The sequence below is a fragment of the Pseudoalteromonas sp. ESRF-bin5 genome (assembly GCF_002632075.1).
In the GTDB taxonomy this organism is placed as follows: domain Bacteria; phylum Pseudomonadota; class Gammaproteobacteria; order Enterobacterales; family Alteromonadaceae; genus Pseudoalteromonas; species Pseudoalteromonas marina.
This window is the reverse complement of sequence record NZ_NTLW01000230.1, coordinates 1-47,663: the sequence shown is the minus strand read 5'-3', so window position 1 is coordinate 47,663 and position 47,663 is coordinate 1. Positions and strand designations below refer to the sequence as shown.

The 47,663-nt window shown below is 40.2% G+C and carries 34 protein-coding genes, 2 tRNA genes and 2 pseudogenes; 13 read left to right on the top strand and 25 right to left on the bottom strand.

What is annotated here, in order from left to right; translation table 11 throughout:
- Both BCG07_RS14180 and BCG07_RS14175 read right to left on the bottom strand, forming a co-directional pair.
- A pseudogene (locus tag BCG07_RS14180) lies at window positions 1–233 on the bottom strand (hypothetical protein); the annotation flags it as partial.
- Between the two features lie 81 nt (window positions 234–314).
- Window positions 315–563, bottom strand: coding sequence for a TIGR03643 family protein (locus tag BCG07_RS14175; RefSeq protein ID WP_006793686.1), 249 nt, complete (start codon window positions 561–563; stop codon window positions 315–317).
- Between the two features lie 119 nt (window positions 564–682).
- Here BCG07_RS14175 and BCG07_RS14170 point away from each other — a divergent pair, with 119 nt between their 5' ends.
- Together BCG07_RS14170 and BCG07_RS14165 are read left to right on the top strand one after the other, a co-directional pair.
- A complete protein-coding gene (locus BCG07_RS14170; RefSeq protein ID WP_243531555.1) occupies window positions 683–1,366 on the top strand; it encodes a substrate-binding periplasmic protein in 684 nt (227 codons plus the stop codon).
- A 98-nt stretch (window positions 1,367–1,464) separates the two neighbouring features.
- Complete coding sequence (locus BCG07_RS14165) at window positions 1,465–3,525, top strand: TonB-dependent receptor (protein WP_243531557.1); 2,061 nt, start codon at window positions 1,465–1,467, stop codon at window positions 3,523–3,525.
- Window positions 3,526–3,609: 84 nt separating this feature from the next.
- On the opposite strand, the gene BCG07_RS14160 is transcribed toward BCG07_RS14165, so the two are convergent.
- The 3 genes from BCG07_RS14160 to BCG07_RS14150 all read right to left on the bottom strand — a co-directional run bounded on the left by BCG07_RS14160 (window position 3,610) and on the right by BCG07_RS14150 (window position 6,653).
- Window positions 3,610–4,023 carry a GFA family protein gene (locus BCG07_RS14160; RefSeq protein ID WP_010557825.1) on the bottom strand — a complete coding sequence of 138 codons (414 nt, stop codon included), beginning with the start codon at window positions 4,021–4,023 and terminating at the stop codon, window positions 3,610–3,612.
- A gap of 108 nt (window positions 4,024–4,131) precedes the next feature.
- Window positions 4,132–5,421 carry a M20 family metallopeptidase gene (locus BCG07_RS14155; RefSeq protein ID WP_286890664.1) on the bottom strand — a complete coding sequence of 430 codons (1,290 nt, stop codon included), beginning with the start codon at window positions 5,419–5,421 and terminating at the stop codon, window positions 4,132–4,134.
- Between the two features lie 230 nt (window positions 5,422–5,651).
- Window positions 5,652–6,653: a fatty acid desaturase gene (locus BCG07_RS14150; protein ID WP_286890662.1), complete on the bottom strand. Its 1,002-nt coding sequence runs from the start codon at window positions 6,651–6,653 to the stop codon at window positions 5,652–5,654.
- Between the two features lie 268 nt (window positions 6,654–6,921).
- Between BCG07_RS14150 and BCG07_RS14145 the strand changes: the two genes are divergently transcribed.
- Together BCG07_RS14145 and BCG07_RS14140 are read left to right on the top strand one after the other, a co-directional pair.
- On the top strand, window positions 6,922–8,052 hold the full coding sequence (locus tag BCG07_RS14145) for an FIST signal transduction protein (protein ID WP_286890660.1): 1,131 nt from the start codon (window positions 6,922–6,924) through the stop codon (window positions 8,050–8,052).
- A 12-nt stretch (window positions 8,053–8,064) separates the two neighbouring features.
- A complete protein-coding gene (locus BCG07_RS14140) occupies window positions 8,065–9,957 on the top strand; it encodes an EAL domain-containing protein (RefSeq protein ID WP_286890658.1) in 1,893 nt (630 codons plus the stop codon).
- A gap of 265 nt (window positions 9,958–10,222) precedes the next feature.
- Here the strand turns inward: BCG07_RS14140 and BCG07_RS14135 are convergent.
- Window positions 10,223–10,307: transfer RNA gene (locus tag BCG07_RS14135), tRNA-Leu, on the bottom strand.
- Window positions 10,308–10,634: 327 nt separating this feature from the next.
- Between BCG07_RS14135 and BCG07_RS14130 the strand changes: the two genes are divergently transcribed.
- Window positions 10,635–11,135 carry an RDD family protein gene (locus tag BCG07_RS14130; RefSeq protein ID WP_006793701.1) on the top strand — a complete coding sequence of 167 codons (501 nt, stop codon included), beginning with the start codon at window positions 10,635–10,637 and terminating at the stop codon, window positions 11,133–11,135.
- An 80-nt stretch (window positions 11,136–11,215) separates the two neighbouring features.
- Here BCG07_RS14130 and lptG read toward each other — a convergent pair whose 3' ends face one another.
- Window positions 11,216–12,283, bottom strand: a complete 1,068-nt coding sequence (gene lptG / locus BCG07_RS14125; protein ID WP_008131921.1) for an LPS export ABC transporter permease LptG — start codon at window positions 12,281–12,283, stop codon at window positions 11,216–11,218.
- Window positions 12,280–13,392 carry an LPS export ABC transporter permease LptF gene (gene lptF / locus BCG07_RS14120; RefSeq protein WP_006793703.1) on the bottom strand — a complete coding sequence of 371 codons (1,113 nt, stop codon included), beginning with the start codon at window positions 13,390–13,392 and terminating at the stop codon, window positions 12,280–12,282. The genes lptG and lptF overlap by 4 nt, the downstream gene beginning before the upstream one ends.
- A 309-nt stretch (window positions 13,393–13,701) precedes the next feature.
- Between lptF and pepA the strand changes: the two genes are divergently transcribed.
- The 3 genes from pepA to BCG07_RS14105 all read left to right on the top strand — a co-directional run bounded on the left by pepA (window position 13,702) and on the right by BCG07_RS14105 (window position 18,718).
- A complete protein-coding gene (gene pepA / locus BCG07_RS14115; protein ID WP_243531563.1) occupies window positions 13,702–15,213 on the top strand; it encodes a leucyl aminopeptidase in 1,512 nt (503 codons plus the stop codon).
- Between the two features lie 149 nt (window positions 15,214–15,362).
- Window positions 15,363–15,809 (top strand): DNA polymerase III subunit chi, encoded by a 447-nt coding sequence (locus BCG07_RS14110; protein WP_006793705.1) that lies wholly within the window; start codon window positions 15,363–15,365, stop codon window positions 15,807–15,809.
- Between the two features lie 53 nt (window positions 15,810–15,862).
- Window positions 15,863–18,718, top strand: coding sequence for a valine--tRNA ligase (locus BCG07_RS14105; protein ID WP_243531566.1), 2,856 nt, complete (start codon window positions 15,863–15,865; stop codon window positions 18,716–18,718).
- 111 nt (window positions 18,719–18,829) lie between these two features.
- On the opposite strand, the gene BCG07_RS14100 is transcribed toward BCG07_RS14105, so the two are convergent.
- Window positions 18,830–20,107, bottom strand: a complete 1,278-nt coding sequence (locus tag BCG07_RS14100) for an outer membrane protein transport protein (RefSeq protein WP_039038442.1) — start codon at window positions 20,105–20,107, stop codon at window positions 18,830–18,832.
- 284 nt (window positions 20,108–20,391) lie between these two features.
- Here BCG07_RS14100 and BCG07_RS14095 point away from each other — a divergent pair, with 284 nt between their 5' ends.
- The gene (locus BCG07_RS14095) at window positions 20,392–20,715 is read left to right on the top strand and encodes a hypothetical protein (RefSeq protein ID WP_074210155.1); all 324 of its coding nucleotides are present in this window, start codon (window positions 20,392–20,394) and stop codon (window positions 20,713–20,715) included.
- Here the strand turns inward: BCG07_RS14095 and BCG07_RS14090 are convergent.
- The 9 genes and pseudogenes from BCG07_RS14090 to BCG07_RS14050 all read right to left on the bottom strand — a co-directional run bounded on the left by BCG07_RS14090 (window position 20,675) and on the right by BCG07_RS14050 (window position 32,471).
- Window positions 20,675–21,401 (bottom strand): annotated as a pseudogene (locus BCG07_RS14090) (cyclic di-GMP phosphodiesterase). The gene BCG07_RS14095 and the pseudogene BCG07_RS14090 overlap by 41 nt on opposite strands.
- A 1,002-nt stretch (window positions 21,402–22,403) precedes the next feature.
- Window positions 22,404–23,351: a bifunctional Delta(1)-pyrroline-2-carboxylate/Delta(1)-piperideine-2-carboxylate reductase gene (lhpI, locus tag BCG07_RS14085; protein WP_286890655.1), complete on the bottom strand. Its 948-nt coding sequence runs from the start codon at window positions 23,349–23,351 to the stop codon at window positions 22,404–22,406.
- Between the two features lies 1 nt (window position 23,352).
- Entirely contained in the window at window positions 23,353–24,438 is a 1,086-nt protein-coding gene (locus tag BCG07_RS14080) for a M24 family metallopeptidase (RefSeq protein WP_286890653.1), read from the bottom strand.
- Entirely contained in the window at window positions 24,435–25,481 is a 1,047-nt protein-coding gene (locus BCG07_RS14075; protein ID WP_286890651.1) for a proline racemase family protein, read from the bottom strand. Before BCG07_RS14075 ends, BCG07_RS14080 begins: the two co-directional genes overlap by 4 nt.
- Window positions 25,482–25,645: 164 nt before the next feature.
- On the bottom strand, window positions 25,646–28,639 hold the full coding sequence (locus BCG07_RS14070; RefSeq protein ID WP_286890648.1) for a TonB-dependent receptor: 2,994 nt from the start codon (window positions 28,637–28,639) through the stop codon (window positions 25,646–25,648).
- A 309-nt stretch (window positions 28,640–28,948) separates the two neighbouring features.
- Entirely contained in the window at window positions 28,949–29,620 is a 672-nt protein-coding gene (locus tag BCG07_RS14065) for a GntR family transcriptional regulator (RefSeq protein ID WP_069439272.1), read from the bottom strand.
- 120 nt (window positions 29,621–29,740) lie between these two features.
- Window positions 29,741–31,237: an aldehyde dehydrogenase (NADP(+)) gene (locus BCG07_RS14060; RefSeq protein ID WP_010557843.1), complete on the bottom strand. Its 1,497-nt coding sequence runs from the start codon at window positions 31,235–31,237 to the stop codon at window positions 29,741–29,743.
- Between the two features lie 13 nt (window positions 31,238–31,250).
- Complete coding sequence (locus BCG07_RS14055; protein WP_010557844.1) at window positions 31,251–32,252, bottom strand: 4-hydroxyproline epimerase; 1,002 nt, start codon at window positions 32,250–32,252, stop codon at window positions 31,251–31,253.
- A gap of 3 nt (window positions 32,253–32,255) precedes the next feature.
- On the bottom strand, window positions 32,256–32,471 hold the full coding sequence (locus BCG07_RS14050; RefSeq protein ID WP_010557845.1) for a hypothetical protein: 216 nt from the start codon (window positions 32,469–32,471) through the stop codon (window positions 32,256–32,258).
- A gap of 267 nt (window positions 32,472–32,738) precedes the next feature.
- Here BCG07_RS14050 and BCG07_RS14045 point away from each other — a divergent pair, with 267 nt between their 5' ends.
- A complete protein-coding gene (locus BCG07_RS14045) occupies window positions 32,739–33,986 on the top strand; it encodes an NAD(P)/FAD-dependent oxidoreductase (RefSeq protein ID WP_286890643.1) in 1,248 nt (415 codons plus the stop codon).
- A gap of 42 nt (window positions 33,987–34,028) precedes the next feature.
- Window positions 34,029–35,243: a M24 family metallopeptidase gene (locus BCG07_RS14040; RefSeq protein WP_033035131.1), complete on the top strand. Its 1,215-nt coding sequence runs from the start codon at window positions 34,029–34,031 to the stop codon at window positions 35,241–35,243.
- A gap of 75 nt (window positions 35,244–35,318) precedes the next feature.
- Here BCG07_RS14040 and BCG07_RS14035 read toward each other — a convergent pair whose 3' ends face one another.
- The 3 genes from BCG07_RS14035 to BCG07_RS14025 form a co-directional block, all read right to left on the bottom strand.
- A complete protein-coding gene (locus BCG07_RS14035) occupies window positions 35,319–36,287 on the bottom strand; it encodes a dihydrodipicolinate synthase family protein (RefSeq protein ID WP_286890668.1) in 969 nt (322 codons plus the stop codon).
- Window positions 36,288–36,487: 200 nt separating this feature from the next.
- A complete protein-coding gene (ygjK, locus tag BCG07_RS14030; RefSeq protein ID WP_286890639.1) occupies window positions 36,488–38,806 on the bottom strand; it encodes an alpha-glucosidase in 2,319 nt (772 codons plus the stop codon).
- Between the two features lie 4 nt (window positions 38,807–38,810).
- Complete coding sequence (locus tag BCG07_RS14025) at window positions 38,811–40,559, bottom strand: MFS transporter (protein ID WP_286890636.1); 1,749 nt, start codon at window positions 40,557–40,559, stop codon at window positions 38,811–38,813.
- A gap of 65 nt (window positions 40,560–40,624) precedes the next feature.
- Between BCG07_RS14025 and BCG07_RS14020 the strand changes: the two genes are divergently transcribed.
- On the top strand, window positions 40,625–43,102 hold the full coding sequence (locus tag BCG07_RS14020) for a hypothetical protein (protein WP_286890633.1): 2,478 nt from the start codon (window positions 40,625–40,627) through the stop codon (window positions 43,100–43,102).
- A gap of 409 nt (window positions 43,103–43,511) precedes the next feature.
- Here BCG07_RS14020 and BCG07_RS14015 read toward each other — a convergent pair whose 3' ends face one another.
- The 3 genes from BCG07_RS14015 to BCG07_RS14005 all read right to left on the bottom strand — a co-directional run bounded on the left by BCG07_RS14015 (window position 43,512) and on the right by BCG07_RS14005 (window position 46,747).
- Window positions 43,512–46,118, bottom strand: a complete 2,607-nt coding sequence (locus BCG07_RS14015) for a collagenase (protein WP_286890631.1) — start codon at window positions 46,116–46,118, stop codon at window positions 43,512–43,514.
- Window positions 46,119–46,153: 35 nt separating this feature from the next.
- Entirely contained in the window at window positions 46,154–46,285 is a 132-nt protein-coding gene (locus BCG07_RS14010; RefSeq protein ID WP_286890629.1) for a hypothetical protein, read from the bottom strand.
- Window positions 46,286–46,672: 387 nt separating this feature from the next.
- A tRNA-Arg gene (locus BCG07_RS14005) sits at window positions 46,673–46,747 on the bottom strand.
- 247 nt (window positions 46,748–46,994) lie between these two features.
- On the opposite strand from BCG07_RS14005, the gene BCG07_RS14000 reads away from it, so the two are divergent.
- A complete protein-coding gene (locus tag BCG07_RS14000; protein ID WP_006793710.1) occupies window positions 46,995–47,177 on the top strand; it encodes a hypothetical protein in 183 nt (60 codons plus the stop codon).
- Here the strand turns inward: BCG07_RS14000 and BCG07_RS13995 are convergent.
- Window positions 47,174–47,663, bottom strand: a 490-nt coding sequence (locus BCG07_RS13995) for a phosphotransferase family protein (protein WP_286890627.1), incomplete at its 5' end; no start/stop codon positions are given. The two genes, BCG07_RS14000 and BCG07_RS13995, sit on opposite strands and share 4 nt — an antisense overlap.

The following is a 47,663-nucleotide window of genomic DNA, read 5'->3' as shown; positions in this document are numbered from 1 at the left end:
TCTAAAATATCACCAGTATGGTAACGCTTATTTTTACCTGGCGGAGTCCACCCTGCACGAAGTAGCTGCTTTTTCTCTTTTTTAGAAAGAGAGTTGTGATCATGATGCTTGTGCTTTTTATGGCCAACCTTTTTACCTTGGTGCTGGCCATGATTGTCTTTGTTTGGGTTAGCTTGTGCCCCAACAGATGACAGCGCAAGTGTGATGAGTGTGATATAAATAGCTGCTTTCATAAGTATCTCCAGTGCTAAAAGTCATCTAAGACTACCAAGCTAGGATGAACATCAAATGAAATAGCGCTTAAATTTACGGTATTAACGGTGTTTGTACTGAGTTTTACAATGACTGCGCATAATAGCGGGATCGCGTAACTTTAAGTGCTTAGTTTTACGCCCTGCGTGGCGCTTACGCCACACTTTAAAGCTCCCTTTAGAGATGTGCTCTCGCATAAAAACGACGAGCTGAGGGTATTTTAATCCGTATAGTTGTTCAATGGCTTCGAATGGCGTTCTATCTTCCCACGCCATTTCAATAATGCGTGATTGCTGCTCTGCGTTAAACATGGTGTGTTCCAAAAATTAATCTTATACGCGACTTAAAAGCGCGTAGATCATCAATTTCATCACTCACTTTAAAATTAAAAAATAGCTTATATACTTAAAAGAAAATGGATTTGATAGTCATGCGTTTTATTTTATTAATCTTAGCTTTAATGGCGCCATCGTTAGCAGTTGCCGAGTCAAGTAAAACATTACGCTGCGTTACAACTCACTACCCGCCTTATACTATTTTTGATGAGCAAAAAAACATTTTTACCGGTTCAGACATTGAACTGATAAATTACTTAAATCAAAGCTTAGGCTTAAACATTAAAGTAATACACTTACCATGGGCACGCGTAAAAAAAGAAATGACCCTTAACTATTACGACTGTTATTTCTCTTTAGCAACAAATACCCTACGTAAAAAGCATTTAGAGTTTACTCAGCACCCTACACATGTCACCAAATTTGGATTATTTGCTTTAGATAAAAGTACCCTAAATAACAAAGACTTTTCTAGCACTAGAATAGCTATGCTCCGAGGCGTTGCCTTACCTAATGAAATAGCTGATAAATACAAAATATTGCCTAAAAATATAATGCATGCACTTTCAACGTCAGATTCTTTCAAGTTATTAGAAAAAAAGCGTGTTGATTTTATAATCACTAATTATCAAGCTGGGCTTTGGTTTGCAAAAAACAGTGTCGGCATTCACGCTCGTCAGTTCCATGAATCCAGCTTACCTGTTTATATTGCATTTAAGCCGGGTGTAGTCGATATAAATTTAATTGATAAGCAAATAAAGCAATATTACGAACAATAATTTACGGTTATACATGCACTTTAACGCAACAAGTTTAAAAGCCTATAAAAACCACATATCATTTAACCAAGCTATTTCCCCAAACGTTTTAGGTATGTATGAAATATTATTGTTTGCCGCTCATTTTGCCGTTTAGCCAAGCTGTTGTTGCTGATCAGAAAAGTACAGACTCAATTGAAGTTATTACCACCACAGCATCGAGGGTCGAAGCGCTTTCTACACCCCTTCCATTGTCTATTTCTACCCTAACCGAGGCGCAACTTAAGAGCATTGCACCCACTCACATTGAAGAAGCCCTGCAACGCGTTGCTGGTGCTAATGTACAGCGCGGCAATGGCCAAGAATATTTACCTGCGCTTCGCTCGCCAGTTTTGTCTGGGGCTGGCGCATGTGGTGGTGTGCTAACTTTAGAAGATGGAATAGCGCTTCGCGCTGCGGGTTTTTGTAATATTAACGAGCTATTTGAATCGCATAGTGAGATGGCCCAACGCATTGAGGTGTTAAAAGGGCCGGGCTCTGCTTTATACGGCTCAAATGCTGTGCATGGTGTTATTAATGTAATAACACCCGACACAACTCAAGGCGGCGGTTTATTGGGCGTAGATTATGGCTCATATGGCTATGCACGCGTTAAATTACGTGCAGGGCAAGACTATGGGAACAGCGGAATTGGCATAAACGCCAGTATTACTGACGATACAGGGTACCGTGATGATGAAAGTGTTAAACAACAAAAAGTAAATATACGCCATCGTCTAGAGCGCGATAATCTATTGCTCACATCAGGTATAACTTATACACATTTAGATCAGCAAACAGCTGGTTTTATTACTGGGTTTGAAAGCTATAAAAATAAAGATATAGCACAGCAAAACTTCGATCCTGATGCATTTAGAAAGGCAACATCTTTGCGAGCGTGGAGCAATGCAACATGGCAATTAGCCAATAACGATTTACTTTCTACCACTGTGTATATGCGCGATCAAAGTATGGACTTTTTTAAGCACTTTTTACCAGGTACACCCCTTGAAAAAAACAGTCAAACAGGTATTGGTGTTCAATCGCTTTATAAGCACAGTATAAATAACAATGTAACTCTGAACTTAGGCTTAGATGGCGAGTACACCCAAGCCGACTTTTTACAAAGTCAAAACGAGGCAACGCAAGGTTCGGCATTTTTAGTGGCTACCGTGCCAAAGGGTAAACATTACGATTACAACGTCAATGCCACACTTTATGCACCATTTGCATCCGTGAATTGGCAATTAAATAAATGGCTATTAACAGCCGGGGTTCGTTACGAGCACATGCAGTACGACTACACAAATAATATGCTTGCGGGTAGAACAAAAGAAGATGGTAGCGAGTGCGGGTTTGGTGGGTGCCGATACAGTCGTCCTGCTAGCACTAAAAATAGCTTTAGTAATGCCTCACCTAAACTTGGAATAAGTTACCAATACAACAGTAATAACACGTTTTACGCTAACTTTTCTCGCGGTTACCGAGCGCCACAAGCTGCTGAGTTATATCAATTACAACGCGAGCAAACCACCGCTAACTTAAACCCAGAAATAGCTAACAACGCTGAGTTTGGTATAAAAGGATTATACAGTGCATTTAATTACGGCTTATCTGTATATGCTATGAGTAAACACAATACTATTTACCGTGATAGCGACTTTTTCACTGTAAATGATGGCAGCTCTCGCCATCGAGGTGTGGAACTTGAACTTAATTATCAATTACCCAATAACGTGTCGGTTAACTTTGCAGGTACACATGCTAAACATAGTTACACTAACAACCAAGTTATTAACGGCCTAAACATAAATGGCAACGACATAGATACCGCACCACGCAACATTGCTAATATTGATATTACGTGGCAAGCACGTAACAACACCCAATTTGCACTTCAATGGCATCATGTTGGCCATTACTACACAGACCCTGAGAACTTAAATGAATACGAAGGCCATTCGGTTCTTAGCTTACGCGCCCAGTGGCAAGCAACTAAAAACCTTGAAGTTATGGCTCGTATTATAAATGTGACCAATAAAGCGTATGCAGAGCGAGCTGATTACACTAGTTTTACAGGCGATAGATATTTTCCGGGTAAACCACGCAATGCCATGTTATCGGCATCGTATACTTGGTAAATAAAGCTATTAAAATAAAGCGGCTTATATACGTATAAGTCGCTTTATTTTACTGCAGGAATGAGGTTTAAAGCATTTATAAGACTAATTCTTTGGGGTGCTATCAAATGCATCAACATGATGTAAATCATCAAGCCAAGGCAATGCTGACTTTGTCCAAATTTGTATTGAAGGTTTAAACAAATCGCGCTGATCAATCGAACCTAAACGCAACCCATATATACGATCGATAGGAGACTCATTTGTTGCATAAAGTGACGTACCGCAATTTGCACAAAAACCTTGCGCTCGCTTATTGCCACTTTGCGCTGTTTTTACATACTCTTTCGGTTGTCCTTTTGTAAAATCAACCGAATTAGGATCTGCAATTACAACGGCTCTAAATGGTCCACTCGACATCCGTTGGCAATCACTGCAATGACATACTACTACGTTATTATTTTGTGTGGTGGCCTCATAAGTTATATCGCCACAAAAACAGCTTCCAGTGATTTTCATATAGTAATCCTCTAACATAGGCCTATAGAGCCTTCACACATCTTTACGTACTACGCTTAAAATACATTGAGTTAGCTTATGACTTTTACTAACTCAATTGTTAGCAGCCTACTTTTTACTATCTAAGTAATCTACAGCGAGCAGGCTTAATGCCTTAGTCCCTACTTTAAACGATGATTCGTCAGCATAAAAATAAGGTGAATGATTACTTGGTACCGTTTTTAAATCTTGGCTACTTGGCGTACCACCTAAAAATACAAAGACACTTGGGATTTCTAATGCATAAAACGAAAAGTCTTCTGCACCTGTAATCTTATTCATTTCCACTACGTTATTTTTACCAGCCGCTTTTACGAGGGTTGGCAGCATTTGCGCAGTAAGCTCAGGGTTATTCACCGTTACTGGGTAACCTTCATGAATATGCACATCGGCAGTTGCTCCCGACGACTTAGCAATATGTGTAGCCGTTGTTTTTATTTTTTCAAAAATCTGTGCTCTATTATTCATATCAAAATTGCGAATTGTACCTACCATTTCAACTTTTTCAGGAATTATATTATTACGCACTCCACCTGCTATTTTGCCAAACGACACAATTGCGGGCTCTTTGGTTATATTTACTTGGCGGCTCACAATATGGTTAACGCCCGTTACAATTTGTGCAGCCGCTGCAATAGGGTCAACCCCAGTCCACGGTGCTGAACCATGTGCTTGACGACCATTAACAGTAATTTCAAACCTATCAGAACTGGCCATAGCAGGGCCGCTTCTGTAACCAATTTTGCCGCTGTGTAAGCTCGATGTTATGTGAAGACCAAATGCTACGTCGGGTTTATATTTGGTAAATATCCCCTCTTTGAGCATCAATTCTGCACCGCCTTCCTCGCCAATAGGTGCGCCCTCTTCAGCTGGCTGAAACACAAACATAATATTACCGTGCAGCTCGTTTTTCATATCGGCCAATACTTGTGCTGCGCCCATTAACATGGCTACATGCGTGTCGTGCCCACAAGCATGCATTACCCCCACATCTACACCGCGATAGTTTGTTGTTTTTGTTGATTTAAAGGGAACATTTGTTTTTTCGGTTACAGGAAGTGCATCCATATCAGCGCGTAGCATTACCGTAGGACCAGGCTTTGCGCCTTTTAAAATACCCACAACACCGGTGTAAGCAATATCGGTTTGTACTTGCATACCTAACGACTTTAAGTGTTTAGCCACAATGCCTGCGGTACGTGTTTCGCGATTACCAAGCTCAGGGTTTTGGTGAAAGTCACGTCGCCATTCAATTACCTGCTGCTCTACATTTTTAACGTGTTGATCAAGGTTTGCCTGCGCGTTAAACGTACCAAGTGCAGCAAAACCTAATGCCACTGAAAGTAGTGATTTTTTCATCCTGTTTTCCTTTATTATTTTAATGAAGCCCAACAACCGATTTAGTATTATAAAAAAGTGCTGTTGAGTTATAGCCTACACCACTTTTTAAATGCACTATCCTTAAATCGCACAGACGACATAGATTTACTCTGCGATACTAAAACTTAATTTAATTGGTAAATGCAATTAAAAAAAAACCAATCGCAAATACGATTGGTTTTAAAAATAAAGCTCAAATTGCTTTTGCATTAATTAGCTTGGGCTTTATAAGCGTTTGCATTTTTAATGCTGTTAAAATCATTAAACCGTACATTATGCTGGCGCATTACGTCGAGTATTTTTTTGCTTAACATTTGGCGTAAATAAAATGGCTGATTTGGTACAAAGTGATGGATGGTATGCGTTTTACCAAAATTGAAGCAAAAAAGGTGAAACGGCATAAATAACCGGCTTGTAATTACGTGTGTTTGCTCAAGCATATTATTTACGCCACCGTAATAGTGCATGCTTGATGTGACAAAATTAAGCGAGCTTGAACGCACTATATTAGGCACAATTAACACAATCATCATAAATTCAAACACATTTAAAACCTCTAACGCTAGTGCCGGAGTGCTTGCTTCAATGGGTACAAAAAAGTTAACTGTATGGAATATAATTACACTATACAAAATAATAAAATATGTAGTTGTTACTGGAAAGCCCGCATTAAACACGCTTAAAAAACTAAATCCTTTAATTTCTTTACTAAAACGTTTGGTATTAATAACTAAACCGAGTAAACCGTCCACAATAACAAGCGCACGCATAAATGGATTTTTAATGCCATTGCCCACTAAGCGCTCTTCGAGATCTTGCTCTGTACCTGATGTTTTATGATGATGTAAATGCAACTTGCGTCTATACCATGGGCTAATGGTGTTTGGCCTCATCAACCACACCGTCAACATCATAAAATTATGGATTAAAGGCTGGTTACTAAAATACTGTTTATGAATGAGATCATGCTCAAGTTCGTGAGAAATCGAAGCCGCCATAGCTGCCAAAATAATACAAGCCCATGCAGGTATAATGGCAAGGTAATACAAAACACCAACACCAATTAAAGCACTCAACGAGAGCAATAATATAACAAGCCCAATGGTATTTTGATGAGCAAGCAAAGGGTATTTTTGGCGAAGTACTGCCTCTTCGGCTTTTATAGCTTTAACAATTGCTTGAATATTTTGTTTGGCACTTAGCTGAGTCATATGAACGTTCTTAAAACCGTGTTGTAAACATGATACTTAATTATATTGTACGCTAAAACATTTAAGTTGGATTTCATTGTATTTAAGCAAAAAATCAATTTTTAAATGTGAAGCCACATTACTTATCTAAAAGAGTTAAATACTTAATTTATAAAATAGTAAACACTATAAAAGAGCGTTAATTAAACGTAACAAATGTGGATTTACCTGCATTTACCCTATAATCTATATTATAAATAACATAGTTGTACGGGAAAGCCTTTAAATTATGAACACTTTTCAATCTATTTATAAAGAAGGCGAATGGCAAACGCCGTTACCAAAAAAATCTGATGCAGCATTAGTATTCGCTTTTGGTGACAGACATGCCATGGCAACATCACACATGTTGTCTCAATTAAAATCATCTTTCCCTGAGGCTGAAATCTTAGGGTGCTCTACCAGCGGAGAAATTCAAGGTAGTGAAATACACGACGAAAGCATAGCGCTGACCGCCGTCCACTTTGAGAAAAGTCATGTTGTTGCCAAGTCAGATAACATTAGTAACTATGCCGACTCAAGCTCTTTGGGCACCGCACTTGTAAATCAATTAGATCATAATGGCTTACGTTATGTGTTTGTTGTTTCTGATGGACAGCTTATAAATGGCAGCGAGCTCATTGAGAGTATTACTGGCGCATTACCTAAAAACGTACTTGTGACCGGTGGCTTAGCGGGTGATCAGGCCCGCTTTAAAGAAACCATAGTATGGCACAACGATAACGTTACTAAAGGCTTAGTCGTTGTTGTTGGGTTTTATGGCGAAAAGTTAAATATTAGCCATGGCACCATGGGCGGGTGGAAACCATTTGGCCCTATACGCGAAATTACCAAATCAACTAAAAATACCCTTTACGAAGTAGACCATAGCCCGTCACTGGAGTTGTACAAAACGATGTTAGGTGAATACGCTGACGGGCTGCCAAGTTCTGCTTTATTATTCCCGTTATCTATGCAAGAAGTTGGTGAAGAACAATCCGTAGTCAGAACCATTTTAAGTATTGATGAAGATAAAAAAAGCATGACCTTTGCGGGTAATCTCCCAGAGGGTGCTAAATGCCAACTAATGCGCGCAAACTACGAAAATCTGATTGATGGAGCACAACAGGCAGGTGAAGCAGCCATACAAATGATGGGCAGCAACCAGCCTAGTCTTGCGCTTTTAGTGAGTTGTGTTGGCCGACGAATGATACTCGACCAATTAATTGAAGAAGAGCTTGAAACAATTGCAGACTTACTTCCCAAAAACTGCACTAGAACCGGCTTTTACTCTTACGGCGAGTTATCGCCTCACGTACCTCTGGGGCCATGTCATTTACATAATCAAACCATGACCCTGACTTTATTAAGTGAAGACTAGGAGGTTTACAAGTTGCATAAACTGTTAGCACGCCAGTTAAAACGTAGTAAGGTGGATGAAAGCTTTGTTCAAGAGTATGCCGATATTATATCGCGGGTATCTGATGCTTATGAACTGAATGAGCGCGAAATCAATATTTTAGAGCGCTCATTATTTATTACGTCTAACGAATTAAACGAACGTAATGACTTACTTAAAAACCAACTTAATGAGCTTTCTGATACACAGCAACAATTAGAACACTCAATTAGCGTGCTTAATGCAACATTTGACGCTATAGGCGAACAAGTTACTGTGCTAGACCTAAAAGGTAACGTTGTGAGCGCCAATATAATGGCCAGAGAGTTCTTCGAGCGCTTTAATTTAAACGCATATAATTACTTTAGCCAAATAGATAAAGTAATAAAAAAAGGCAACAAAAGCGCCGACATTATCGCGCAATTAAAAGCAGACTCAAAACAGGCCTTGAGTGGCGAGTTTGAATCTATCGACGACAAATATTATAGCTACCGCTCACTTCCTCAGCTTAAAAATGGCCAACTTATTGGTCGTGTATTTTGTATTCGTGATATCAGCGTTGAAAAAGAACATGAAGAAATCATTCATTTTCAAGCCTACCATGACGCCCTAACTGGATTAGCAAACCGTCAATTATTTATGGACCGTCTTGAGCATTCACTAACACTCGCAAGACGCGATGATTCGATGACCGCAGTGCTCTTTTTAGACCTAGACAACTTTAAGCGAGTTAACGACACTGAAGGCCACAAAGGCGGCGACGAACTACTAATCAAAATGGTAGAGCGTATTAACCATCGTTTAAGAGAGCAAGACACACTTGCCCGAATAGGTGGTGATGAGTTTGTAATTCTTGTTGAGCTTGTTAAGTCAAAAAATAATATTGAAAACTTGTGCGAGGCGTTGTTAGAGACAATAAGTAAAGAATTTATTATAAATGGTCGACCTCAATATGTATCATCAAGCATTGGAATTGCGTTATATCCACAAGATGGTATTACGCCCGACTCCTTGCTTAGTAATGCCGACATGGCGATGTATGACGCCAAAAATAATGGCAAAAATGCCTACCGTTTTTATCATAGGAAATTAGAAGATCATGCCCGTGAGCAAATGGATATTGAGCGCGAACTTCGCAAAGCAATAAACAACCAAGAATTAGAAATATACCTACAACCTAAAATAGGTTTAGACTGCAATCAGATTTTGGGAGCTGAAGTGTTGATGCGCTGGTTTACGGCTAGCGGAGAGTCTATACCGCCCGATTTATTTATTCCTATTGCTGAATCAACTGGGCTAATAAAAAAAATAGGTGAGTTTGCTATTAGCTCGGCTATATCGCTATTAGAGCAATGGCAACAAGAGGGCATCGCGCCTTTAAAGCTTGCGGTCAACCTATCAATTATTGAATTTCAGGACGAACATTTTATTGATTACATTATTGAAAGTATTTCAAACTCATCAATTAGTGGCGATCAATTAATTATTGAGTTAACTGAATCTATTTTTATGGAAAATAAAGAGAAGATGAGTAAAACCATGCATAAGCTCAAGCACTATGGTGTTGCGTTTGCATTGGATGACTTTGGTAAAGGTTACTCGTCGTTTAGTTATTTACAGTTATTGCCTATCGATTACTTAAAAATAGACAAATCGTTCTTACAAAATGTCATTACTGATGAACAAAGCGCTGCCATTGCCAAGTGTATTATCGATATTGGTCATAACTTAGATTTAGCTATTATTGCAGAGGGAATAGAGGATCAAGAAACGCTTGATTACGTATCAAAGACTCACTGCGAAATGGCGCAAGGATTTTTTATGTACCGCCCTATGCCCTCTGATTCATTTACAAAGCTAATACGAAAAAACAGCCACGCAAAGTGATATGACTATTTAGAATATCACCTTGAGTGACCCTCGAGTCTATTAGTAAAAGCCCCATTATAGAGTAATTAATTCGTCCATGAAGCTACATCTATCGTTCATCCATGAACTCACTTCGAATAACTGCGAAACTTCGTTTCGGTTTACTCTCACCCAGCGGCCGGACCTTAACTTATAGCAGCGCACTTGAGTGCCGCTCGAGTCCGTCATCACAAATTTTAGACATAAAAAAACCTCTGCTAAATCTAGCAGAGGTTATAAAAAGTGGTACCAGCGGCCGGACTCGAACCGGCACTCCTTTCGGAAGGGGATTTTGAATCCCCCATGTCTACCAATTTCATCACGCTGGCATCATTTTTCTTTAACCTTCTAAACACGAGAAGATAAAGAAAAACCACTTTAGAGCTTAGGATTATTTATGTGCCTTCGTCTCTATGCCAAGCATTATACAAACAATAGGGTTAGCAGCAAGCCTTTTATTACATAAGCATGATCAACCGCTTAACATTTAGGCAACTCTTAACATTTAAAAAAATTAAAGCGTCATGTAAATAAAGCACTTTAAAAATACAGATATTATTTAAACCAATAGTTAAATGATACCAACATACTATAGCGCTTAGTATTTTTGCGCTTTTTTGCTAAACTAGCCACACATTAACAGTGAGAGTATTTTTATGTCGGGTGAGTTTCCACGTGCTGGTTTTTGGCGCCGTTTTGCGTCGCTAATATACGACTCTTTAGTCGTCATTTCATTATCTATGCTAACCGCTATTTTGTACTTTGCTGCAATTCAAGTTTTAATTTCTACGGGCCTTATTGAGCAAACCGAAGGTCAAGACCCTGCTGCATTTATAGAGAATTCACCTTTACTAGATGGCATTCGCAGTGCTTTGTTTGTGGGCGTTAATGTTATATTTTTTAGTTACTTTTGGACCAAAAGCGGTCAAACAATTGGTATGCGAGCATGGCGATTAAGAGTACAAACTAACGATGGCAATTTAATTAGTTGGTCGCAATCAGTTATTCGCTGCATGGGCGCGTTACTTGGTTTAGGTAACTTAGTTGTGTTAGTTGATTTTAAAAACAAAAAAGCGTTACAAGATTACTTATCTAAAACAGAGGTTGTTGCTCTTTCAAAAGAAGAGAACAAACGTATATACCGCGAGCTCGATTAATGTATACACACTAATAAAACCTCTAAAAACAAAAAAGGGTGACTTACTAGTCACCCTTTTTTGTTTTTAGATATAATCGCTTATACCCGTTTATTCATTAAGTAGGTCGCAAAGCCTATAAAAATAACACTAGGCAGCACGGCGCCAATTATGGCAGGTATTTGGTAAACCATTACCACGGGACCAAATATCTCGTTTGTTAAATGAAATACAATGCCTGTTACAACACCCATAATTATTCGTGCGCCCATAGTTACAGTGCGTAATGGACCAAATATAAAAGAAAGCGCAACCAATAACATAACCGCAACCGACACGGGTTGCATGAACTTTCGCCAAAGAGCAAGATCATAAGTACTGGTATCTTGTTCATTTTGCTCTAAGTAGCTTAAGTACGACCATAACCCTGTAAACGAAAGCGACTCAGGCTTTACAGATACAACGCCTAACTTTTCAGCGGTTAGTTGCGATGGGTAAAACTCTTCTGGGTGTAGTTCAGTCGTAATTAACTCATCCGTAATAATTACTTTGTTTACATCACGTAAAAGCCATCCATCTTTTCGGCTAATTGCCTCTTTAGCTTTAGTAATTTGAGTAAGCTCAAGTGAGCTATCAAAATAGTACATGTGCAAACCGTTAAGCTTACCGCTTTCATCCACATCTTCTATATTTATGAAGTTATTTCCATCTTTCGCCCAAACCCCTTTTTGTGCGCTAAACACATCTCCGCCATGTATAGCTTGGTTTCGCATTTCTTTTGCACGTAACTGTGCCTCTGGTGCTCCCCATTCGCCAAGCGCCATCATACAAATGGCCATAAACATGGCGGTTTTCATCACCGAACCAATAATTTGCAACCGCGACATACCCGCAGCTTGCATAACCACTAATTCACTATTTGAAGCAAGCGCACCAAGCCCTGTTAAGCCCCCAATGAGCGCAGCCATAGGGAAAAACACCACTAAATCACCAGGAATACTGTACAGCGTATACAGCATGGCGGTAATCAAATCGTAACTACCACGCCCTACCGATTTTAACTGTTCAATAAATTTAATTAAGGTACTGATCCCAACTAAAACCAACAAAGCAAAGCCTGTTGTTTGTAAAATGCTGCGGCCTAAATACCAGTCGAGTGTTTTCATCATGAGCTTAACTCCCGCTTAGTGACAACAGCTTTAAGCAAAGCGCCTATTGGGCGGCCTTTAATAATTAATAAGCCACCAATAAATAAGGCACTCAAGTGAATCCACCAAAGCCCGATTGACGGCGGTATTTTGCCATCTTCTATCGCGAATTTTGCGGCATTTAATAAAATAAAATACCCAAGATACAAACTTATAGCGGGTACCAATTTAGCAAATTTGCCTTGGCGAGGATTAACCACACTTAACGGCACTGCTAGTAAAGTAAGCAGCGGAATAGAAAGAGGAATAGCAATACGCCACTGCCATTGAGCAATAGACTCAGGCGTATTAATAGCAAGCAACTGATTAGTCGGCACAGCTTCTAACTTACGGCGTTGATGCTCTATTTCTTGTTCACGAATTTGTACACTGTAACCATCAAACTCGGTCAGGTTTAATGCTGGTGTTGTTGCGTCGGTTTCGTACCGTTTCCCATCGGTTAACACTAACTGTTGCTCACCGTTTTGCGCTTCAATTACCACGCCTTGCTCTGCGTATACTAGTCGAGCTAATTCATCGTTATCACTATTTGGTAGCTGTGCAACAAACACTTTGTTTAGCTCTTTGCCACCATTTTCAATATTATGAATAAACACCACGGCTTTTTCGTTCCCTGTTTCTTGAAAACGACCGGCTCTTAATGCTGACAGCCCTGCGTCAGCTTTAGCTTGTTCTTTTAATTGATATTCTTGCTCACTGGCCCACGGTGCTAGGTACATAGTTAATGCGCCAGCCAAAAGCGCCAAGCCTGCGCTTGATATTAAAGTTACACGCACTACATACCATTCGCTCACACCACACGCTTTTAATACCGTCATTTCGCTGTCGGCGTAAATACGGCTGTACGCTAAAATAATGCCTAAAAATATACTCAATGGAAGAATTAACGAGGCAAGTTGTGGTAACTTTAACGCAATCATCGACAGCACTAATTGAGCAGGAATGCTTCCCTCTGATGCGTCACCTAAAATAACCACCAGCTTTTGTGATAAAAAAATGGTCATTAAAGTTAAAAATACGGCGACCTGCGATTTTAAAACCTCAGCGGTCAAATAACGAAAAATAAGCAATGCTCGCCCCTGTTAAACTTAGTATTTCACTACAATAGTGAGTGTCGAATAGTTAAATAGCTATTTTGCACAGTTTATACCGACAAATAGGCTATTATTATAAGCCATCAAAATTAATTATCCTACCTAAGTGCAAGATATAATGTTGCATTAGTAGCCCTTAAGCATATAAAGTTCAATTACACAGTAAGAGTCGGTAAAAATCAGCTAAAATGAGTATTATCTCTACATAAGCTTAGCTACTAAGACTAGAAAATATTATTTTTGGCCTTATTTATTAGCTTAAATGACTCACAACCAGGAGCAACAATGGAATTTAGCGTAAAAAGTGGTAGCCCAGAAAAACAACGCAGCGCATGTATTGTCGTTGGCGTGTACGAACCACGCAGGTTATCCCCCATTGGTGAACAACTCGATAAAATCAGTGATGGTTATATTTCAAATTTACTTCGCCGTGGCGACCTAGAGGGTAAACCTGGCCAAGTTTTATTATTGCACCATGTCCCTAACGTATTAAGCGAGCGTATTTTGCTTGTAGGTTGCGGTAAAGAGCGCGAGCTTGATGACAAGCAATACAAACAAATTATCTCTAAAACAATAAATACCTTAAACGATACAGGCTCTATGGAAGCGGTATGCTTTTTAACAGAGCAACACGTAAAAGGCCGAGATACTTATTGGAAAGTACGCCAAGCCGTTGAAACAACGCAAGATTGCTTATACACGTTTAATCAACTTAAAAGTAAAAAAGTAGACCCGCGTCGCCCACTTCGTAAAATTGTATTTAACGTACCCACGCGCCGCGAACTCACTATTGGTGAAAGTGCGATTGAGCACGGTTTAGCTATCGCTGCTGGCAGCAAGTTGTGTAAAGACGTTGCCAACATGCCACCCAACATTTGTAACCCAGCGTATTTAGGCGAACAAGCGCAAGAGCTTGCTACTAATTTTAATAACATCACCGTTGATATTATTGGCGAAGAAAAAATGGCTGAGCTGGGTATGAACTCATACTTAGCGGTTGGCCGTGGTAGTGATAACGAATCTGTTATGTCGGTTATTAACTACAAAGGTGCAAGCGACGAGCAAGCGCCAATTGTGTTAGTTGGTAAAGGTTTAACCTTTGACTCAGGCGGTATTTCAATTAAACCTGGCGAAGCCATGGATGAAATGAAATACGATATGGGCGGTGCTGCAGGTGTTATAGGTGCAATGCGCGCTTTGGCACAAATGCAATTACCTATAAACGTAATAGGTATTTTAGCTGGTTGTGAAAACATGCCAAGTTCAAATGCTTACCGACCAGGTGATATTTTAACAACGATGTCGGGGCAAACGGTTGAAGTACTTAATACCGATGCTGAAGGTCGTTTAGTATTATGCGATGCGTTAACCTACGTGGAGCGTTTTGACCCAGATACCGTCATAGATGTAGCCACCCTTACAGGTGCATGTATTGTTGCATTAGGTGCTCATGCAACAGGCTTGCTTGCAAACCATAACCCCCTTGCCCACGACTTATTGAAAGCGTCTGAGCAAAGTGGCGACCGTGCATGGCAGCTACCACTGTGGGACGATTACCAAGACCAACTAGAAAGCCCATTTGCTGATTTTACTAACTTAGGTGGGCGCGCGGCAGGCACAATTACCGCAGCGTGTTTTTTATCTAAGTTCACCAAAAAATATAATTGGGCGCATTTAGATGTAGCGGGTACTGCATGGCGAAGTGGTGCAAATAAAGGCGCAACAGGACGCCCTGTTCCTATGCTAACTCAGTATTTATTGAACAGAGCGGGTGTAAGCGAAGCAGCACACGATTAATTATCTGTTTAGTTCAAAATAAGGCGCCGTTAGGCGCCTTATTTATTTGTGTATTAATTGAAGCAAACCCCGTTATATGGCAAAATCTGCCTCTTAATTTATGTGTATTAACCTAGTGCACATTCAATGTCATGGGAAAGCCCGATACAATGAACATGAACGCTAAATTTTTCGTTCTAAAGCAACAAGATGAGTCTAAAGCCCAGGCTGATGATCATTTTGCTTTGGCTGCACAAATAGCGGCCGATCAGTATCGTAATGGGCAACGTGTATTTATTTGTGTAAACGATAACGATACAGCCTGTGCCATTGATGAAATTATTTGGGCATTCGACCCAGACAGTTTTGTACCACACAATTTACAAGGTGAAGGCCCTAAAGGCGGAGCCCCTGTTGAAATTGGTATTACGCCACCTGTTGGCAACCGAAAAGTTTTAATAAACTTGGCCACTCAGCTACCTGATTACATTCGCCGATTTAACCAAGTTTTTGATTTTGTCCCCGTAGAACCTGTTGCTAAACAAGCAGCCCGCGAGCGTTTTAAAAAGCTACGCCAACTCGGTGCCAATCTCACCACGCAAGATATTAATAGCTAGCCACTCAGGCAAACTAACCAACTAATTTAAGTACTTATTTAAGGTTCTGTGTAATGGATAAAACCTACAATCCGCAAGATATTGAACAGTCTCTATATCAAGACTGGGAACAAAAAGGCTACTTTAAGCCATCTGGCCAAGGCGTACCGTATTCTATTATGATCCCGCCGCCAAATGTCACGGGTAGCTTACACATGGGCCACGCTTTCCAAGATACAATAATGGATACCCTTACGCGTTTTAAACGTATGCAAGGTAACAACACATTATGGCAAGTAGGTACTGACCACGCAGGTATTGCAACGCAAATGTTGGTTGAGCGTAAACTGCATGCTGAAGAAGGTAAAACACGCCACGATTTAGGCCGCGAAGATTTTATTAATAAAATCTGGGAATGGAAAAACGAATCGGGCGGCACAATTACTAAACAGCTTCGTCGTCTTGGCGCATCAGTTGATTGGGACCGTGAACGCTTTACGATGGACGATGGTTTATCTGAAGCGGTTAAAGAGGTATTTGTTCGCCTTCATAAAGAAAACCTAATTTACCGTGGTAAACGCCTAGTAAACTGGGATCCAAAATTACACACTGCTATTTCTGATCTTGAAGTTGAAAACAAAGACAAACAAGGCCACATGTGGAACTTACGTTACCCACTAGCCGATGGCGTTAAAACACAAGACGGTAAAGACTACATTGTCGTAGCCACAACTCGTCCAGAAACTATGCTAGGCGACTCAGGTGTTGCAGTAAACCCAGATGACGAGCGCTACACAGATTTAATTGGTAAAGACATTTTATTACCTATCGTTAACCGTCGTATCACCATTGTTGCTGACGAACACGCCGATAAAGATAAAGGCACAGGTTGTGTAAAAATAACCCCAGCCCACGACTTTAACGATAACGAAGTTGGCAAGCGTCACAAAATGCCAATGATCAATATTTTCGATAAAGACGCCGCTATTTTAACGCAAGGTGAAACTTACACCTTTGATGGCAAAGAGCTTGAGCTCGATGCGCCAATTCCAGCGCGTTTTCATGGGCTTGATCGTTTTGCAGCGCGTAAAGCGATTATCGCTGAATTTGAAGAACTAGGCCTACTTGAAAAAATTGAAGACCACGGCCTAACCGTTCCTTACGGCGACCGCTCTGGTGTGGTCATTGAGCCACTACTTACCGACCAATGGTATGTACGTGTTGCGCCACTTGCAGAACCTGCTAAAGATGCAGTTAAAAACGGCGACATTCAATTTGTGCCTAAGCAATACGAAAATATGTACTTTTCGTGGATGAACGACGTACAAGATTGGTGTATATCACGTCAGCTTTGGTGGGGTCACCGTATTCCTGCTTGGTACGACAGCGAAGGCAACGTATACGTTGGCCGCGATGAGGCGGAAGTTCGCCGCGATAACAACATTGCAGATAGCGTAGCACTTAGCCAAGACGAAGATGTACTTGATACATGGTTCTCGTCAGCGCTTTGGACATTCTCAACGCAAGGCTGGCCAGAAAACACCGATGATTTAAAAACCTTCCACCCGTCTGACGTGTTAGTAACAGGTTTTGATATTATTTTCTTCTGGGTTGCGCGCATGATCATGATGACGCTGCACTTTATTAAAGATGAAAATGGTAAACCACAAGTGCCGTTTAAAACAGTGTATGTTACTGGCCTAATACGTGACGACAACGGCGATAAAATGTCTAAGTCAAAAGGTAACGTACTTGACCCGCTAGACATGATTGACGGCATTGAACTTGAAGACTTAGTACAAAAACGTACTGGCAACATGATGCAGCCAAAACTTGCCGCTAAAATTGAAAAAGACACGCGCAAAGTATTCGCAAATGGTATTGAAGCACACGGTACCGATGCGCTTCGCTTTACCCTTGCAGCAATGGCATCTACCGGTCGTGATATCAACTGGGATATGAACCGCCTTGAAGGTTACCGTAACTTCTGTAATAAACTATGGAACGCGAGCCGTTACGTATTAATGAACACAGAGGAGCAAGACTGTGGTTTTGCAAACGATGCACAAAAAGAGTACTCGCTAGCAGATCGCTGGATTTTAGGCCAATATGAAGCCACAGTTAAAACGTACACTGAACACCTTGATAACTACCGCTTCGATTTAGCTGCTAACACACTTTACGAATTCACTTGGAACCAGTTCTGTGATTGGTACTTAGAGCTAACTAAGCCCGTATTATTTAAAGGTAATGAAGCACAGCAACGTGGTACACGTAATACACTCATTACGGTACTAGAAAGCCTACTGCGCTTAATGCACCCAATGATGCCATACATCACAGAAACTATTTGGCAACGTGTTGCACCACTTGCAGGCCTTGAAACAGCGGGCACTAGCATTATGGTACAAGGCTTCCCTGTTTATAATGAAGCAAGCGTTGATGCACAAGCAATGGAAGACTTAGAGTGGGTTAAACAATTCATTTTAGCTATTCGTAACATTCGTGGTGAAATGGATATTAGCCCAAGCAAGCCACTGAGCGTATTACTTGCCAATGCATCGAGCGAAGATGTGCGCCGTATTGAAGAAAATAAATCGTTCTTGGCATCATTGGCTAAGCTTGAAGAGTTTACAATGCTTGAAAACAAAGACGACGCACCAGCGTGTGCAACCTCTTATGTTGGCAACCTTGAAATTATGATCCCAATGGCGGGCTTAATTGATGTTGAAGCAGAGCTTGCACGTATCAACAAGCAACTCGAAAAAGCAGAAAAAGGCCTAGCGCAAGTGCAAAACAAACTTGCTAACGAAAAGTTTGTAAACAATGCACCAGAAGCTGTTCTTGCAAAAGAAAACGCTAAGTTAGCTGAATTCACCGATGCTAAAACTAAGCTGCTTGAGCAAAAAACGAAGATTGAAAGCTTATAATTTTAGTCACATACCTGCTAAAGCAATTTAGCAGGCATTAAAAAGCCGCTCACTTTAATTAAAGTGAGCGGCTTTTTTGTGCCTAATGACTAAGCTAAAGGCACTTCTACATTAAAACGTGTAGTTGTACTGCGCGCCAATAAGCGTAGCATGACCTTTAGATTCAAAAGACCACTGCGAGCCTAAGTTATCTTTTTCAGTGTAGTTTTGTGTTTTACCACGAATAATACTCACGCCTAAATCAACGTTTGAGTTTTTATCGATGATGTAGTTACCACCAAAAGAGAACCAAAAGCGGTCAGTGTCTGGAATCGAGATTGATAAATGCTGTTGTGATACAGGCGACTCGTCAAACGCAATACCTGCACGTAACAATAGGTTTTCGTTGTACTGGTAGTCAGTACCTACTGAGTAACGAAGTGCATCAGAGAAATCTTCTGTTTTTTCAAATGCGCTAAACTTATCACCCGTTGGTGCTGTTACTTGTGCTTCCAATGAATCAAAGCTGCTCCAGCCAGTCCACAATACACTGTAATGTAAGCCTAATTTTTCGTCTAACTGATGTGAACCAGAAAACTCAGCAATAGCAGGTAGCGTTATTTCAACCGAACCTGGAAGTTCAAGTTGTCCGTCTAATCCACCAGGAATAAATGCAGAAGGAAGCTCGTTTGAGTATTCACCTTCAAACGTGATGTCAGTTTCTGTACGGTAGTTAAAACCAAAACGGCTGTTTTCGTCTAATTGGTACATTAAACCAACATTTAAGCCGTAACCAATATCATCACCTTCAAGGTTTACTGCATCTGTTGAAGCAGGGATTGGTAAAGCTGAAGCACCAAACTTACGAATAATTTTAGCTTCTGCATAAATTGCATTTAAGCCAATACCAAAGCTGAACTGCTCGCTTACTTTATAGGCAACGCTTGCGTTCATATTTACGGTTACAATTTCTGTTTCGCCGGCAATTTGACCTGCCGCGTAGTCGTCATCAAATTTTGTTGCTAAACCAAAGTTAGCAAATGCGCCAAAACCAACTGATACTCTGTCGTTTACTGGCATTGTGAAATAAGTTGCTGGAATAACGGCGCTAGGCGCAATGCTGTCGTCATCTAATGCATTCGGGTCGATGCCATTGTTTGTACCAGTGCCTTCAAGGCTAACATCTGGAACAACGGCTATAGCAGCAACACTTAGTTGCTTATCTTTAAATAAAGTCATTAAAGCAGGGTTACGTGCAACAACAGACGCGTCGTCTGCGATAGATGCTTCACCAGCATAAGCACGGCCTAAACCTGATGCGTTTTGCTCAGCTAATTGAAACGCAGCTGCAAAAGAGTCAGCTGAAACAAATGCAAGCGAGGCTGCGATAAGCGTTTTAGAAAATTTCATTGTTGTGTCCTTAACCAAACTCACTGTTTGGGTAGCTATGTGTGTTGTTACTTATATTCAAAACCCGACTACACTACATTAATTTTTAGAAAAAAACTTCATGATCACACCAAAAACACCTAAAAAACACGTTTTTTAACTACATTTTAACAACTATTTAAAACTCATCGGACAAGAAATATGTTATTGGAGTAATTGCTCTAAATGTAATTAATTATCATTTAGATTGACATGGATTACGCCGCATTTCAAACTCTTTTTAAAATAACCAACGGGTTAAAACTGTGCTGATCGTTCTAATTATGGTGGGTCTCATTTTTTGTGGAGCCAGTGTATTTTTCTTTTATAAGGCAAATTACTGCGCGTGCACACAGGCCGGACAATGCGACAACCCTGTTAATCGTTACTGGCTAGGCGCTATGTTAAATGCTGTTGTATCGCTCATATTTTGCTGCACAGCTTTACATGTAGAGCTTGGCACTTTGTTGTGGTTGGTACTAATGGGAAGTTGCTTTTTAGGCGCGTTTATATCAGCTCAGGCAAACCAAAAGCGCCGATGTATTAAGGCTAAACGAGCAGATGATCTTTTAACAAACGAGATAAGTTAATTTGATAATCCATGGGCTTTACACTCGCTAAAATTTTAAGCTCTTGGTTGTCGGTACTCAAATCTATATCTTTAGGCGTTACGTGATGATTATGCTTTGCATTATAAAATAATTTAACTTTTGGCTTAATAGGGTTTGAATGATTGCCCTCTAGCACCAACGCTAATCGCTCATTGGTTAACTTAACAATAGTCCCTACTGGGTGTACACCTAAACACTTAATAAATAACTGTACTAACTCTGCATCAAACAGCTGTTTGTTAGCTAACAAATAGCGAAGCGCATTAATTGGCTCATCATCCTCTTGATGCGGTCTATCTGCTGTCAATGCATCGTATACGTCTACAATCGCAATGATCCGAGCTGGGCGGCTTAATTTGCTTCCATCTACACCTCTTGGATAGCCTGAACCATCAAGACGCTCATGATGATTTACAATCATATCTAACATTAAAGAGGTGATACCTTTCCCACCTTTTAATAACCCTAGGCACGGCGACATCACTTTTTGTAAAGTCGATGAGAAGCTCAAGCACCCCTTCGGTAATTAAACGCTGAATGATTGATTTATCACGAACCAAACCACTGGTTTTAATTTTTATGCCATCCACACTCTCCTGCTGCTTAGTAACGCTATTTACGTACATGCCTGGAACGAGTTCTGATATAGGTAAGGTGATTAGCATAAAAATGAGGGTTTCTATAATTAATGAATATATACTTTAAATAGCATTATTTAGCTATAAAAGTCTAGCTTTTGAGTTCAGGGTAATAATAAATGATTAACATCAATAATTATACGCACTAGCAAGAATAAACCATAAGCTCAGCAATGAATATACGCCTAAAGGTATAAAATAGATTGCTACATATTTTATTATCGAAAATTAAATAATGTAAGGCAGCGGACTAATTTAAATAATTGTAGGTATTTTGAGGAAGAAACAGGAAATGATACTTTAAACGCAAATGGCGCTCTCGGTAGGGATCGAACCTACAACTCAGCCTTCGTAAAAACCTATACCCTGATAATCGATTATAGGAATAAAATATGTCTAACCTTTAAATTATTAATTACAGGTATACCCTAAATATTTAATACTTATGAATCCCTTTTATTTGCATCACCACTTTGAGAAAAAAACTATAGTCAGCTAATATTTAAAAGAGAAAAAAGCTTTCCAGTTGTCGTAAGCTATTTTAACTTTTACAAAATAAGATACATTTTTTTAAAAAGCTAAACTACGCACTTTAAGCAAACACCTTAACCAGCTCTCTTATTATACCCAATTCAGATGAGGATTAAGAAACTTAAAGCTATAAAAATAATGCCCGAAAAAAACCAAACTCCACAGTATTTCACCCAGTAATTACTATTAAGATAAGTGACATTAGGATTGTTAGAGTCAATTAAAATTGTACAATCAATCCCATTTTTAAACTGGGCTATAAGCTGCTGATCAAAAGCAACAAAAACACTATAAAAATTACCTTTGAATTTATAGCTGACTAACATCCTCTTGTAGTGCAAAAGCTCTAAATTGCGCACGTTATTATCAATTACATTGTTAATGTTTACAATTTTACAAACTCGCCAATGTTGCTTCTCATAACGAATCCTGAGCCATCTTATAAATGTTAGTAAGCTCAACATAACGAAACAAAGCCCTAATAATAAAAGTAATAAGCTACTCATTTTTTAATGACTTATAAATATAATGTGCAGTTATAAGATCGCTTAACGCTGTGCCAACAGACTTAAATACTGTTATATCGGATTCACATTCTCTCTCATAGTTATTTTTTTTAGCTAGCTCCGCAAGCTCGCCGGATATATTAGCTGCATCAAAAGCTCCTTCAGAGATAGGAATTAACAGCTCACCAGCCTCAGCAAGAACATTCACCCTGCTATCAACATATACCTTGCTTTGCGTTATAGTAACAGTGTCGCATTCGCGCGAGTCACACCGATGATTACCAATCAGATCAACATGCGTACCAGGCTTTAACCAATAGCCACTAAATAATGGTATTGGTGAGCCCGTTGCGCAGCTGATTACATCGGCACTATTAATAACTTTTTCACAGCTTTGTCCGAGTACAAACTCAATATCAGTAAATGCGCGCTGTAAGCTATTGTGTAAAGCAGCAACTTTATCTTGATTACGTCCTATTAACGTTACCCGTTTAAAGTTGCGCACACTCAAGTGTGCTCGAATCATATACTCAGCTAAATTACCGCTACCAAAAAAGACTAAATGCTGGCTATCTTTTCGCGATAAATAGTAACTTGCCAAAGCAGATACAACACCCGTTCGCCAGAACGTGACACGTGTACCATCAACAAGTGCAAGCGGTTCACCATGAGCGCGCGAGAACAGCATTATTTTTGAATAAAGTGACGCATACTCACTGTCAGTATTACTTGGAAAATAGGTAAATGCCTTAACCCCAATTACCTGCTTATTCCATGCTGGTAATACGGCAAATGCATCATGGTTTGTGTCTGTTTGATCTAACTCATACACGTTACGCCTAGGCATAGAAAACTGTTGAGCAAACCCTTTCTGTAGAGCAATACGAAGCGAGTCAAAATCTAGGGAGTCATCAATTTGCGTTTGATCTATTACTTTCATCCTAACCCTCCAATTCGAACGGCTTAGGGGCGTGGGTTAATACTTCATAACCATTTTGAGTTATTAAAATATCGTCTTCTATTCGCACACCACCAAAATTCGGAATGTAAATACCAGGTTCAATCGTGATCACATTACCTGCCTCTAATACATGACGGCAATTTTTATTAATAAAGGGCAACTCATGTAAAAACAAGCCAACTCCATGGCCCAACCCTTGCCCTGCCCATTTACCAAAACCAGAGTCATCGAGTACTTGCTGTGAGATATTTTGTAAGTCTAGACAGTCAACACCTGCTTTGAGTAGGTTGATCGCTGCTTGCTGAGCATTGCTTACGCTTTGATAGATTGCTGATTGTTTCTTTGAAGCTTTACCAAGTACATAACTGCGAGTCATATCAGAGCGGTAACCATTCACCACTGCGCCAAAGTCAAGAGTAATAAAATCACCTTTAGATAGAGTACGTTCACTCGGGCTGCCATGAGGCAGTGCACAACGCTCTCCAAACATTAAAATAGTGGCAAACGACATTCCTTCAGAGCCTAGTTTTTGCATTCTGAATTCAAGCTCCAGCGCTAGGTCTCGCTCTGTTACACCTTCTTTAAAATAGGGTAATGTTTGTCTAAGCGCTTCGTCAGCAATGGCCGCAGCCGCTTTTATTTGCTCGACTTCCCAATCATTTTTAACCATGCGTAAACGTTCAACCATACCGGTAACTTGTGTAACTGTATGACTAGTTAACTCACTTGCCACTTGCTGCCAAAGCGCAACATCAATAAAAGCGGCATCAAAACCTAATTGACTATTAGTCGTTAAAAAACGATTTATGCACTGACCTAATGTTTCACTATCACGATCACGGCTGACAACCTCAAAGCCAATAGACTCTGCTTGAGCTCGGCCAAAATAGCGATAATCGGTTATCAGTACACTTTCCTCCGCAGTTATTAACGCGTAAGCAGCATTACCGCTAAAGCCACTTAAGTAACGAATATTTTCATGGCCTAATACGAGTAGCGCTGTTAACCCATTTTTTTTTAATGCCTGCTTTAGTAATTGTTGGCGAGAGATAAATTGATTTTTCATCGAAATATAAATCCTTGCTTTAGGGGATCATTTGGATCAATTAAAAAAGTATGTTTACCAGTAACAAATGCTTCACCACTCACTCTAGGTATTACTGCATGGGTATCAGCGAACATGCGTTGCGATTTTAGCTCAACTGAAAATACAGAGCCTAAAATACTCTCTATTCTTATTTGCTGTCCTAATTTAAGCCTGCCTTTTGCAAACTCTAATGCAGCTCTGGCACTCACACCGGTACCAGTTGGGCTGCGATCTAATTCGCCGTCAGCAAAAATGCAGACATGGCGGCTAAATGCAGAATGACTTTTTTGTGAATTTGAATAGAAAATCACCCCATATAAAAAGCTCAACGCATCATCTGTCGGGTGTTTTGGTTGGTAGTGGCTATTAACATGCTGCTTAATAATTTTTCCTAAGCTAATAATTTGTTCATGATTGTTGGGCGCTAAACTCACATCCAAAGTATCAGCATCTACAAAAGCATAATAAGCACCGCCATAAGCAATATCACAATTGACGGCACCAAACAGAGGAATTTCAATTGGCATATCAAGCTTTTCTGCATAACTAGCAACATTATCAAAACAAACACTTATTAGTTGGTTATCTCGAAGAGTAATATATGCCTTGATAAGCCCTGCTGGTGTATCTATACGTAACTCATTAATGCCCTCAATAAAGTTGCTAATACTGCTATCTTTGGCTGCTGTGGCAAGCGCAATAATAGCGTGACCACACATTGTGCTATAGCCTTCATTATGTAAAAACAGTACGCCAAAATGGCTATCTTTACGTTCAGGTTTTGTGATCACCGCGCCATACATATCAGCATGACCTCGGGGTTCAAACATCAGTGCTTTACGTAGGTGATCAAATCTTGTTAGGCAATCAGCGCGCTTTTCAATCATGGTTTGCCCTTGTAGTTCAGCAAATCCATCAATGATTATGCGTAAAGGTTCACCGCCCGTGTGCATATCAAGAGTGTGCACTTGCAGCCAATCACCTGTAGGCTGTTGCCAATGAAAATATAAACTGTTCGTCATAGTTAACCTTAAAATTTATACGAAAAATGCCAAGCAGTTTCCTGCTTAGCATTAAGGCTGTATGGCTCAAATGAGCATGTGCTTAAACATCAAAACAACACACTAAATTACCCTAAGATAAATAGCTTAGTCCGCTGTTTTCAAACAGCTGTTTTACCAGGGAGTTAAAACTCTATACGCGCCACTAAAGACACATAACGCGCGCCTTGACGCCCCGTCACTAGCCCATAGTCTGGGTTCAGTTCTAAACCATTATCACCGTACTGTGCACGTTCTTCATCGATTGACATTGCACTATCACCATCGAATAAGTTATAGACGGTGCCTTTTAAAGTCATATCGGTACCAAAAAAGTCCGTGTAGTAGGTCAATGACATATCGACATTCGTTAACCAAGGTAGGTTTCCTTTGCTACCACGAGGAGCTGGATTACCATTTTCATCGTAATGTGATGCTTGATCATAATATTGGCTAATACACGCATCCCAAGGATTTCCCTCTGCACAGCTATCTACGCCCGCTGGATGAACTGAGAAATAACTTTTGGGACGGCCTGACGTAGTGCGGGCAACAAGGCCAACAGTCAATGCTTCAGTAATATTGTAGGCGCCGCTAAATTTAAGAGCATGGCGGTGGTCGTTAGGTAAATTACCATAGCCGTGATCCATCAAGTCACCGTAGTCATAAGAGGTTGTCCAGCCTGGGTCAGCTTGATCATTATCCGTTTTCACTAGCCCTTCGGTATTACCATAACTATGTGACCAGGTATATGAGGTGTTAATGCGTAAATCATCCGTCACATTACCATCCAAGGTAAGCTCAAGCGCTAAATACTTTCGCTGCGCCTCTGGTAAAGCAAGTTCATCAGCACTTAAATTAACCTCATCAACCTGGCCATCACCGTCAAAATCATATGACATTTGAATAGCTTCACCTGGGTTATTCAGTACATAATAAGAGCCTTGACCCACGTTATCGGTAATGCCCATTTCAGCCAGTTTTTTAGCTAATACCGGGCCGACATCAGTGTCTTCAACACTGCGTCCAAGATCACGATAAATCGCGCGTACACCCGCTGACATAGTATCGAACACTTCTTGCTGATAACCGATAGTAAATTCATCACTGTACATTGGTTTTAATGAAGATGAAGCAATCAACCCTGGTTCAGTAATACCACGCTGACGCCAACGCCTATCTCGTAGCATATCTCCTCTACTTGGTGAGCCATCAGCCATCAAACTTGGTGCACCGTTTGCGTCTAATTCATCTAACTCAAAATACTCAAACCATTCAATTGAAGCTGATCCTTGGGTGATATTCATGTTCGCAGATACTGGTTGAAAATAGCGTCCATACGTAGCAAAAATTTTAGCGCTGCCGTCACCTGACACATCATAAATTGCTTGTAAACGCGGTGCTATTTGATTATCGATATCAACAAAGGCACGCCCATCTGATACTGTGTTTTCAAACTGGCTATAACGTAGCCCCATGTTAAGCACTAAACTATCGGTTGCTTGCCATGAGTCATTGATGTAAAAAGCGAGTGAAGCTGTATCTGAATCGACTTCGCGACTTCGAACTCGTCTTTCTATAAAATCACTTCCCAAAGGTGCACCTGATACATCATTTTCACCGGCAGTCTTGACCGTCCACCAGCCCTCTGCATCACCAATGCCGTTTTGGCCTTCAAAGTAGTCCACTTTTACATTAGTATAATCAATACCAAACTGGATTGAGTGCATATCTAAATCCCAGTTGAAATCAATTCTTGCTTGGTCGCGCGTGAATTCTTGTTCTGTCACCGATGAATTTGTATGTTGACTCAAAGTGACAAAGCCATCACGCTCATCCCAAACACCTGGGTTTGGTGATGCGACCACATTTTCAACGTTTTCTGTCACTCGGCCAACGACAGCTGAAACTGAAAAAGCATCAGTTAGGTAGCCATTATAATTTAAGCTATATACTTTACCGCCATCTTCCCCAGGCGCATCCACACCTTGTTGCTCTCCAATCACATTCTCTTGCCAGCTGTAAGCAAAGGTTTTATCAGTCCAGGTGCGCTTATTGTTCATCGCTGAAAAACCCACAGAGTGATCTTCGTTTATAAACCAATCTACTTTTGTGAACCAGCGGTCTTCATCACGCTCAAAGTCAGAAAAAGTTGTTTGCCCTGCGCCTGTAGACTCTTCACGGCGAGGTGCGAATAAGCCATAAAAAAACAGGGTATCTTCGATGATTGCACCACTAGCCCATAACTGCAGTTCTTTAAAGTCGTAACTACTTTGCTGTGTATTGGTGCTAATTGTGCCATTTTCTTGATAAATAGAATCGTGCTGGCTACGTAAACTATCAGGATCCCAACGTACTTCTGCCCCGAAGTTAAAATCATTATCGCCCGATTTAGACACCGCATTAACAATACCGCCAAGTGCTCCACCAAATTCAGGACTAACCCCCCCTGTTTTCACTTGCGTTTGTGAAATAGCTTCCCATGGCAAGCGAATTGAGCCCAGACCTGTACGAATACTGGTTACGTTTAAGCCATTAAAGTAATAACCATTTTCAGCTGCTGATGAACCACCAAAGCTTGAAGCACCATTAAAACTTGCGCCACCCGGTGCAGCTGTACCTGGAGCTAATAACGCAATACTTTCAAAACCAGTGTTTACTGGCATAGCTTTTAATTCAGCATCACTGAATGTTAGACCTGAAGTAGACGAAGCCATATCTACACGGCGAATAGCGGATCCAGTAACAGCAATTCGCTCAATATCACTACCGGCTTTATATAATTGTGCATCGAGAATAATTGATTGACCAATCGTCACTGCAACATTTTCTTCAACTAACGGCTCAAACCCTTCTTTACTTATAGTGACATCATATGTACCAACTGGCACATTGCGCAGTAAATAGTCACCATCATTATTACTAGTAATGGTATACACTAAGCCTTTACTTTTATGTTTTAAAGTTATTGTAGCCCCGGTTAAATCGTTGCCAGCTTGTGCCACTACATGACCTTTAACAATGCTACTACCATCAACTGCTTTTGCTGTAGGAGTCATTATTAATGCAGCTGTTACCGCCGTTGCTAACAGCGATTTAATGCCTATTCCCCGAGTTTGCTTTTTATTATTTGTAAACATGTGAATGTTCCCTTGTTCCTGTTGGTTTTATTGCCTATTTAACTTAGACGACAAAAAATATACACTTATTACATATTGTATACAATATTAAATATACATAAAATTCGCATTCAAAAATAACCAACTGATCTTAATAGTAAAAAAATTTATGAACTTTCGACCCAACAGAAAGGAGCTATTTATGGTGTTAATTGGAATAATAAAAAGGAGGAAGACATCGCTACTGTCTTATTGCTGCTGGAAAGCTAAAGCGATGCCTAAAGTTATAAATTAGAGTTTAGTAGCCTGTACTAATTGCCAGATATATTTTTAATTACTTTTTTCACCTTCTAATTTTATAAGTAATTTTTTTATATCGTTTTTAGCTTTAACAATATGATTTTTTAGAAATTCACAGGCATTTTGACAGTCTTTTTTTCTGCATAACTCGAGTAAAGTACGGTGCTCTTCAGGAGCTTTTGTTAAACCGCCTGCCAATAAAATATGCATACGTACATAGCGCTCAGAGTTTTTACTATACATATCAACCAGCTCACGGGTTTGTGGGCGCGCGGCGCGGCTGTATAATTTAGCATGAAACTGACTGTTTAAATCTCCAGTAGCTAAATGAGTATCGCCAGCGTCCATAGCGCTTTCAAGCTCAGCTAAAATTAATTCTGCATCAATTAAATCCTGATCAGTTAAATTATTTATCGAATGTTTTAGTAGTTCCGCTTCGAGCAATGCTCTTAAATCAAAAATCTCATCAATTTGAGATGCCGAAAGCTGTGTAGCAGTCGCACCTTTATGAGCTTCAAAGTTGACTAACCCTTCAGCTTCGAGTTGAAGCAAAGCTTCACGTACTGGAATCCGACTTACGTTTAGCTCAGTGGCTAATGCTGCTTGACGTAGCGGATCACCCGCTTTGATTTCACCTGAAAGAATTTTTTCGCGGATAGCTTCTGCAACAAGCTGAGTTCGAGTTTTATGTTCTATGGCCATAGTAATTTCTATAAATTGCATTTAATATGCATTATACCTATGAAAACACGCATGCCAAGTTAGAATCCTTCATAATAAAGAGATAGCGGGAAATGCAATTTCCACTCCCGCTACAATTAACTAAGACTGATAGCAAATTGGTCGCAAAAATCTCAACATTGCATTTAACCCAACAGAAGTGCTGCGAACATCTGTGGAGCTTGGAAAAGGTCCACCATGGTTCATTGAGCCACATACTTCTACGCCGGTTGGCATTTGATTGTGTATTAAACGCCCTACTTTGTATTTCAGCTCTTCTATAACGTGTTCAGCTTTAGCTAAATCATCAGCGCTGTCATGCACACTTGCCGTAAGCTGCCCTTCAAGCGCTGCTACTAGTAAGCTTAACTGCTCCATGCTTTCATAACGAACCAATAAAGCGGCTGGGCCAAATACTTCTTCACGTAACATTGGAGTTGCTAAATAAGTATCAACATTACATGCAAATACGTGGGCATTACCATGAAAGTCTTCTGTGAGTTCCCCTTTAGCAATAAGCTCTACGTTTTCGAGCTCACTGCGCTGGCTAACTTGCTTTTTAAAGGTCTTCACAATACCTGGGGTTAATAAAGTATCTGAGGCGGCTGCACTAATGCAGTTGGCTACCTCGGCTTCTAATTCATCACAGCCCGTTGGTACCAGCCATAAGCCAGGACTGGTACAAAATTGGCCATTACCCATTAGCATTGATTGGCAAAGAGCTTCACCCATAGCTTTACCTTCATTTTGCGCTTTATTGGGTAAAACTATTTGTGGGTTTATGCTACCTAGCTCACCATAAAATGGAATTGGTTCTTGGCGTTTCGCTATAGTAGCTTGCAGTAAGTTAGCCACATTAAACGACCCAGTAAAACCGACTGCTTTAATGGCCGGAGCTGCGACTAATTGATGCGAAATATCGTAAACATCACTTTGCAGCACTGAAAATACACCTAGCGGCATATCACATTCTTTAATCGCAGCAAGCGCTGCACGAGCCATTAGCTCCCCTGTGCCTGGATGCGCAGTATGATTTTTAACAACCACTGGGCAGCCTGCTGCAAGTGCGGCGGCGGTATCCCCTCCGAGTGTTGAAAATGCATACGGAAAATTAGACGCACCAAATACAGCTACAGGCCCAAGCGGTAAGTAATTAAGCTCTGTACGAGGTTTAGGTAGTGGCGAGCGATTACTATCAGCTTCATCAAGCAGCTTTAAACCTAGTGGTGAATCTGGGTTTTCACGCAGTGCACTGGCAAATGCTTTTAACTGATTAACCGTACGCATTCGCTCACCTTGTAAGCGTGCCATAGGTAAATTGGTTTCTTGCGCGGTTTGCGTTAGTAAATCATCGCCAAGTGCTAAAATTTGCTCTGCAATACACTCTAAAAAATCTGCACGCTGACTAAAACTCGTTTTTCTGTACTCGATAAAAGCATTATCAGCAGCATCAACTGCCGTATTTAACTGAGTACTCGTTACATTAAAGTAGCGTGTCGATAATGGTTGATTTTTAGCCGGTGAAAAGGCTTGAAATTCACCTTGCTCAGCGCGACCTTGCCATTGTCCGGCAATTAGGCTTTGTCCTGTTAATGTCATGCTTTTCTCCTCGTTAAATTACTTGAAACCCATAGGCATATGGGTCGTCGTCATCTACTGTTATGGTGCTCGTTCCGGTTACCCGAGACCAGCCGCGAATGCTAGGTAAAATAGCAGTTTGACCTGCCACTTCAGACACCTGCTCTATACAGCCAATAAACTGGCTGCCAATATAACTTTCATGAATAAATGCATCGCCTTGCTGCAATAAGCCTTTACTAAACAACTGAGCCATGCGGGCGCTAGTGCCTGTTCCGCATGGTGAGCGGTCAATGGCTTTATCTCCATAAAAAACCGCATTAGCCGCATCTGAGTTGGAATTTTTGGGTGAGCCAGTCCATAACACATGGCTAGCACCTTGAACGGTAGAGTCGAGCGGATGGATACATTGTATTTTGGTATTAATAGCATCACGCACTAATGGGCTGTATTTGAGTAATTGCCCTGCACTAAAATGTTCAATACCTTTAAAGTTGCCCTGTGGTTCAACAATAATATAAAAGTTACCACCAAAGGCGATATCAACCTTTAATTCGCCCAACTCTGGAATATTGATACATATAGACTGATGCGCTAAATAAGCAGGCACATTGTAAATTTTAACCCACTGCACTTTACCACCAGTCATTTCATAATTGACCTGAACTCGTCCTGCTGGCGTATCCAGTTTTAAAGTACCGGGGGTTTTAGCATGTAGCAAACCATGCTCTAAGGCGAAGGTAACAATACCCATTGTCCCATGACCACACATAGGTAAGCAGCCGGAAGTTTCTACAAATAAAATGGCTGCATCACCATCTTCGCTAGTAGGTGGGTATAAAAAACCGCCCGACATCATATCGTGACCTCTGGGCTCAAACATGAGCGCTTGACGGATCCAGTCATGGTTAGCTAAAAAGTCCTGGCGCTTTTCGCTCATGGTATTTCCCTGTAACAGAGGGTGGCCACTTGTTATAAGCCGCACAGGGTTACCGCAAGTATGGCCATCTATACAAAAAAATGTTCCTTTGCGCATCACTTAATCCAATTTAGGTTTATTTACATCAACACAATACGCTTTCGCAGTATCGTTAAGCGTTGATGAAGAAGTTTTTTCATTTACAACCAGTAGTTTAAAATCTGCTATAGCTTTTACTATAGCGCTGCCAACTAGTTGCCATGTAGAGCTAACTAACTCATCACTATTAAACTGAGCGGCCATTGCTGGGTTTATACCATGCCAATTGGTTTTCATTTGCCTATTCCGAACTGAATTTATGCTTGATATGATAAGTATATTGTATACAATAATCAATATCCTATTTTGATATTAAATTTATAGGTACACACCCTTAAAAGATTACAAATAACTAATTACACATAACCAATTGAAAGTTATAACTAAAAATGAGTTAGAAAGAGCTTGTAGAGTTTTTTCTTACTACTTGTCAGTAAATACAATATCGATTTATTTTTTAAAAAACGTATAGCGTTTTACTTTTATCATCAGGGGAAGGTAATTTTGACCAATACAAGAACTCAAAGAGTCGCCGTGATCGGTGCCGGTGTAATTGGTATTTGCACAGCTTTACAGTTACAACAAGCTGGCTTTGCAGTGACGCTATACGATGAAAATGGCCTAGCGCAAGGCTGTTCAAAAGGTAATGCTGGGCACTTTGCCACCGAACAGGTATTTCCTCTAGCGCAGGTAGCATTATTAAAAAAATTACCTGCTATGCTTTTTAACCCATTAGGACCATTGCGCATTGATTGGCGCTATGCAATAAAAGCTCTCCCTTGGTTTTGGCAGTTTATTAAAAATATGCCTACTGCCAGATTTATCGCACATACACACGCTCTCAAAGCCTTAAATGAACATGCAATTCATGCTTATGAAAGATTATTAGCAAACTATCAACTGGGCCACCTGCTTACTAAACAAGGTAGTTTACTTACCTTTGAAAAAACCTCATTGGTTAATGTGCAGCGCACCTTGGCTATGTATCAAGCGCAAGGAATTAAAGTAAAGCTACTTGATACAAAGCAAGTACATGCTCTAGAGCCCAGTTTATCCGACAAAATAAATCACGCTTTATTATTTGAAGACGTTGCTCATAGTATTGAACCACATTTATTTTGTATCCAATTAGCGCAAAAGTTCAGTTTATTAAAAGGGCAATTTCGTCAACAGAAAGTAGTTGCTATCACGCCTAAAAGTGAAGGTTTTATGGTGAGTGATGAACAAGATAGTCTCAATTTCGATAAAGTCGTGATCGCAGCGGGTGCTTGGAGTGCCTCTCTCACCGAGCCGCTTGGATACACAGCACCTTTAGATACCGAGCGTGGTTACCACTGTATGGTTAATATTAACCATGGCCTAACACGGCCCGTAGCTTCTGCTGAACGGAGTCTTATCATGACCCCGATGAGTCAAGGGTTAAGAGTGGCAGGCACAGTGGAGTTTGCGGGTATAAATAGAAAGGCTAACAATAAACGTGCATTAGCTTTACTGCCCCATGCACAAGCGTTATTAGCTAGCCAGCCTCTTAGTGCCACGACTACATGGATGGGCTGTAGGCCATCATTGCCTGACTCATTACCTATAATAGGCCAAGCCCCCAATCACAATAACCTGTACTTTGCCTTTGGTCATCAGCATTTAGGGTTGACACAAGGAGCCATAACTGCCGAGTTAATTACAGATTTGTGTCTCAATAAAGCCCCCTCCATAAATTTAGAGCCATATTCTATAAACCGGTTTATGCGCTAATTCTTTAAAAATTATAATTAAACAAATACATAGGAGAACCTAATGATGACCAAAGGTATTAGTACTCAAACGAAAGAACAAGCACTTGCTAGTCTTTCCAATATGACTCGCGATTTAATTCCCATTCAAGCTGATGAGCATCTAGCCCGTATTGCCCGTGCTCAAGAGTATATGCAAGCCAATAATGTTGATGCCATTTACTTAAATGCAGGGACTAACCTTACTTACTTTACGGGTATGCGCTGGTACGCAAGTGAGCGCATGGTCGGGGCTATTTTACCCGCGAAGGGCGAAGTACAATATATAGCCCCTGATTTTGAAATTGGCTCTCTCAATGGCTTTAAAGTTATAGAAGGCCCAATTCGCGGCTGGCTTGAACACGAAAGTCCTTATGCATTATTTGTCAAAGTGCTCACCGAAATGGGCATTGCTGAGAGCGGCACTGTAGGGATTGACGAAAGCGCGCAGTTTTTCATTTTCGATGGCATAAATAAAGCGCAAACAGGCTTAAACCTCGTTAATGCACAGCCTGTTACAGCTCATTGCCGCATGCATAAGTCAGCCAATGAACTAATGCTAATACAGCGTGCGATGGATATGACCTTAAAAGTTCATCAGGCCACAGCCAGCATGCTATATGAGGGTATAAGCACAACTGAGGTAGAAGAATTTATTAAACAGGCGCACAAAAAAGTTGGCGCGCCTGGTAACTACTTTTGCATCGTTTTGTTTGGCCTCGCGACATCATTTCCTCATGGTGTCAAAGAGCCACAAACTCTTAAAAAAGGAGATATGGTTTTAATTGATACTGGCTGTAAAGTACACGACTACTTATCAGATATAACTCGCACTTACGTATTTGGTGAAGCTACAGACCGCCAACGCCAATTTTGGAATTATGAAAAAGCCGCACAAATGGCCGCTTTTGATGCAGCTCAAACAGGTCAAAGTTGTGAGAGTGTCGACAACGCTGCCCGCTCTTACTTAGCAGAGCAAGGCCTTGGCCCTGAGTATCAAACACCTGGCTGCCCACACCGTACCGGTCATGGTATAGGCTTAGACATCCATGAATGGCCTTACCTAGTCGGCGGCGATAAAACACCTCTAGCCGCAGGTATGTGCTTTAGTAATGAGCCAATGCTAGTTGTACCTGGTGAATTTGGTGTGCGTTTAGAGGATCACTTTTATATTACTGAAAATGGTCCAAAGTGGTTCACTGAACCCGCTCATAGCCTCGAAAACCCATTTGGGTTATAAGATAAATATACTCATTGCTGCACGGCGAATACTTACCGTGCAGCTAATTAGTACTTGAAAGAACTAGACAACGAATTAGCCTAACAAGTCCAAAGCTTTAAGCCTCTCTCGTGCTAAAAGATATCTTGCACGAACGTCATCAATTTGCTGTTGAGTTAATTTATTACCGAAAGTACGAAGTCCACCATCCTTATCGTCATGATGAATTCCAAATGCGCACTTAAGGTACTCCATAAGTAGCGGTTGAGCATCCAAGTAAGAGATGGAATTCATAGCCTGAGAAATTTTGTTAGCCTCAGCCCATTCCCCTTTATTTACATACTCCTGCATCGTCACACTCGCTTTTGGAAAGATACAACCTACACCTGTGATCCCGCCACATGCTCCTGCTAGTCCGGCATGCACAGTGACAGTGTCTACACCTGCCAAAATTTTTGCATCTTTGTTTTCTAACATTATCGTCTCAATGATTGAAACGTCTGACGTCGATATTTTTAACGCAGTTACTTCAGGGAGTGAAGCAAGTTTTTTAAGAAGCTCGGTTGAGAGCGCATGGTAGCCAGCTGCATCTGGGTTGTTATAAGGCATAATTGTAATGCCAGCCTCTTTAGCGGCTGTTGCACAAAGCGCATAATATGCATACATATCTTCATCACTAGGTGCTTCTTTGGTTTTTGGTGGCATAACCATGACAGTATCTACGCCAACAGATGCAAGTTGCTTTACAATTTCAGCTATTTCTTCTTTCGTTTCTGCCGCAGCACCACTGATCAGTGGCACACCGTATTCTTTTGCAACATCAGAAAGAGCTTCAAGTAAAGAAAGACGCTGATCAACACTTAGATAACTATTTTCACCTAATGTGCCTGAGCCAACAAGCCCCCCCATTCTACTACCGCCTTTCCCTTGTACTTTTAAAATTTCTGCAGCGTATTTCTTTGTTGTATCAAAGTCTATTTCAAATGATCCAGATTCAGACTCTTTTAGCCATGTGAATACGGCCGGCATAACTGAAAAGCGCCAATCTGTGTTCGTTGTTTTCATCATATTTCCTGTGCTTAAAGGTAACTCCTATAAATATTAACACAAATAGAATATTGTATACAATATTCTATTTGTGTTAATTCTCTTGTAATTTGTGAAGCTTAAGCAGTGGTGATTAATTTATGCCATAGTGTGATTAGTCTGGTGAACTGAATTAAACAGTGCCAATTATTGGCACCATTTACCTTGCTTTTGAGCAATTAGTAATAAGTGTGCTGCGCTCCTTGTTGCTCACCATTAAGCGGATTATAATTCTCACGTATTGGTGCATTAGAAAGCAAACCATTGGCACGATTTAATAGCTTTTCACTTAATTGCTGAGCTTGTTTGCAATAACCGTAATGACTCATACCTACTAACCCAAAGTAAGCTTGATCAAGCCATACTCGTCCACGCCAATAAATATCCGCACCGAAAGCCGGATTAGTCAGCGCAGCACTGCCAAGCGGAACGTAAGTATTAAACTCATTGTTATCAAGCATTGTTTTTACCACATCACTGGCCTGTTCCATACTCGCTACTTGATTAAACAACGGTGACCACCCTTCAGGACCTTTGCCTCTTTTTACTAAAGTCCTCCCAGCGCAACCATTCGCTAAGGGCGTATCTGCTATTTCAATGTCGTAGTAGAAGCCTGTATTTTTATCAAACATGCACCGATTGATATAATCCCTTAACTGAGCTGCTTGCCTTAAAAAGTAACTTGCTTGGTGCGGTAACTTAAGCTGCTTCGCTATTTTACTTAAATAACGGTTATCAGCAGCCATATATGAGGCTTGATCCACAGATTCTTGCAATAATGAATACCCAACTAATGTACCTGTATCATTACGATTTTCTGCAAAACCAACGTGCCAGTCACCACGAATCCCGCCGTTTTTTATATAACGATTTAACTGTTGATTATTTATAAAACCAAACACAGCAGCATCATCACGACCAGATTCCCAAGATGCGGCTGTTTGTGCCGGAACTTTAATTTCTAAGGTTGCTTCATCGCTTAGGTAAGTCCTATAGCTTTTTAAGCCACTTCTTGTTCGCCAACCTGCCGAGGTTTTTACTTTAAATAATAACTTTTCGTCACGAGTATTATGAGCTTTATCAACAGTGGCACCATACTCTGGCACACCGTTTTTATTATGATCACGATTGCGTAGCCACCATTCACGATAAGCAACTAGTTTAGGGTATATGTGCGCGAGCCACTGAGTATCGCCTGTATTTTCAAACACCTGCCACACAGCCCAAGCTGCCAAGCTTGGCTTAGTATTACGCTCATTCCAATTTGTGCCGTCCCCACCGCGTTTTGCACTAAAATTATAGGCCACTAAGTCAGGTATAAATCCAGCATCCCATGGCCTGACAGCATCGTCTGGCGTTATTTGATGCTCAAACACAGCATTCAAATTTTGTTTAGCAAGCTCTGGATTAAATGTTACCAGTGCATATGCCTGCTTGTAGCTATCCCAAGGCCAAGTTTGATTACCTGAAAACCAGCGACCGGTCACGGCAGGACTAACGGTATCAAAACCTACTGCACCAGCTTTACTGCGCCAATTTCCAATTAACGTTTCAACACTTTTTACCGCAAGTTTTTGTAAGGCTGGCTGCTTGTTACTAATTGGCTGTGTCGCTTTATTTATATACTCTTGCCAACGTAATTTACTACGTGATAAATAGTGTTCGGGTTGCTTTAAAATTTCATCAACAATCTCTCTTTCACGTACCACGTCTTGATTATTTAATAAATATGAATAGCTTGTGTAGAATGTGCGATTGTTTTTTATGTGCGTTTTGCTTGAGTAACTTAGGTCGTCATGACGTGTTTTAACCGCTAACGTTTTTTTAAGCAATAACTGTGAACTCCCCGAGGTGAGCAGGTGTCCATGCGCCCTTACTTTGCCAAAACTAATCGCAATACTATTGCTGGTGACTTGCCATCGGGGGTTTAATTTCGGATAAACCACAAATGGCGAACGCCCCGCTTTTTCGGTGCCATTGTTAGCACGTAAATGGTTTATAAGTTTTCCTGTGAAATGTAATGTAATAGGCTCAGTAGTTTTAATCTGTGTTTTAACTAATGAAGTGCGATTTGTCACAAAGCGCAAAGTAAGCGTTATGTTTACCCCATCACCGCTTAGCTCTTGCACTAACGCGCCGGGTTCGCTGTAAGCCCGCATTGCTAGCTTCACTTTATTGGCCTCGTCAATTTTCTGGCCTTTATAAACAGTCAGCTTTTCTAAATAAGGTGCTATAAAATTTAAATACTCCTCAGTAACAATAGCAGGCCCGGTGAACGCGCCGGCGTTTTCATCTGTTGGTAGCAAATGTCCATGCCATGCGCCTAAATCAAAAAGAGGGCTAAAACGTTGATGATCGCCTTGCTCAAATTCCTGCATATAATATGGGCTGCCGGTTCTATATATTAAGTTCTTATAATTAACCACCTCACTAGCAGCAGCCTTACAATGACTGATTAAAAGCACGGTGATTAAAATAAACAGATTTTTAAAAATCATTTATTTAGTCCTTTTTGTATCGCGCTAATAAATAAAAACCAAACCCAGTAGCTAGTGCAATGCCTGCAAATAATAACCACATGATTTCAGGTGACTTTATCTCTTTGACCAGGTAGCCGTAGCTCCACCCAGACAAAAATCCAGCAAATAAAAAGCCTAATGCCATAGACACAAAGTAATAACCCATAAACATCGCAGCACTGCCTTTTGGAGCTATGCTGGCAACATACTCTTGGCTTTTTGGTGAGGTGAGCATTTCACCAAAAGCAATTAATAATATAACCGTTACCACTACTAAACCTCCCAACTGGCTTAGTAATACCCCCGCACTCATTAATAACAACACTAAAAAAGCACCTGCTGTGACAATTAAACCGCTTATTAGGACAGATATAACTTTAAAATGCTGACATTTAACACTTACTATTATTTGTAACAGAACAATAGCTGCAAAATCTAAATTAATCAGGTATTCAGGGTTTACCTGTCGGTATTTAAGCCACTGCTGCGCCACTTGCATACTTTGCTCAGCCGAAAAGCTAGAAGCACTGGCTTGTTTAAAAAATAACGCTATTTCAGCAACAGGAACATTGACTTTTAGGTGGACTAACTCTAGACGCACTGCCTCTAAATTTATCTCTTTGACTGGTGTTAGACTTTGAGTAGCAGCCAGTGTTTGCAGTTTGTTACTTAAAGCTTGAATATCAACATAAGCAAAAAAATCCACTGCTGATTGACCAAAGTAACTCAAGAATGCAACTAAATCTTGAGTATCTATATAGTCACGTATAAACAGAGGTAGAGTATAAAAAAGTTGGTTATATACCGTCCAAAACCCCGTTAATATTGCTAAATATAGTGCAAAACTACGATTGCTAACCCTCACCGGTTGTAGATACCATTTAGACGCTTTTTGCACGCTTACGCACTTATCCCATAACCAGTTCGCAGCTAACCAAATCGTAATTAGTGAAAAAGCTTGAGTGTATGTTAACCAGCTAACTCCCCCCGTCATTAAAATAATTACACTGGTAAACAGTAATAATGCGAAACGGCTGTTACCCAAAACATGTTGAGCTTGCTGTAAAACCGCTGCCGCACCTATGCTGCTACGTAGTTTACTGCTTGACTCACGGTAAAAAAGCAATGGAATAAAATTAATAACAATCCAAGATGCCGACATAATAAATACCGCATCCCAACTAATAGTCCTTAAATACCCAGCCACTAACGGGCCAATGAAGCCCCCCAAATTAACCATAGTGTAAAAAATACCAAAGCCTAATCCTCGGTTACTGTCGTTAGTATTTTGACTAATAGTGCCTACTACCACAGGTTTAAAGCAGGATGCACCAAAAGCGACTAACATTAAAATCATAAAGAACGAATTAAAATCAGTCACTTGACCTAAGAAGTAATAGCTTGGCGTCATCACAACAAATGAGCATGTAAACATTTTTTTATAGCCATAGCGATCGGCAAAAGCCCCAGTGATCACAGGTAATAAGTATAAAAAAAACGGAATTATCCCCTGTACGGCGCCTCGCTCTGCATCACTAAATCCGACCCCCCCTTGCTCAATGGGTGTGGTCATATACACCGACGATACTGCAAAAAAGCCATACCAAGCTAAACGCTCAAAAATTTCCATGGTATTAGCCAAGTAGAAACCTAACCCAAAGCTACGCCAAGTTTGTTTATTTTTGCCAGTTTCCTGCTGTGCTGCTGATTGTAATTGTTGGTTATTATTCATAGTTTACTTTTTCAATTAAACGCAGTATTTTATATTGCATACAATATACAAACAAAGCAACTAAAATGACAAAAATTATATCTCTCACATTATTAACTTTACTACTCACTGCCTGTCAGCCCACGCCTAATACTAGTGCGAATAATAAACCTGATCTCGGTAACATAAAAAGCGGCCCAAGTAAAATGCAAGCAAACATTACCGTCCAGGGCTATACCAGCACACTCAATAATATCGATATTGAGTTTTTAGGAAAAACAATTCCATATACATACAGCGATGGCAAAATAGGAAATAGTCGGGGCTACAACTGGTGGGTAAGTAAGCACTTTGCGCTAAAAAGTGATCTACCCAAAGAGAAGGTCACGCTATACTTAGAGCTACTTGAAATGGCATATCCACATTATGTTGCTTTATTTGGTATGGCTCCCCCAAATATTGAGCGCCAACGCATTGCAGTTGTTTATGGTAGTAGTCGCTCCCGTGTACGAGAAGCCATGCTTGATGATGGTTTTTTACGTGGGGTACATAAAACGGCCGGTGGTGAAACCATGTTTTATAACCGTGCCGGATATAATTTCCCCAGCCACCGTGAGCACCATCAGCGTTATATAGTTATTCACGAAACCATGCATGCTTTTCATATGGCATTAAACGGCCATTCAACGTGGGCACCTAATTGGATCACCGAAGGTTTAGCTGATTCGATTGCTCACCATGTTTATGATCCTAAGCAAAAACAACTCACCGTCATGGTATTTGATCGCGCCCCAATGAATTACATTGAAACCGGTTTAAAACAATATTACAGCGCAAATAAACCTACAATTGAAGAAATAAATGACGATCCAGCACTAAAACGTGGACTTAATTTTTTTATTATTCATTATCTTTTAAGCTCTCCTGAACGGGCACAGTACTTTGCTCACTTTATTGAAGAGCTCAAATTAGCGAACCCACACAGCGAAGCCACACTTTCAACAGCTAACTCACTGCTTAAAAGTACTTTTAAAAATTGGTCGGAAATAGAACAAGGTTTTGCTGATTTTGTAGAAAATATCCAACCTAGTTTCCATATTGTATCAGGGCCTTGGGAGCAAGACAGTAACGCTTACTGGCTACGTAATACTCAATCAACGGCGTTATCACGATTAGATATTAATCCCCCCTCAGCTGCCAACCACCCAGTCATGGACTTTCCAGCGCCAAAACCGAGTTCACTCATTGATGTAGCAAATAAAAACCAAGTGGCCGCGCTAATCGAGTTCGAAGCTGCTCAATTACATCGAGGAAAAATTGGCATAGCATTACAAGGAAAGCGTGACCAACAAAATCTACAATATCGCCGCACTTTTATTGGTGAAGAGCAAGTGAATGATGATCAATTACTGATGCTGCTTATTGAAGATGGCAGTCACTTAATTATAAATGCACAAAGCTACGATAACTTTAAAGCAAAGCAAATAGCCCTGACACCTGAGATAAAAAGTGCATTAATTGCAGATAAGAAACTTGCAATAAACCTAACGCTCGAGCAAGCACAATTAAGCATTAACTTACACGCTCAAAGTGACAGTCAAAAAGTAACCCAACAATTTTCTATTCCCCTGAATAAGCAAATGATTTCAACACTTAACAGCGAAAAGATCAGCTTATTAGGTCAAAATAACAACCATAAAATCACTCCGTATTTATTTAACCCTACCCCCACTCGCTTGGTGTCTGTCACAGCAGAGAATGCGCTTACAAACCCTTGGCTTTTTAAAAATTATGCTCTATTAAACCGAGTGTTTAAAACCTGCCAGCAACACGAGAGATTTATACCACAATGCGATCTTGAGTTGAGTAATATTTTGGCAAAATTACCCTCTATAGAGCTGCACGATGAAGCCAGTTCTGAACTAGAGTTCTTGGAAAATCAATATATAACCACATTAAATAATACTGGTTTTAGTACTCTTTCTGGGGTTAAATCTGATATTTATTATCACCAACAAAAGCCTTTTTTAAGAGTGGTCAATCCAACTGGTTCCTCTTTAGAAATTACTGCACAAGTATCACTCATAGATAGCGCTGATAAGCTAATCAAAACTCATCAGCTCAAACGCAACTTGACTTCAGGAACACATAATATCTCACTGCTAACAGAAATAAATGCTGATAAGATTACTATTGCGCAAACTCTCAAATGGAAGTCGTTAACGCACCAAACTACGCTCTCAAAACGAGTAACCCCGTTTAATGGCGTTGAGTTTAATGTAGTAAAAACGAAGGAGCATGAAGACCATTGGTTAGTAGCGTTTAATTTATCTGGTCCTTATTCTGGGGAAACAACTGGGGACATTATTCTAACCTCAACATTATTCGAGCAAGCCACCCCCGCAAAATCTCAACAGAAAAGTGTTGATATAGCACCTTATGAACAAAAAACATACACCTTCAAAGTAACAAAAACTGGCAAACCACAACAGATTTCTGTAAAGGCCATTTTAAATGTTGATGGTGAGCCTATTCGTCTTATTCAAGAGCTAACTTTGTCCTAAGCTTAACAATAGGACAAAAGCCACTTTCGCAAGAAAGTGGCTTTTGCCTCCTCTTTAGATTACCATTGTTTAGTCCAGCGTTAACTGAGTTGATGTTGCTTTCTTTCTCTTGGTATTCAGCCACCTTTGGCCTAATTTAATTACCTTTCAATGCACTCATCAATATTGAAGTTGTCAGCTTTGGCGACACTTTTGCAACGTAAGTACAATTGAATGTTTATTTATCAACTTTACATCCAAGTAGTTCAATTTATAGTTAGTTTAAAACACCAGAAAAAAGCTAAAGGGGTGTTTTGACTTTGAAGAAATGAACCTTTGCATTTGTTTCTTTATAAAAAAAGAGCCACCAGAAAACTGATGACTCCATTATATAAAGTGCGTGAGATCACGCTTTAAGTTTATATATTAACTAACGACACCCTTGACTGTTAAAGTCGACGACTAAGCTTGCACCAGTGCTATTACCAGCTACTTTTAGGTAGCCCCAGTATTCACTCTGGCCTGAAATATAAATACACTCTCCATTTCCGCTATTATTTGACTCAGCCACTTCATTGTTACCATTTGGCCAACCACTTGCAGCGTAGCTTAGACTTAAATCACCACTACCATTAGCGGTGGTGATCGCAATACCATTTTGGCCTTGAACATCTGCAATGCTAAACCACATAGGATCGCTATTACCTAGACAAATTACTTCGCCATCATTTAAGCGGCCACTGCTTCGGCTACCTTGACTAGCACACACATCTGGCACGTTAGAAGTCACTTGGGTAAATGATGCTGTTAACTGAACGTTATCAAATGCATTATAACCTCTAACCATCACATGGTATCGGCCTACTTGTGCAGGATTTATAGCACACGACTCTTCGTTACCACCAATGTAAGGGCGACAATCATATATAGCTTCACTCGGTGCTGCTTCAAAACTTACATATAAATCCGCATCACCTGTACCACCAGTTAAATTAAACATAAGGTCGCTGGCGCCTGAAGGAACATCAAAAGTGAAATATAAAAATTCATCTTGAGCGCCACTAATGTTAATTGGCTGGCTATTCAATAGCACACCATCATCAACACTACTGTCAGCTTCGATAGTTGCTACTGTAGTGACAGTTTGGCTTGCACCTTCATTATCAACCACAGTTAATGTTATGGTGTATTCTCCTGCACTTGTGTAACTATGAGTAGAATTTGCCAGATTTGAACTGCTACCATCGCCAAAGTTCCATTGATAACTGGCGATACTACCATCGCTATCATTACTACCATTACTCGTGAAGCTAATATTGTTATTTTGCATGCCAGAATATGGGCCATTAATTTGTGCTACTGGTGGGGTATTAGTGCTCGTACCTGCAACTAAGTCATCGCACCACTGTACAAATTCATTCTCATAGTTATTGGCCCACTCTACAGTTTTTGATTTATAGGCACTCCAATTACCAGTGCGGGTATGAGCCAACATGGCATCAAGTTCGTTGTTGTGACGTTCAAACATAAAGCGAACAGCTAAGTAACCCCAGCGATAAATTCGATCTTGATCAAATCCATCATAGGTGGTGTCAAAAATTTGCGCTAGTGTATAGCGCGAGCCATCACTAATAGTGGCTTTTGCAGCATCGTTGTTATTTAAATTAGCAACATACTCTGCAACCCCTTCAGACCACCAGACAATATCTTCTGTGGGTGCGTTAAAGTCACCATATAAGTCGAAACGACCATCTAAATAGTGAACATACTCGTGCTCTAAGTTCCATACATAGTGCTCTGCATTGGCATAACTTGCTTCATAAGCTATAAAATTAGCTTGGTTGCCAGCTACAGATGGGTCACCTTCTAAATACATACCGCCATTGTTAGTATTTATACCAAAGATAGCACCTGCGTACTTGCTATAATCGTCACTACTGTCAAAAATATTTACTTGTAAAAAGTTATTGTTGTCATCAGCAACAGGGGTGTTATTTGTGGCTAGCTTATTATGAAAAAGCCCTTCTTCAGCGCCCATAGCATCACATGCTGCTGCATGTTGAATAGCCGTCATATTTTGCGAGCGAATTTTTATAGTACTACTACAGCTATAATTTTGTGACAACACTTGTTGAGTTAGTTCATCAACAAAGCCACAAATACCGTAGTCATTACAATCTGCGTAATAACTTACAGAATCAGCTGCTGCAAGCCATACTGCATCACCATAACCAAAACTGTTATAGGTGCTAAAAATAGCTTTCAAACCAGTATCAACACTTGCTTGTATTGACGTGCCTGAATATTGTTTTAAACGAGCTAATTCACTGGCAGCGTTAACAATCAAGTATTGTGCATCTGAGTCTATCATCCACTGCTTTTGAGTAAATGCGCTTAGCTTAGCAACTAAGTCAGTATCAGTGCCGATAGCGGTTACAAATGCATCATTCCACTGGCCACGATAAAGTAGCGTGAAAATACCATTAACAGCACTACGCATATTCCATTTTGCAGCATAACTCTCATTGAAGCGCGTTAACCACTGCTTTACCACGTTTAAGTAACGATGCTGCTGCTCAGCACTATCAATAGTTATGATAACTTCAGCAAGTGTTTTTCCGTGTCCATCATTATCATCATAAAAGTGGCTATTGTTTACAAATGCATCTATAGCATCAACTACTGCAGGTTGTACCCAAGAGCTAAAATTCACGTCAGCATTATAAAACTCAACATAAAAACCCGCACGCAAATATAAAAACAGCGCTTCTAAATCAACATCTCCACCACCAGCATAAGTCTGTGAGAGTGACTTAGCATGATTTGCAACGGCATACATGTTATCTGAACTATAAACCTGACTCTGAATAGAAGATGGCGCACTAAAAAGTTCATTAATGCAATTAGTACCTTGGCTCTTAAGTTCAGTGATAATTGCACTAGTGCTTGCACTTGCCATCGCACTTAAATCACAAGTGACAACGGCAGCTTGGCTGCGCATCATGAACTGATTAAGTTGTTGTGGCTGTTTTTGCAACTCAGCAATAGGCGCTTTTTCGTTATGTTGGTGATCTACACCGTGATGATGTGTACGCTCAACTTCTGCACTTTTGGTGTAAATAAGCGCTCCTGCACGTTAGCTGAATGAGCTAAAGAGCTTGCTCCAAGCATTGGTAGCGCCAGAATTAATGTTTTAATTTTCATAATTTACCTTTGATAATTGTTGTTTTCTCTATCCAAACGGTAAGAGAAACACTTTTATAACATTAATTTATCATTGTATACAATATATTTTATATTCACGTAACAGTGTAAGTAGATCCTGTTGATAATTTGACGAAAAAAAATAAGGTCTGAAGTTAATCTATATTTCAACTAAGAAAACAAAGTCATTAAATATTTAGGATGAGAAGTATGGCTAGAAAGGACAAGGCTGTAGATATGCGTAAATGTAAATACACCATAAACTCGTATTATGTAAAAGTAACGAAATTAACAGCTCTAAAAATTAAAATAGTTTTAAGTTGGTCACACTCAGGTCACCATTTTTGATATGTTAGTAGATACTATCAATAAAGGAAAGGGACCAAATGGCGCTCTCGGTAGGGATCGAACCTACAACTCAGCCTCCGGAGGGCCACGTGATATCCATTTCACCACGAGAGCACATTTGTTGCCGCCACATCAACTCGCGATATCAATGTGTTAGCATGCGCTAATGATAAAGCCATCTTTACACAAATGCTAGCGACATTAGTTTATATGATTACTAATTAGGCACTTTTGAATAAAACATGTGACTATTTTATAAAAACGCGTTATTTATTAATATTCGATAAAAATAGTTACGCTTTAGCAACATTTTAACTATCATTGTCACAGAAATAAAAATATTTAATGAGAGGAAGTAATAATGAGTTTGATGTCTACTGAGCAAGTTGCTGAGTTTTTAGGTGTTAAAGAAGAACGCGTAAAACGTCTTGCACGTGAAAGTTTATTAATCGCTAAGTCAGAGGATGAAAACGGCGAACCGCAGTTTGATGCAGATGAAGTAGCAAAATATAAAGAATTAGCAGCGCGTTTTGGTGGCCTTTAAAAGCCACATGCTGCACTAAATTTTAGCAGCTGCGCGCGTAATTTTTTTGCTGGAGCTCTTATGTCGCGCTGCTCATACCAACCAATACTTAAAACCAAAAATAACAGCTTATAACAATTAAGCTTATCGGTTGATGTTACAAACCCTACCTGTTTATCTTTATATTTAGCGTAACTATTTAATAACGCATCATCATTATTTTTATTTAGCTCAAAGCTAACACTTAGCGCCGCTAAATCAAAATACACGTCGTTAGTTTTAGCGTACTCAAAATCAATTAAGTAGCTGCCTGACTCATTCACTATTAAATTATCTTTAATTAAATCGTTGTGGCAAAAACCAAGCTCGATAGGCATGGCCGTAATAAAGTTAACCGCTGCACTAATTAGCTGCTGATGCTCCAAATACACTGGTGAACATTTATAACAGCTTAGCTCTTGGGCTATGTTCATTGGCTCAGTGCTAACTGAGTAAGCATGGACAGTG

Bases quoted from the DNA above. Each gene is read 5' to 3' on its own strand.
- BCG07_RS14175 (WP_006793686.1), bottom strand. From the start codon at position 563: ATGTTTAACGCAGAGCAGCAATCACGCATTATTGAAATGGCGTGGGAA.
- BCG07_RS14170 (WP_243531555.1), top strand. From the start codon at position 683: ATGCGTTTTATTTTATTAATCTTAGCTTTAATGGCGCCATCGTTAGCA.
- BCG07_RS14165 (WP_243531557.1), top strand. From the start codon at position 1,465: ATGAAATATTATTGTTTGCCGCTCATTTTGCCGTTTAGCCAAGCTGTT.
- BCG07_RS14160 (WP_010557825.1), bottom strand. From the start codon at position 4,023: ATGAAAATCACTGGAAGCTGTTTTTGTGGCGATATAACTTATGAGGCC.
- BCG07_RS14155 (WP_286890664.1), bottom strand. From the start codon at position 5,421: ATGAAAAAATCACTACTTTCAGTGGCATTAGGTTTTGCTGCACTTGGT.
- BCG07_RS14150 (WP_286890662.1), bottom strand. From the start codon at position 6,653: ATGACTCAGCTAAGTGCCAAACAAAATATTCAAGCAATTGTTAAAGCT.
- BCG07_RS14145 (WP_286890660.1), top strand. From the start codon at position 6,922: ATGAACACTTTTCAATCTATTTATAAAGAAGGCGAATGGCAAACGCCG.
- BCG07_RS14130 (WP_006793701.1), top strand. From the start codon at position 10,635: ATGTCGGGTGAGTTTCCACGTGCTGGTTTTTGGCGCCGTTTTGCGTCG.
- lptG (WP_008131921.1), bottom strand. From the start codon at position 12,283: ATGATGAAAACACTCGACTGGTATTTAGGCCGCAGCATTTTACAAACA.
- pepA (WP_243531563.1), top strand. From the start codon at position 13,702: ATGGAATTTAGCGTAAAAAGTGGTAGCCCAGAAAAACAACGCAGCGCA.
- BCG07_RS14110 (WP_006793705.1), top strand. From the start codon at position 15,363: ATGAACATGAACGCTAAATTTTTCGTTCTAAAGCAACAAGATGAGTCT.
- BCG07_RS14105 (WP_243531566.1), top strand. From the start codon at position 15,863: ATGGATAAAACCTACAATCCGCAAGATATTGAACAGTCTCTATATCAA.
- BCG07_RS14100 (WP_039038442.1), bottom strand. From the start codon at position 20,107: ATGAAATTTTCTAAAACGCTTATCGCAGCCTCGCTTGCATTTGTTTCA.
- lhpI (WP_286890655.1), bottom strand. From the start codon at position 23,351: ATGAAAGTAATAGATCAAACGCAAATTGATGACTCCCTAGATTTTGAC.
- BCG07_RS14080 (WP_286890653.1), bottom strand. From the start codon at position 24,438: ATGAAAAATCAATTTATCTCTCGCCAACAATTACTAAAGCAGGCATTA.
- BCG07_RS14075 (WP_286890651.1), bottom strand. From the start codon at position 25,481: ATGACGAACAGTTTATATTTTCATTGGCAACAGCCTACAGGTGATTGG.
- BCG07_RS14070 (WP_286890648.1), bottom strand. From the start codon at position 28,639: ATGTTTACAAATAATAAAAAGCAAACTCGGGGAATAGGCATTAAATCG.
- BCG07_RS14065 (WP_069439272.1), bottom strand. From the start codon at position 29,620: ATGGCCATAGAACATAAAACTCGAACTCAGCTTGTTGCAGAAGCTATC.
- BCG07_RS14060 (WP_010557843.1), bottom strand. From the start codon at position 31,237: ATGACATTAACAGGACAAAGCCTAATTGCCGGACAATGGCAAGGTCGC.
- BCG07_RS14055 (WP_010557844.1), bottom strand. From the start codon at position 32,252: ATGCGCAAAGGAACATTTTTTTGTATAGATGGCCATACTTGCGGTAAC.
- BCG07_RS14050 (WP_010557845.1), bottom strand. From the start codon at position 32,471: ATGAAAACCAATTGGCATGGTATAAACCCAGCAATGGCCGCTCAGTTT.
- BCG07_RS14040 (WP_033035131.1), top strand. From the start codon at position 34,029: ATGATGACCAAAGGTATTAGTACTCAAACGAAAGAACAAGCACTTGCT.
- BCG07_RS14035 (WP_286890668.1), bottom strand. From the start codon at position 36,287: ATGAAAACAACGAACACAGATTGGCGCTTTTCAGTTATGCCGGCCGTA.
- ygjK (WP_286890639.1), bottom strand. From the start codon at position 38,806: ATGATTTTTAAAAATCTGTTTATTTTAATCACCGTGCTTTTAATCAGT.
- BCG07_RS14025 (WP_286890636.1), bottom strand. From the start codon at position 40,559: ATGAATAATAACCAACAATTACAATCAGCAGCACAGCAGGAAACTGGC.
- BCG07_RS14020 (WP_286890633.1), top strand. From the start codon at position 40,625: ATGACAAAAATTATATCTCTCACATTATTAACTTTACTACTCACTGCC.
- BCG07_RS14010 (WP_286890629.1), bottom strand. From the start codon at position 46,285: ATGAAAATTAAAACATTAATTCTGGCGCTACCAATGCTTGGAGCAAGC.
- BCG07_RS14000 (WP_006793710.1), top strand. From the start codon at position 46,995: ATGAGTTTGATGTCTACTGAGCAAGTTGCTGAGTTTTTAGGTGTTAAA.